Origin of the sequence: Acetivibrio sp. MSJd-27 (assembly GCF_018918095.1) — a bacterium.
GTDB lineage: Bacteria > Bacillota > Clostridia > UMGS1840 > HGM11507 > HGM11507.
The window spans coordinates 1-57,671 of record NZ_JAHLPV010000004.1; the positions used below are offsets into that span (position 1 = coordinate 1).

The 57,671-nt window shown below is 45.4% G+C and carries 49 protein-coding genes and 2 tRNA genes (1 of these 51 running past the window's edge); 27 read left to right on the top strand and 24 right to left on the bottom strand.

Features of this window, described 5'->3' with window-relative positions; translation table 11 throughout:
* Nucleotides 1-375, bottom strand: a 375-nt coding sequence (locus tag KQI32_RS02260) for a transposase (RefSeq protein ID WP_216423768.1), incomplete at its 3' end; no start/stop codon positions are given.
* A gap of 289 nt (nt 376-664) precedes the next feature.
* Here KQI32_RS02260 and KQI32_RS02265 point away from each other — a divergent pair.
* On the top strand, nt 665-1,090 hold the full coding sequence (locus KQI32_RS02265; RefSeq protein WP_177691296.1) for an NAD(P)H-dependent oxidoreductase subunit E: 426 nt from the start codon (nt 665-667) through the stop codon (nt 1,088-1,090).
* Between the two features lie 354 nt (nt 1,091-1,444).
* Here KQI32_RS02265 and KQI32_RS02270 read toward each other — a convergent pair whose 3' ends face one another.
* The gene (locus tag KQI32_RS02270) at nt 1,445-1,687 is read right to left on the bottom strand and encodes a helix-turn-helix transcriptional regulator (protein ID WP_216423885.1); all 243 of its coding nucleotides are present in this window, start codon (nt 1,685-1,687) and stop codon (nt 1,445-1,447) included.
* Nucleotides 1,688-1,806: 119 nt separating this feature from the next.
* On the opposite strand from KQI32_RS02270, the gene KQI32_RS02275 reads away from it, so the two are divergent.
* A complete protein-coding gene (locus tag KQI32_RS02275) occupies nt 1,807-2,058 on the top strand; it encodes a hypothetical protein (RefSeq protein WP_216423769.1) in 252 nt (83 codons plus the stop codon).
* Nucleotides 2,059-2,148: 90 nt separating this feature from the next.
* Here KQI32_RS02275 and KQI32_RS02280 read toward each other — a convergent pair.
* The 10 genes from KQI32_RS02280 to KQI32_RS02325 all read right to left on the bottom strand — a co-directional run bounded on the left by KQI32_RS02280 (nt 2,149) and on the right by KQI32_RS02325 (nt 10,588).
* Nucleotides 2,149-2,224 (bottom strand) — tRNA-Val (locus KQI32_RS02280).
* 3 nt (nt 2,225-2,227) lie between these two features.
* A tRNA-Met gene (locus KQI32_RS02285) sits at nt 2,228-2,304 on the bottom strand.
* Nucleotides 2,305-2,765: 461 nt separating this feature from the next.
* Nucleotides 2,766-3,347 carry a stage II sporulation protein R gene (locus KQI32_RS02290; RefSeq protein ID WP_216423770.1) on the bottom strand — a complete coding sequence of 194 codons (582 nt, stop codon included), beginning with the start codon at nt 3,345-3,347 and terminating at the stop codon, nt 2,766-2,768.
* Nucleotides 3,348-3,457: 110 nt separating this feature from the next.
* Nucleotides 3,458-4,315, bottom strand: coding sequence for a 4-(cytidine 5'-diphospho)-2-C-methyl-D-erythritol kinase (gene ispE / locus KQI32_RS02295; protein ID WP_177690232.1), 858 nt, complete (start codon nt 4,313-4,315; stop codon nt 3,458-3,460).
* 3 nt (nt 4,316-4,318) lie between these two features.
* A complete protein-coding gene (locus tag KQI32_RS02300; protein ID WP_177690234.1) occupies nt 4,319-5,506 on the bottom strand; it encodes an ROK family transcriptional regulator in 1,188 nt (395 codons plus the stop codon).
* Between the two features lie 6 nt (nt 5,507-5,512).
* The gene (locus KQI32_RS02305; RefSeq protein WP_216423771.1) at nt 5,513-6,733 is read right to left on the bottom strand and encodes a S41 family peptidase; all 1,221 of its coding nucleotides are present in this window, start codon (nt 6,731-6,733) and stop codon (nt 5,513-5,515) included.
* 21 nt (nt 6,734-6,754) lie between these two features.
* Nucleotides 6,755-7,912, bottom strand: coding sequence for a murein hydrolase activator EnvC (locus KQI32_RS02310; protein WP_216423772.1), 1,158 nt, complete (start codon nt 7,910-7,912; stop codon nt 6,755-6,757).
* A gap of 13 nt (nt 7,913-7,925) precedes the next feature.
* Entirely contained in the window at nt 7,926-8,810 is an 885-nt protein-coding gene (ftsX, locus tag KQI32_RS02315; protein WP_177690240.1) for a permease-like cell division protein FtsX, read from the bottom strand.
* On the bottom strand, nt 8,788-9,486 hold the full coding sequence (ftsE, locus tag KQI32_RS02320) for a cell division ATP-binding protein FtsE (protein ID WP_177690242.1): 699 nt from the start codon (nt 9,484-9,486) through the stop codon (nt 8,788-8,790). The genes ftsX and ftsE overlap by 23 nt, the downstream gene beginning before the upstream one ends.
* Nucleotides 9,487-9,502: 16 nt before the next feature.
* Entirely contained in the window at nt 9,503-10,588 is a 1,086-nt protein-coding gene (locus tag KQI32_RS02325) for a CdaR family transcriptional regulator (protein ID WP_177690244.1), read from the bottom strand.
* A gap of 361 nt (nt 10,589-10,949) precedes the next feature.
* Between KQI32_RS02325 and KQI32_RS02330 the strand changes: the two genes are divergently transcribed.
* From KQI32_RS02330 to KQI32_RS02345, 4 genes are all read left to right on the top strand, one after another.
* Complete coding sequence (locus KQI32_RS02330; RefSeq protein ID WP_216423773.1) at nt 10,950-11,804, top strand: putative manganese transporter; 855 nt, start codon at nt 10,950-10,952, stop codon at nt 11,802-11,804.
* Between the two features lie 3 nt (nt 11,805-11,807).
* The gene (locus tag KQI32_RS02335) at nt 11,808-12,215 is read left to right on the top strand and encodes a transcriptional repressor (protein ID WP_308167029.1); all 408 of its coding nucleotides are present in this window, start codon (nt 11,808-11,810) and stop codon (nt 12,213-12,215) included.
* Nucleotides 12,208-12,654 carry a C-GCAxxG-C-C family protein gene (locus tag KQI32_RS02340; protein WP_216423774.1) on the top strand — a complete coding sequence of 149 codons (447 nt, stop codon included), beginning with the start codon at nt 12,208-12,210 and terminating at the stop codon, nt 12,652-12,654. The genes KQI32_RS02335 and KQI32_RS02340 overlap by 8 nt, the downstream gene beginning before the upstream one ends.
* A 198-nt stretch (nt 12,655-12,852) precedes the next feature.
* The gene (locus KQI32_RS02345; RefSeq protein ID WP_177690250.1) at nt 12,853-13,155 is read left to right on the top strand and encodes a helix-turn-helix domain-containing protein; all 303 of its coding nucleotides are present in this window, start codon (nt 12,853-12,855) and stop codon (nt 13,153-13,155) included.
* A gap of 182 nt (nt 13,156-13,337) precedes the next feature.
* Here KQI32_RS02345 and KQI32_RS02350 read toward each other — a convergent pair whose 3' ends face one another.
* Nucleotides 13,338-14,279 (bottom strand): TIGR01212 family radical SAM protein, encoded by a 942-nt coding sequence (locus KQI32_RS02350; RefSeq protein WP_216423775.1) that lies wholly within the window; start codon nt 14,277-14,279, stop codon nt 13,338-13,340.
* Between the two features lie 510 nt (nt 14,280-14,789).
* On the opposite strand from KQI32_RS02350, the gene KQI32_RS02355 reads away from it, so the two are divergent.
* From KQI32_RS02355 to KQI32_RS02390, 8 genes are all read left to right on the top strand, one after another.
* A complete protein-coding gene (locus tag KQI32_RS02355; protein ID WP_177689586.1) occupies nt 14,790-15,713 on the top strand; it encodes an AEC family transporter in 924 nt (307 codons plus the stop codon).
* Between the two features lie 10 nt (nt 15,714-15,723).
* Nucleotides 15,724-16,167 (top strand): copper amine oxidase N-terminal domain-containing protein, encoded by a 444-nt coding sequence (locus tag KQI32_RS02360; protein ID WP_216423776.1) that lies wholly within the window; start codon nt 15,724-15,726, stop codon nt 16,165-16,167.
* A gap of 86 nt (nt 16,168-16,253) precedes the next feature.
* Nucleotides 16,254-17,612, top strand: a complete 1,359-nt coding sequence (gene scfB, locus KQI32_RS02365; protein WP_216423777.1) for a thioether cross-link-forming SCIFF peptide maturase — start codon at nt 16,254-16,256, stop codon at nt 17,610-17,612.
* A 21-nt stretch (nt 17,613-17,633) separates the two neighbouring features.
* Nucleotides 17,634-18,293, top strand: a complete 660-nt coding sequence (locus KQI32_RS02370) for an HD domain-containing protein (RefSeq protein WP_216423778.1) — start codon at nt 17,634-17,636, stop codon at nt 18,291-18,293.
* A gap of 21 nt (nt 18,294-18,314) precedes the next feature.
* Nucleotides 18,315-20,297, top strand: a complete 1,983-nt coding sequence (locus KQI32_RS02375) for an aminopeptidase (RefSeq protein ID WP_216423779.1) — start codon at nt 18,315-18,317, stop codon at nt 20,295-20,297.
* A gap of 17 nt (nt 20,298-20,314) precedes the next feature.
* Nucleotides 20,315-21,196, top strand: coding sequence for a GTPase Era (gene era, locus KQI32_RS02380; protein ID WP_216423780.1), 882 nt, complete (start codon nt 20,315-20,317; stop codon nt 21,194-21,196).
* Between the two features lie 43 nt (nt 21,197-21,239).
* Nucleotides 21,240-21,695, top strand: a complete 456-nt coding sequence (locus tag KQI32_RS02385; protein WP_216423781.1) for an NUDIX pyrophosphatase — start codon at nt 21,240-21,242, stop codon at nt 21,693-21,695.
* Nucleotides 21,696-21,995: 300 nt separating this feature from the next.
* The gene (locus KQI32_RS02390) at nt 21,996-22,625 is read left to right on the top strand and encodes a helix-turn-helix domain-containing protein (RefSeq protein ID WP_216423782.1); all 630 of its coding nucleotides are present in this window, start codon (nt 21,996-21,998) and stop codon (nt 22,623-22,625) included.
* A gap of 309 nt (nt 22,626-22,934) precedes the next feature.
* Here KQI32_RS02390 and feoB read toward each other — a convergent pair whose 3' ends face one another.
* Complete coding sequence (gene feoB, locus KQI32_RS02395; protein WP_216423783.1) at nt 22,935-24,905, bottom strand: ferrous iron transport protein B; 1,971 nt, start codon at nt 24,903-24,905, stop codon at nt 22,935-22,937.
* Complete coding sequence (locus KQI32_RS02400) at nt 24,853-25,134, bottom strand: ferrous iron transport protein A (protein WP_177689596.1); 282 nt, start codon at nt 25,132-25,134, stop codon at nt 24,853-24,855. Before KQI32_RS02400 ends, feoB begins: the two co-directional genes overlap by 53 nt.
* Nucleotides 25,135-25,564: 430 nt before the next feature.
* Here KQI32_RS02400 and KQI32_RS02405 point away from each other — a divergent pair, with 430 nt between their 5' ends.
* On the top strand, nt 25,565-28,954 hold the full coding sequence (locus KQI32_RS02405) for a stalk domain-containing protein (RefSeq protein WP_216423784.1): 3,390 nt from the start codon (nt 25,565-25,567) through the stop codon (nt 28,952-28,954).
* A gap of 137 nt (nt 28,955-29,091) precedes the next feature.
* Here the strand turns inward: KQI32_RS02405 and uvrA are convergent, their stop codons facing one another.
* Together uvrA and uvrB are read right to left on the bottom strand one after the other, a co-directional pair.
* Nucleotides 29,092-31,914: an excinuclease ABC subunit UvrA gene (gene uvrA / locus KQI32_RS02410; RefSeq protein ID WP_216423789.1), complete on the bottom strand. Its 2,823-nt coding sequence runs from the start codon at nt 31,912-31,914 to the stop codon at nt 29,092-29,094.
* 13 nt (nt 31,915-31,927) lie between these two features.
* Complete coding sequence (gene uvrB, locus KQI32_RS02415; protein ID WP_177691942.1) at nt 31,928-33,886, bottom strand: excinuclease ABC subunit UvrB; 1,959 nt, start codon at nt 33,884-33,886, stop codon at nt 31,928-31,930.
* 372 nt (nt 33,887-34,258) lie between these two features.
* On the opposite strand from uvrB, the gene KQI32_RS02420 reads away from it, so the two are divergent.
* Complete coding sequence (locus tag KQI32_RS02420; protein WP_177691943.1) at nt 34,259-35,155, top strand: helix-turn-helix domain-containing protein; 897 nt, start codon at nt 34,259-34,261, stop codon at nt 35,153-35,155.
* Between the two features lie 110 nt (nt 35,156-35,265).
* Entirely contained in the window at nt 35,266-35,823 is a 558-nt protein-coding gene (locus KQI32_RS02425; protein WP_177691944.1) for a methylated-DNA--[protein]-cysteine S-methyltransferase, read from the top strand.
* Nucleotides 35,824-35,940: 117 nt separating this feature from the next.
* Here KQI32_RS02425 and KQI32_RS02430 read toward each other — a convergent pair whose 3' ends face one another.
* A complete protein-coding gene (locus tag KQI32_RS02430; RefSeq protein ID WP_177691945.1) occupies nt 35,941-36,699 on the bottom strand; it encodes a response regulator in 759 nt (252 codons plus the stop codon).
* Between the two features lie 508 nt (nt 36,700-37,207).
* On the opposite strand from KQI32_RS02430, the gene KQI32_RS02435 reads away from it, so the two are divergent.
* Nucleotides 37,208-39,985, top strand: a complete 2,778-nt coding sequence (locus KQI32_RS02435) for a chondroitinase-B domain-containing protein (protein ID WP_216423795.1) — start codon at nt 37,208-37,210, stop codon at nt 39,983-39,985.
* 281 nt (nt 39,986-40,266) lie between these two features.
* Here KQI32_RS02435 and KQI32_RS13505 read toward each other — a convergent pair whose 3' ends face one another.
* On the bottom strand, nt 40,267-40,401 hold the full coding sequence (locus tag KQI32_RS13505) for a hypothetical protein (RefSeq protein ID WP_256443625.1): 135 nt from the start codon (nt 40,399-40,401) through the stop codon (nt 40,267-40,269).
* A gap of 370 nt (nt 40,402-40,771) precedes the next feature.
* Here KQI32_RS13505 and KQI32_RS02440 point away from each other — a divergent pair, with 370 nt between their 5' ends.
* On the top strand, nt 40,772-41,431 hold the full coding sequence (locus KQI32_RS02440) for a hypothetical protein (protein WP_216423796.1): 660 nt from the start codon (nt 40,772-40,774) through the stop codon (nt 41,429-41,431).
* A gap of 5 nt (nt 41,432-41,436) precedes the next feature.
* Nucleotides 41,437-43,488, top strand: a complete 2,052-nt coding sequence (gene recG / locus KQI32_RS02445; protein WP_216423797.1) for an ATP-dependent DNA helicase RecG — start codon at nt 41,437-41,439, stop codon at nt 43,486-43,488.
* Nucleotides 43,489-43,683: 195 nt separating this feature from the next.
* Here the strand turns inward: recG and KQI32_RS02450 are convergent, their stop codons facing one another.
* The 3 genes from KQI32_RS02450 to KQI32_RS02460 form a co-directional block, all read right to left on the bottom strand.
* Nucleotides 43,684-44,655 (bottom strand): aldolase catalytic domain-containing protein, encoded by a 972-nt coding sequence (locus KQI32_RS02450; protein ID WP_177691950.1) that lies wholly within the window; start codon nt 44,653-44,655, stop codon nt 43,684-43,686.
* Between the two features lie 232 nt (nt 44,656-44,887).
* Complete coding sequence (locus tag KQI32_RS02455; RefSeq protein WP_177691951.1) at nt 44,888-46,117, bottom strand: cytochrome c biogenesis protein CcdA; 1,230 nt, start codon at nt 46,115-46,117, stop codon at nt 44,888-44,890.
* A gap of 181 nt (nt 46,118-46,298) precedes the next feature.
* The gene (locus KQI32_RS02460) at nt 46,299-47,831 is read right to left on the bottom strand and encodes a YifB family Mg chelatase-like AAA ATPase (protein WP_216423799.1); all 1,533 of its coding nucleotides are present in this window, start codon (nt 47,829-47,831) and stop codon (nt 46,299-46,301) included.
* 224 nt (nt 47,832-48,055) lie between these two features.
* On the opposite strand from KQI32_RS02460, the gene cysE reads away from it, so the two are divergent.
* The 7 genes from cysE (at nt 48,056) to KQI32_RS02495 (ending at nt 54,038) form a co-directional block, all read left to right on the top strand.
* On the top strand, nt 48,056-48,730 hold the full coding sequence (cysE, locus tag KQI32_RS02465) for a serine O-acetyltransferase (protein ID WP_177691953.1): 675 nt from the start codon (nt 48,056-48,058) through the stop codon (nt 48,728-48,730).
* Nucleotides 48,717-50,120, top strand: a complete 1,404-nt coding sequence (gene cysS, locus KQI32_RS02470) for a cysteine--tRNA ligase (RefSeq protein WP_216423887.1) — start codon at nt 48,717-48,719, stop codon at nt 50,118-50,120. Before cysE ends, cysS begins: the two co-directional genes overlap by 14 nt.
* Nucleotides 50,102-50,533 carry a Mini-ribonuclease 3 gene (locus tag KQI32_RS02475; RefSeq protein WP_177691954.1) on the top strand — a complete coding sequence of 144 codons (432 nt, stop codon included), beginning with the start codon at nt 50,102-50,104 and terminating at the stop codon, nt 50,531-50,533. Before cysS ends, KQI32_RS02475 begins: the two co-directional genes overlap by 19 nt.
* Before the next feature lie 71 nt (nt 50,534-50,604).
* A complete protein-coding gene (locus KQI32_RS02480; protein WP_216423800.1) occupies nt 50,605-51,966 on the top strand; it encodes an MATE family efflux transporter in 1,362 nt (453 codons plus the stop codon).
* 11 nt (nt 51,967-51,977) lie between these two features.
* Complete coding sequence (locus KQI32_RS02485; protein ID WP_216423802.1) at nt 51,978-52,472, top strand: substrate-binding domain-containing protein; 495 nt, start codon at nt 51,978-51,980, stop codon at nt 52,470-52,472.
* Nucleotides 52,459-53,109, top strand: coding sequence for a deoxyribose-phosphate aldolase (deoC, locus tag KQI32_RS02490; RefSeq protein WP_177691957.1), 651 nt, complete (start codon nt 52,459-52,461; stop codon nt 53,107-53,109). The genes KQI32_RS02485 and deoC overlap by 14 nt, the downstream gene beginning before the upstream one ends.
* 11 nt (nt 53,110-53,120) lie before the next feature.
* Nucleotides 53,121-54,038: an aminoglycoside 6-adenylyltransferase gene (locus tag KQI32_RS02495; RefSeq protein ID WP_216423804.1), complete on the top strand. Its 918-nt coding sequence runs from the start codon at nt 53,121-53,123 to the stop codon at nt 54,036-54,038.
* Nucleotides 54,039-54,311: 273 nt separating this feature from the next.
* On the opposite strand, the gene KQI32_RS02500 is transcribed toward KQI32_RS02495, so the two are convergent.
* Both KQI32_RS02500 and KQI32_RS02505 read right to left on the bottom strand, forming a co-directional pair.
* Nucleotides 54,312-55,979, bottom strand: a complete 1,668-nt coding sequence (locus KQI32_RS02500) for a ribonuclease J (RefSeq protein ID WP_374197052.1) — start codon at nt 55,977-55,979, stop codon at nt 54,312-54,314.
* Nucleotides 55,980-56,390: 411 nt separating this feature from the next.
* Nucleotides 56,391-57,671, bottom strand: the 3' portion of a protein-coding gene (locus tag KQI32_RS02505) for a sugar phosphate nucleotidyltransferase (RefSeq protein WP_216423807.1). It continues 1,104 nt past the right edge of the window; only the last 1,281 of its 2,385 coding nucleotides appear in the window; the start codon falls outside the window, past its right edge; the stop codon is at nt 56,391-56,393.

The window sequence follows — 57,671 nt, forward strand, 5'->3', positions numbered from 1 at the left end:
GTGGTAAAATGATGGTGGATAGGGCTTGTACTCTACCGTCATCAGATAACGGGCTATCATTTCGCAGTCAATCGCATCTGTTTTGGTTTTTCTAAGAGATTTACTCTTAATGAAGCGATTGATTAATAGCGGATTAAACTCCATGAATGTGGTGCTACACGATTCAAGAAAGAGTTTAAGGTTCGTACCGTAATGACCGGTGGATTCAAGCCCTATTCTTGTTTCTGAGCCAAGAGAGTCTAATAATGCTTTGAACTGCAAAAAGCCCTCGTGGTCATTTGCAAATGACCACGAGGGAGTGACAACATCACCAACGTCATCAATTACAGCACAATCGTGTTTGAATTTAGAAATGTCGATTCCAATGTAATACATGGTTTCCTCCTTTACCTTTCTGCACTGCTGTTTTCCACAGACGGCTTGTCCCTGTATTCACGCAAATAAAAACGTCAAAGCGTTAACGAACTGATTACCATTTCAGACAAACCACTGTGGTTTGAGTCACCTCGAACCAGTCTAAGCTGTAATAATATAGCTACAAATCCACAGTGCTTGTCTTTATTATATCGCAGGTAGCTACTCCTGCAAATATAATCAAAAACTTTAAGAAAGGAGATATAATTAAAACCACCCCTTTCGAGATGGTTTAATTATACGTGATTGTATGCAGGAAATTCAAGCAATATTTGACTATTATAAAGAAAAAAACGGAAATCAGGAGGAACTCATCGCCTGTCTTAGGGAAATTCAAGCGGTTCTCGGATGTATTCCTAAAGAGTTTCAGCAAAAGATAGCTGAGTTGTTTGGAGTAAAGGTAACCGTTGTACAGGCCTATATCAAGCTGTACCCAAGTTTGAAGGAGCAGGCGTCAAAACATATTATCACAGTGTGTAACGGCCCTAGATGCGGAAATAAAGGGGCTCAGAGACTGCTTCGGGAACTGAAACAGCTGCCCGGTGTCCAAAAAGGAGAAATTGAAGTAAAAACGCAAATGTGTATGCATCACTGCGCCACATCTCCGAACATAAAAGTGGATGGAGTCTTGCTGGAGCATGCACGGATGGAAGAAATTCTAAAGCGTCTGCAATAAGAAAGCGGCAGAAATCCAAATCCATATACTTCTGTCAAATAAAAAACATTATATAGATGTTGTTACAATAAGGGTGGTGACTATACATCGCCCTATTTTTATAACTGTGGGCAAGATGTCCGCCGCCTCTTAAGGCGGCGGGGTTCATATCCGCAGTCAGCGGGAGTGCAATCTCCTGCTGACTGCGGCACTGCCAAGCAGTGTTCTTGTCCTCGTTGGATGACGGGACAAGCCCTTATTGAACACAGAAAATTGCGCCGAATCGTATGAATTGCATGTTCCGAAAATAGAACAAAGACGGCTTGTGCTTTTGAAAAGAAGAAATTTTTATATGCGATTCTCCAGCCTCAATCGTCAGCCTTGTAGATCATTAAAAAAATCTTCTGTAGAGCATTTATAGATGTCCTTTAATGCAAGAAGAATACTAACTCTTATGTTATATTTTCCGTTTTCCATTTGAGAGAGCATTTCTCTGCTTACAGAAAGGCCTTTTACCTGTAATTTAGCCACAACTTGTTCCTGTGTATACCCCCATCTTTTTCTCAACCGTTTTAGATTCTTTCCAATGGAAATATCCTGTTTGATTTTCTGAGATATTCTATCACCCTTCTTATTTTTGGAATAAAATCATTACATTATTCTTGATTTTACCTTTTAAAGGCGATATAATGGGAATGTATAAATTCCAAACGAGATATAATAAAGAGGTGTATTTCATGAGTAATAATGTTTCTAAAGAAAAAATGGAAGAATACAGACAATATTTAAAAGAATTGACTGAGCATCAATGGGATACGTTAAATTGGATTGTAATAAACGATGAAAAAATCAAAATTATCTTAGGCGAAAAACCAGCAAATCTAGAAAGATGGGAAGAATTATGGAAAGAATTTAAGAAAAACAACTTGGAAGAGTTTGCGTTATTAGCATTATATAAAATAAGAAGAATAAATAAAATATTAGGATAATCATCCTGTTGTGAAAGTAAAGATTTTCAGGCAAAAAGAAAAACGGTTTTCGAAGCCACTTCTTACGAAAACCGTCAATCTATGGATATGTGGTGGGCACAATAGGGCTCGAACCTATGACCCTCTGCTTGTAAGGCAGATGCTCTCCCAGCTGAGCTATGCGCCCGAATGGTAGCGGTAAATGGATTTGAACCATCGACACTGCGGGTATGAACCGCATGCTCTAGCCAACTGAGCTATACCGCCACATTGTTTGTGAAAACAAGATTCATTATAATAGAAATTGGACAGCTTGTCAACACATTTTTGAATTTTTTTTAAACTTTTTGTTAAATTTCGTTGTTTTAAGCATAGAGCACCGTATACGAACCCGTTTTTTGAACGCTTTTCCGCCATGACATCGTCAAAATGCTCGCGCATACGCCAGTATACCCTGTGCTTTTTCCTCGCCCTGCCAAAAAATCGAATCAAAAAAATTGCAAACCGAAAGCAATCATAAAACGAGAAGTTTTCAAGGCGAAAGGGTGCGGGCATACCGACGTATGCCAAGCCCGACAACACAGAAAAATTCCGTTTTTGGTTGGTTGCTGCGGGTTCGGATACGGCGTTCTATGCTTAAGCATTAGAGAGTCGAAACCACTATGCCCTGCAATTGCTGAATTTTTATCTTTTGAAATTTCTGGTCTTTCAAGGCGCCCGGCATAATTCTATGTGCGGTTCAGCCATTCCAACAGTTTGAATTTGAAAACAGGCTTTGTTTCCGAGATTTCCTCCACCTCATTTTCGGTGAGTACGTCATTTATTTTTATGTCGGTATCCATGCTGGGCGATACGCACAGCGGCGGAAACATCACACAAAAAAAGTTCATTCCCTCCCCCGATCCGATAACAATTTTTAAAGCGTCATAATCTCCTGCCGGAAGAGTGAAATTTTCATAGTTCTTCTGCGGAAACGTTCCGCGGGAGATAGAGGCGGAGGCGCGGTTATTGTATCCATTGGCTGCAAGTGTTCGATTGGCAAGTGATTCGATATCGGAAAGATTCTCCTCCAAGAAATGAAGCGTTTCTCTTTTGGAATGTAGTTTAGAAAAGGACGCCTCATAAGCACGGAATATTTCATCCCTCACGATATACTTCATATGCTGATCGTAAGGGCTATTTGAATGCGCAATAATATGTACCCGCACAAATTTATCGCACAGTGCTTCGTTTTGACTGTATACGCTGATTAAAGAAAAACAGCCGGTAAACAACAAACCAAGTAAGATAGATGCAATGATTCTTTTCATACGAAAAACCTCCTTATTCTTCTGTCATAAGCATTGACCAAAAAAAGGAGGTTTATACATAAAATTTTAAGCGATGAAAAAAGAAGGGCTTTCAAAGAAAAAACAGGATGCTATACATAAAAAACCTGCTTGCTCCATCTTCTCAAAAAGGCGGCTGCTTTGCGTGCCTTATCCAATGTTTCGAAAATTCCGAACACCGCATTGCCGCTGCCGCTCATGATGGAACCCAGCGCACCGTTTTCCAGCATCGCGTTTTTAAAGCTTTCCACGTCCGGCGATTTCTGCAGGGTATATGGTTCCATTACATTATACAGCCTTCTGGCAATTCCTTGTAAGTCACCGTCTTTAAGAGCCTGGATCATCCCTTTGGTATCCGGGTGAAGCTGAATTTTCGATACGTCCACCATAGAAAAAATTTCTTTGGTGGAGACCCCCCGGTTTGCCGGCTTGGCCACAACGAAGTGGCATCGGGGCGGCGATGGAAGCGGACTCAGCTTTTCTCCGATTCCCTCTGCGAGACATGTACCGCCCAAAATGCAGTACGGAACGTCGGCGCCGATGGATTTTCCCACTTGCAGCAGCTGCTCCTCCGAAAAAAACTGCTCATACCGGTTGTTCAGAAATAAAAGAGTACCCGCCGCGTTGGAGCTTCCCCCAGCCAGCCCAGCGGCTACGGGAATCACTTTTTTGATCCGGACATCAAAACCTTCCGGCGAAAGGCCGGAAGCCTCATAAAACGTCTGTATGGATTTTATGACAATATTCCGTCCGTCACAAGGAAGATATTTCAGATTCGACTGAACGGTACAGTTTTTGGTGCCATTGGGCTTTATATAGATTTCGTCGTAGATATTCAGGGAATGCATGATCATGCGCAGTTCATGATAACCGTTTGGCAATTTCCCTACAATATCCAGCGTCAGATTGATTTTTGCGCGTGTTTTGATTCGTACTTCCTGTTTGGACATATGCTACTCCCCGAAGAAATGCCATGGATTTTCAAAAATGCCGGAGAGCACCAAGGAAACGGCACCTTTAAACACTGCGTCTCTTCCCAGGGGAGAGAAAATAATATTGACTTCGCTCTGCATATATTTCAGACTCCGGAGCTGAACCTGTTTTAAAATCTCCGGCATAAGAATTCCGCCGGTTTTGATGATAAAGCCGTTTAGGATAATCATAGAGGGATTGAAGGTATTAATGATATTTGCCAGGCCTACCCCTATGTAATACGCCTGTTTTTTCAAGAGTGCCATCAAATCCTCATTGCCGGCGAGAGCCTTGTCAATGACTTCCTCCACGTCGATTTTTTCACCGTCAAAGTACTTTTTGTCATATCCGTTTTCTTTGATTTGCTGCAGAAGGGCGAATTCGGAGGCGAGCATTTGGAAACAGCCTCTGTTCCCGCAGGAGCACAGAGGACCTTCTGCCTCAATGGTGGTATGCCCAATCTCACAGGCGTAATTCAGCGCGCCCCGGTAGATTTGACCGTTGGTAACCAGCGAGGCACCAATTCCGTAACCGGTGTACAGCATGACAAAGTCATCGGCATCCCGTCCGGCGCCAAACCATTTTTCACCCAGAGTCATGGTTTTCACATCATTGTCCACAAAAACGGGCAGTTTAAACTCGCTTTCCAGCAGATCCTTGATCCGCACATTTTCCCAGCCCAGATTCGGGGCAAGAACGGACACGCCCTCTTTGGAACGCACCAAACCGTGGACGCCTACACCGATGCCGAGAATTTTTTTGTTGGCCTTTTTCATGACCTTTTTGATACCTCCGATGACCTTTGCAATCACTTCCTCCGACGTCATGGAATCATTGATCTCAGAAAAAGTGGTGTCAATAATATTCGCGCCCAGGTCGGAAATGGAGATATCAATATATTTGGAGCCAATAAATACGCCGACGGTGTTAAAACCTTTTGTATTCAGCTCCAGCATTACCGGCTTTCTTCCACCGCTGGATTTTCCCAGAGTGGTTTCCACGATCAGGTGCTTCAAAATCAGTTCACCGGTGATATTGGTCACAGTAGCGGGGGTCAGGCCGGTAATCTTTGCAATCTCGGCGCGTGAAATGCTTTTGTTGTCCCGGATGGTGTTGAGTATCACCGATGTATTCAGTTCTTTAATCAGAGAGAAACTGCCTATCTGCATGGGGCTCTACCTCACTTTTTTTACTTGATTTATCGCTTCCAGCAGCTGCACATCTTCATTGACCGGAAGGGTTGTTATCTTTGCTTTCAGCTCTTTGGACATCTCAACCGGAATATCCGGCTCAATCCCTACACCGTGTATATTTTTTCCAGTGGGAGTAAAATATTCGCCTACTGTCAGCACAACACTTGTTTTGTCCGTCAGTTTGAATTTTTGGTTTACCACACCTTTGCCATAGGTTTTTTCACCTACCAGTACAGCCTTCCCGTTTTCCTGAAGCGCTGCAGACAGAATTTCACTGGCGGATGCGGAGGAACTATTTACCAGGACAACAATCGGGGTCTTTACGTTCAAAACACCTTTTTTTGCATCGTAGGATTTATCCGGCTGGTTTTTGCACTTTAAGGTGACGATGTTGCCCTCCTCCAGGAAGGAGTCGGCGATATCCGCCGCAATGTCCACAACGCCGCCGCCGTTATTCCGCAGATCCATAATCATAGCGTTAGTGCCTGTGATCTCAATTTCATTCAGTGCTTTGAGCATGTCGTCATAGGTGGTCATATCAAACCTGGAAATCCGAACATAGGCGATATTGTCGTCAATGATTTTTGCCTCCACACTGGGGGTTTCAATTTTTGCCTTTTCTACCTCTACGGTGAAATCATCCATGCCCTCCCGGGCAATCTCCAGGGAAACTTTTTCTCCCGCTTTGCCGCGCATCAGCTTTAATGCGTCCTCAATACGCTCATAGGTATAATCCTCGCCGTTGATTTTTACAATTTTATCTCCCGCCTGGATGCCTGCTTTGGCCGCAGGCGAACCATCCATAGGAGAAACGACTTTGATGCTGTAATCCTTCTCGTCGGGAGAGATGGTAACGCCGATGCCGACATAACTGCCGGTGACGCTCTCATCAAAATCCTCCTGCGCAATTTCAGGGAGATAGTAGGAATATGGATCGTTGAGCCCGGCCACCATACCAGCAAGGGTCATATCCTGCACTTTATTAAAGTCATATTCCTTATAATAATTTTGGTCAATCCGGTTTTTCAGCTTATTCAGAAGGGAGATATCCATTCCTTCACCAGGCATAATCTCAATGAAATTCCCAGCCAGAAAGCCGATTGCAAAAATTAGAATAACAGAAGCTATTCGAAACAATAGCTTCTGTCCTTTTCCTCTGTGTGATTGTTCCTGCGAAATTTCGTTATTTTCTTCGTTCAGCAAATGCTGTCATCTCCTAACTTATTACGGGCTTACATAGCCCCTCGGGTTCACCGGATTCCCGTTTATTAGAACTTCAAAATGCATATGGGGGCCGGTGGAATATCCGGTATTTCCGGATCTGGCAATGGTTTGCCCTTGTTTTACTGTCTGCCCTACGCTGACCAACAGGCTGGAATTGTGAGCATACAGGGTGGAAACGCCGTTTCCGTGGCTAATCACCACATGATTTCCATAAGCGGTATTGTAGCTTGCTTTAATCACGGTTCCCGCCTGTGCGGCGACCACTGTAGAACCGGTTCCGCAGCCGATATCCATTCCCGTATGTAATTTATACTGTCCAGTGACCGGATGGACTCGCATCTTATATTCTGACGTGACAATATGACAGGAGGGAACCGGCCATATCATTCCGCTGGCATTATAGACGACAGGCGTATAGACGGTGCCGTTCTTTTTCGCAGCCTCCTCCGCCTTTCTCCGCTCCTCGGCTTCCCGGGCGGCAATCTCTCTGCGGGTCTGCTCCTCCTCGGCTTCAATCTTGGCAAGGCGGGCTTTGGCGGCTTCAATATTTTCATTTTCTTTGTTAATTAAGTCTTTTTTCTCCTGAGACTGCGCATCCAGTTCTTGCTTTTTGGAGGCTACAACCGCTTTCTTTTCCTCCGCGGCGGTTTTATCGGCTTCGATTTGCTGCTGTTTGTCCTCAATTTCCGCACGGGTACTCTTTATTGTATTTAAAAGGTTGTTATCATATTCAGTGATTTCCTTAATAATTTCTATCTTATAGAAAAAATCAAAGATGGATTCGGAAGACATTAGGATATTAAAATAAGAAAGCGAGCCATCCTCATAGATCGCGCGCAGCCTTTTTCGCAGGGATTCCGTTTGCTGCTGTTCCTTCTCCTGAGCTTCCTTTAAAGCCGCTTGGTTTTTTGTGAGCGAATCGTTGACCTTATTCAGCTCATCCTCTGCCGCAGAAAGCTGGTTGGAGGTTGCTGTGATATTTTCTATAATTTTATCCAAGGATTTCTGAATTTGCTCTTTTTTTGTCTGACTGTCCTCTATAATTTGGTTCTGTTCTTTTTTCTGAGAATCGTAATCCGCTGCAAACGCGGAGAAGAAGGACAGGGTGGTCATACTGACAGCCAAGGACAGGCTGACCGCTTTTGCCCAGTATTTCATCGTATCGAACCTCCTAAACTTTCAAGTGCTTCCGGACGGATATCAGGCTGCCGAGAACCCCCAGAAGAATTCCGGCCGCAAAGATTACCAGCACAATGGGCAGTATCATCTGCTGCTTGTCCACCAAACCCAGTGTATTGTTAAAACTGGTAGCGGAGCCGATGATAGCATCATACAGGAAGTAAACGCCCGCAAAGGATATCAAGGCGGCAATCAGTCCGATGACGGCACCCTCGATCACAAAGGGCCAGCGGATATACCAGTCGGTAGCTCCTACATATTTCATGATATTAATTTGTTTTCTGCGGTTAAAAATAGACAGGTTAATGGTATTTGTAATAATCAGAACGGACAGCAGTCCGAGAATCAGACTGACAATAATCGTCCCCATCTGCAATTTTTTCGTAACATCTAAAAAGGTGTTCATGGTATCGTCCATGGTCACTACTTTTACAATGCCGTCAATTTTCTGCAGCTCTGGAACCAGCTGGGGCGCAAGGCTTAAATCAGTCAAGGTCAACTGGTAAGAATCCCTAAGGATACTGCCGTTGTCAATTCCCTCCAGTATATCCGTTTCACCGAACGTTTCCTTGAAGTCCTCAAACGCCTGATCCTTCGGCACAAAAGCAACCTCTGAGACATTGGGAAGCTTTGCGATCTCATCCTTGATCCGGCTGATGTTTTCAGTTGGATACTTTTCATCGATATAGACTGCAATTTTGAAATCATTCTCCAGCTTGTCCGTGATGGAGAATACATTCAGTGTGATGGCGGTAGCAAATCCAAAGAGAAACAGGCCTGCCGCCAGAGTGATAACGGTTGCTAACGTCAAAATTTTGTTGAGCGTGACGTTGCGCAGCGCATCCTTTAGAAAATTATGAAAGGAATGCAGTTTCAATATAACCACTCCTTTCCTCATCGCTGACAATCTGACCTGCGTCCAAGGCAACAACCCTTTTTTGCAAGGTGTTTACAAGTTCCTTGTCATGGGTGACTACGATGACAGTTGTACCATTTTTGTTGATTTCAGCCAGCATTTGCAAAATTTCTTTTGAGATGGTTGGATCCAAATTTCCGGTAGGCTCGTCCGCGATAATCACAGACGGGTTATTCACCAGGGCTCTCGCGACCGCAACCCTCTGCTGTTCCCCGCCGGAGAGCTGACCGGGATAGCTTTTTGCCTTTGCCGCAAGGCCAACACTGGAGAGCACCTCCGGTACCTTCCTGCGAACCTGACGGCTGGTCGCTCCCACGATCTGCATGGCGAAGGCTACATTTTCATACACCGTTTTATTTTCTAACAGGCGGAAATCCTGAAACACCATGCCGATTCCGCGCCGGAAGTAAGGGATTTCCTTCCGTTTCAATTCATGTACTTTATAGCCGTTGATCAAAACCTCGCCGGAGGTTGGCTTTTGTTCCGCGATCATCAGCTTGGTGAGGGTGGACTTCCCCGCACCCGACTGGCCTACAATAAAGACGAACTCACCGTTTCTAATTTTCAGACTGATGTTTTTAATCGCATCTGTCGATGTATTTTCATAATATTTTGAGACATTTCTAAATTCAATCAAGGTAAGATACCCCCGATTACATTTTAATGACGTTTGCAGAAAGGTATTTCTTGACCATCATTGCGATTTTGAAGATGATTGCATCATCGAAGTGCCTCAGATCCAGACCGGTGTTTTTCTGAATCTTATCCAGCCGATACACCAGTGTATTTCTGTGAACATAGAGTTTTCTGGCGGTTTCGGAGATGTTGAGGCTGTTTTCAAAGAATTTTTGGATCGTGAAGATGGTGTCATTGTCCAGATGTTCCAGAGAACCTTTTTTAAATACCTCATCCAAAAACTTTTTGCACAGGGTGGTAGGCAGCTGATAAATCAGGCGGCCAATCCCCAGGTTTTCGTAATTTATGATATCCTTTTCATTTTCAAATACCTTGCCCACTTCAATTGCTATCTTTGCCTCGCGGAAGGAGGTTGCGATTTCCCGGACTGTCTGCACTTCGGAACCAACGCCGATCTTCGCCGGGGCGAATGCATCCGCATTGATTGTGTTTTTAATCAGCTCCGCAATTTTGTTGATGGTTGCATTGTCATCTGTGGATTTCAGTTCTTTTACGAGCACAATAGTCTGCTCGTCCAGACTGACGATAAAGTCCTTGTTCTTCTGAGGGAACAGTGTGACCATAATATCGTAAACCGCCTCGCCATAATCTGCATCAACCTTTATGACATATACAACCCGCTCGATATCGGTCGCGATTTTGAGCTCTTTTGCCTTCACGTATATATCGGAAGGAAGCACGCTGTCCTGCAGCAGAAGTTTGATATAATTGGCCTTGTTGACCTTCTCCTCCTGCAGCTGTTTGATATTCAAAAATGCAATGCTCAGGATATTCAGAAGCTTAACACTGTTTGGCTCCGTATTCTGAATAAATAGGATGAATTCCACTTTGCCCCGCACGAAAACAGGCTTAAAGGCAAAACCCCGGTCATAAATCACATTATCGTTCTCATCGATCATGTCCTCCAAATAGCTGAAATCGTCATTGTTCAGACTGTCATCCGAACAGGTTGCGACATGAAAATCATCGCCGATAATGCCGAAGCAATCGTCAATCAGCCCCTTGTACTGATAAATCAAGTTCTTAAATAAATTCTGTGACATATTTTCACCCATTCCGCCGCTGTACCCCGGCATTTTATTCTTTTTTCCGGTCTGGCTTGTACAGGAAGTCCGTCTATTGCCGGATTGGAAAACCAGACCTTTATCCTATCCTTTTGAAAAAGCAAAGTAAGTCGAAAAATACATAAATCACCATTATGTATTTATACCTTATTATATATCTTTTCTACCTTTTTTTCAAGGTTTTGCACAAAAAAAGACGATGAATATGTGTATTTTGTCATAATATGTACACTGGATTTAGGGAAAATAAGGATATTAGTTGAAAAAATTTACTTGACAGGGAGAAGAAAACCATATATAATTGCAAATGCAAATTATTCGCAACAAAGGAGAAGATACAATGGAACTATTCATAGACGTTTTGAAAGATGCGGTTATTGACTCGCTTAAGATGCTTCCCTTCCTGTTTGCCGCATATCTGCTGATCGAATATTTGGAACACAAATCTTCCAAAAAATTGCAGGCAGTTCTTCGGTCAGGAAAATATGGACCAGTCGGGGGCGCTGTTCTGGGGTGTCTGCCCCAATGCGGTTTTTCCGTTATGGCTTCCAATCTCTATGCCGGAAGACTGATCAGCGCCGGCACTTTAATTGCCATTTTTCTTTCCACCTCGGACGAGGCGATCCCCGTTTTGCTTGCGAATCCGGATCGCGCAGGTGTCATCCTTCAGCTCCTGCTGGTGAAGCTGCTGATTGCAATCCCTGTTGGTTTTCTGATTGATGCTGTGGGGAGACGTTTCATTGATGCAAGGCCGGAGGCTGGCGAAGAAAACCTTCACCATCTTTGCGAACATTGTGGTTGCGATCATGGCATTTTAAAGCCTGCTATAAAACATACGGTGCAGATTTTTCTCTTTATTCTGATGTTTTCTTTTCTGCTCAATTTACTGATCGCTGTGATCGGAGAGGAGAACCTTTCGGTTATTCTGATGTCTAACAGCTTTCTGCAGCCGCTGCTTGCCGGTGTTCTGGGGTTCATCCCCAACTGTGCGGCCTCTGTGGTGCTGACCGAGCTGTATCTGGCGGGCAGCATCAGCTTTGGATCTGCGGTGGCCGGGCTTTGCACGGGGGCCGGTGTGGGACTGGCGGTTTTGTTTAAGGTAAACCGGAATCCGAAAGAGAACTTTAAGATCCTTCTGATATTGTATATTGTCGGCGTTTTGGCCGGAATGCTTCTGCAGATATTGGGGGTGTAAGGTGTGAACAGACCGGAAGAACTTCGCATGACAAAACAGCGCAGGACAGTCATCGAACTGCTGGAAAAGAGCAGTTCCCCGATGACTGCAGAGGATATCTATAAACGGGCGGAAGAAGTGAATCTGTCAACCATCTACCGCACACTGTCCACCCTTTCGGATATGGGAATTGTTCTGAAAAATGCGAGCCAGGATGGTAAGGCTTATTATCAGCTGAACTCTCCTCGCCACGGGCATCATTTGAAATGCAGTATATGCAAACGAGCTGTTTTGATTGATGCCTGTCCCATTGAGCAGATGGCAAAACAATTGGAACAAAAGACCGGATATCAGATCACAGGACACAATCTGGAGTTTATCGGAATTTGTCCGAGCTGTATCAAAAAGAAGGAGGAAGAACAACATGAGTGAAAAAGCACAGCAGGCAGAGAAGCTGTTTCGGGAAGGCTATAATTGCTGTCAGGCAGTGATAGGAGCTTTTGCGGAGGAACTGGGCATGCAAACGGAGGATATTCTCCGCCTGGCCTCCTCCTTCGGCGGGGGAATGGGGCGTTTGCGGGAGGTTTGCGGCGCCGTCAGCGGTATGTTCATGATTGCCGGTTTGGAACGGGGATATGACGATCCCAAAGCGCAGCAGGAAAAAAAGGAGCATTATGCTCTGATTCAGCGGCTGGCGGAAGCATTCCGCGAGGAAAACGGTTCTATCGTTTGCAGGGAGCTTTTGGGTTTGGAACATAAAAAGGACGATCCGACCCCCGCTGTCCGGACGGCAGAGTACTACCGCAAGCGGCCTTGTTCGGAAATGGTGAAATCCGCAGTTAGGATTCTGGAAAAAGAATTATATGAATAAAACCATATAAACGATCACAAAAGCGGCAATGTTGTCTGAAAACAGAAACATTGCCGCTTTTACAAGCCAGTGACTGGTTGTTTATAAGAGTGCTTTTACAGTATATAACATTTCACTGAATGTGTCAAGAAATATGTACATATAATGATAAGTAAATATCGTATTCTGCATATTATAATGAACACAAGAGGTGAAGATATGTTTATATTGGGTGAAAGAATTGGGCAATTAAGAAATCGGAATAATATCAGTCAAAAGAAACTGGCTGAAATTTTGCATGTTTCCAGAACATCAATCTGTTCGTGGGAAGCGGGAACAGCCTATCCGACCGCACAATATCTGGCCGCCTTGGCTCGTTATTTTCATGTTACCACTGATTATTTATTGGGCATCGATACGGAAGAGATCTTGAAAATTGATAAATTGAATGCAACTGAAAAAGAACTGGTTTTAAATCTAATTCACTATTTCGAACAGCAAAAAGAAGAGAACGGGAAATAAAAGCAACAAACGAAAATAGAAGAATTAACAATATAGGTATGTGGCATGGATGAAACCAAAGTGATTTAAAATGTGAAATTTTCTATCTTCCACCTTGTACATTGTATTTCGAAACAGTGTCTAGAGAGCAAATGGACTCTTCTCGGCACTGTTTTTGTTATTTGGATATACACATCAAGGTTTTACAGAAATCTCCGAACTGCTTTTCCGCCGAGATAATCACATAAATCACCCTGCTTTATGTTTTTCTCCGTCATACGGTCCACAATCTCATCATGTATTTTTCGCCAGCTGTTCCCCCAGTTACAAAATACGGTTTCCTCCTCCGGCGCTCGTCCCAACAGCCGCTGTACCGGAATGTCCGGGCTTAAGTACCGTAAAAACAGAATTGCTTCCTCCACAAACTGTTCCTTCGTCTTTAAAGTGAAATTTTTGTTCCGATACCAATCGGCCAGCTGGGTGTTCCTGAGAATATAGAGGGCATGAAGCTTTACGTTGTCCACTTGAAGGGCGGACAAAATTTTTGCGGTTTCCCGCACATCTTCCTCTGTGTCCCAGGGCAGTCCCAGCATTACATGTGCGCCAGCTTGCAGATGGAAGGCTTTGACGCGGAGAACTGCGTCGATGAACTCCGCCAGAGTATGCCCGCGGTTCATCAAGGACAAGGTTTTATAATTGGCGGTCTGCAATCCCATTTCAACAACAAGGTCGATTGGATAGGTCTCTTGTATTTCCCGGGCGATGTTTAAGTAGGCGTCGCTGATACAATCCGGACGGGTAGAGACTGTGATCCCCACGATCCCTCTGTGCTGTGCGGCTTCCTCCAATGCCGACTGGAAATTCTCCGGCGGCAGATAGGTGTTGGAGTAATTCTGAAAATAGGCGATGAATTTCCGCGCCTTATATTTGGGGCCGATGTATGCGATATTTTTCTCCAGCTGTTCTGAGACGGACAGGGACGGGCTGAGCATCTCGAAATCCGCGCCGGATCCGCCGCAGTAGATACAGCCGCCCTGACCGCAGGTCCCATCCCGGTTGGGACAGCTCACCGGCAAATTTACCGGAATCTTATATACCTTTTCATCATATTTTTCTTTTAAATAATCGGAATATTTATAATACATTTTTCTCTTCCTTTTATAACTGCGGGCAAGATGTCCCCCGCCTCTTAAGCATTAGAGAATCGAACCCTATATGCCCTGCACTTGTTAAACTTTCGCCTTTTCGGATTGTCGGTCTTGCAAGGCTGACGGATTGACGAGCATTTTGACGTAGGATTGCGGGAAATTTGCCTGTGGAAACCATATTGTGTTCGATTCTCTAATGCTTAAGGCGGCGGGTTCCATATCCGCGATCAGCGGGAGTACAATCTCCCGCTGATCGCGGCACTGCTATGCAGTGCCCTTGTCCTCGTTGAATGACGGGGCAAGCCCTTATTGAAGTGCAGAGAACAGCGTGCAATGCACAAAGTTCTCTACGCTTTGTTCTTCCTGAAAAAACGTTTCAACTACGTAAAGCGGGGCATACTGGGCTCGACGCTCTATGCTTATTATAACAAATCATCCATATCAATTGCAATTTAATTCTGAAAATGATACAATAAACAATGATACTCAAAAAAGGATGAAGAAGTTTTGACCTACTTAAACAACCTGCAGGTGATATTGGCATTGTTTATTCCACTGTTTCTCGGTATTTTTCTCTACCGGAAGAAACTTGTGGATTCGGACTTTCCAAAAGGACTTTCCAATTACCTGTTTTATATTGCGCTCCCCTGCACTATCATCAGTTCCATGCAGTTTGACATCGGATTTGCCGAGTTTGCATCGTCTCTTCCGCTGATTCTGACTGGAGTTGCAATCACCTTTGCCTGCTGGGGTCTTGCAAAGCTGACTGCCCCATTGGTCGAAAAGGACAGAAAAAAGCGGCGGCTCATCGAATACAGTTTTATGTTCTGCAATTTTGCATACACGGGCTATCCGATTTTGGAGAATCTCTATGGCAAAGAATCTCTGTTCTATGCTTCTATCTTCAATATAGGGCTGTTTGTTCTGACGGTGACTGTGGGAACTTACGTGATAAAGCGGGCAGGAGCCGATGAAGCGGTCTCACACGTCAGCTGGAAGGATGTGCTTTCGCCGCCGTTTCTATCCCTGTTTGTTGGGATAGCGCTGATGTTGCTGCCCATCCGTATGCCGATGTTTTTGGATCAATCCATCCATGTTATTGCGGCGACTACAACACCGATGGCGCTTTTGATGACGGGGATGATTATTGCCCGTGAAAGGGCTTTTGACTGGAAGAACTGGAAGGTGTTTTTCATTTGCCTGTTCCGTCTTCTGCTGATACCAATCGGTCTGCTGCTTTTGCTCAAAGCATTTGGATGTTCCGGGCCTTCCCTGTATGTGCCGGTTATTCTTATGGCGAATCCGGTGGCGGTGAACATTGTGTTGTTTGCGGAGACCTACGGGGCCCCTTCGGATGAGGCGGCGAATATTGTGGTTTGGTCTTCTGTTCTGTCTATCTTTACCATTCCGCTGGTAAATCTGTTGATTTAGAGGTGATTTCATGAAACGAATAAAGAGCATCGGCATTTTGATTCTTATCACGGCGTTTTGCTGCATGTATCCGGTTTATACAGAGGATTCTGTTCCCAAAGTCTATGTGAACGGTGAGCCGATTACATTCTCGGAGAATGAGCCTATGCTGATAAATAACAGAACCATGATCCCCTTGCGGGAAATGTTCTATATTTTTCGCTTTGACGTTTCCTATCACGACGACACCCGGACAATCTATTTGAGAAACGATGAGATGAAAGCCTTTTTCCGAATCGGCGATCTACGCTTTTTTATAGAGCAGGACAACACGATCCGATACCGGGATTTGGATGTGGCTCCGGTCCTGCAGGATTCACGAACCTATATCCCTCTGCGCGCGATTGCGGAGGTGATGGGAGCCGAGGTCAAATGGGACAGCGAAACAGCAAGCGTTTTGATTACCTTAAAATAAATGGATGAGAAAAAACATAATTGCGCACAATTGTGCGCAGCTTCGCGCAATTTCTTATGTTATGAAAGAAAAGAGGAATATTTGACATGATACATAAATATAAACTATTTGATCAGAATATTGTTCTGGATGTAAACAGCGGCAGTGTACATCTTCTGGATGATTTGAGTTACAGCCTCCTGGATTTTGATATCGCTGCCATGGATACGCCTACAGAGGAGATAAAAAAAGCGTTCTCGGAGTATTCCGGGGAAGCGGTGGAGGAGTGTTTTGACGAACTAAAATCGCTTCAGAAAGAGGGGCTTCTGTTCTCGGAGGATTTGATCGATCCGCAGAAGGTGAAAAATTTCCGCCTGGATCCGCCGGTTAAAGCGCTGTGCCTGCATATCTGTCACGACTGCAACTTAAGATGCCGCTATTGTTTTGCGGAGACGGGCACCTTTCACGGGGAGCGGAGCATGATGTCCAGGGAGGTAGGCTTCAAAGCCATCGACTTCGTGCTGGAAAAGTCACGGAACCGGAAGAATATCGAGGTGGATTTCTTTGGCGGCGAGCCGCTGATGAACTTCGATGTGGTGAAGGATATTGTTTCCTATGCCAGAAGCAAGGAGAAGGAGTACGGCAAAACCTTCCGCTTTACCCTGACCACCAATGGGATGCTGCTGGATGACGATATCATGGAATATCTCAATGAGAATATGTCAAACATTGTCCTGTCTCTGGATGGCACAAAAGAGGTCAATGACTATCTGCGTCCCGACACGCAAAAAAGCGGCAGTTATGACAAAATCATTGACAAATATAAAAAACTTGCGAAGTTGCGCAACCAGGATAATTATTATGTCCGGGGGACATTTACCGCCCATAACCTGGATTTCACCAAGGATATTCTTCACATTGCCGACGAGGGTTTTTTCCAGACCTCTATGGAGCCGGTTGTTTTGAAGGAAGGGCATCCTCTCGCCATCCGGGAGGAGCATCTGGAACAGCTGAAACAGGAGTATGAAAAGCTGGCGCTGGAATACGTCAAGCGCAGGAAAGAGGGAAATCCCTTCAACTTTTTCCACTTTATGATTGACTTGGAGCAAGGCCCCTGCGTGATCAAGCGAATCTCCGGATGCGGCGCGGGCAGTGAATATGTGGCTGTCACACCGACAGGGGATATCTATCCATGTCACCGTTTTGCCGGCGAGGAGGGATACAAGATGGGTTCTGTGTTTGATGGCACAATGGATGAGGCCATCAAGCGAACTTTTATCAATTCCAATGTCTATACAAAAAAAGACTGCGGCGAATGTTTCGCCAAATTTTACTGCAGCGGCGGCTGTCATGCGAACTCCTGCCTGATTGCGGGCGGTATGGATCAACCCTATAAAATCGGCTGTGAACTGGAGAAAAAACGTGTGGAATGCGCGATTGCAATTCAGGCGCTGCTTGCAGAATGACAAAACAAAGAGGGTGAAAGAATGCTCACGTTTGATCAGATAGAAAAGGATCCCGAAATCCAGGAATACATCAAAAAGAGCGACGAATTTCTTTCTGAAATCGGATATACCGAACACAGCTTCGCTCATGTGAAGAAAGTAGCTTTGGATGCCGGCAATATCCTGACAACGCTGGGATATGACGAGCATATGGTGGAGCTGGCGAAAATGGCGGGCTATATCCATGATATCGGCAACATGATCAACCGCGTGGATCATGCCCATAACGGCGCAATACTGGCGTTTACCCTGTTGAAGGAACGCGGAATGCCGCCGGCGGATTTGGCGATGATTGCGGGCGCTGTAGGAAATCACGATGAAGCTACTGGACTTCCCATTTCTCCTGTCAGCGCGGCATTGATTCTTGCGGATAAATCGGATGTACGCCGCACACGCATCCGGGATCTCGGAAATATCACCACGGATATTCACGACCGGGTTAATTATGCTGTCACCGATTCCAAACTGATTCTGGATTTGGTTTCCAAGGATGTCAGCCTGAAGCTGAAGGTTGACGTTCACGTATCCTCCGTTATGGAGTACTTTGAGATCTTTCTGGGGCGGATGCTGATGTGCAAAAAGGCGGCGGAGTATTTTGGTTTTAAATTTGGCTTGGTGATTAACCGCCAGCGATTGCTGTGAAAAGATAAAAGGACAGTTTCTATGAAAAAAATAATCGGAATCATCGGGAAAAGCGGCTCGGGAAAAACCACCGTCAGCCGTATACTGGAAGAGTGCGGGGCACATGTTATAAACTGCGATTTGATTGCAAGAGAGATCGTGGAGCCGGGAAGCGCGGCTCTGCGCCAGATTGAAGAAACGTTCGGAACGAAATACCTTCAGCCGGATGGGAGTCTGAACCGAAAGAAATTAGGCAAACTGGTGTTCCAAGAGCCGGAGGCTCTGAAAAAATTAAACGCGGTAACCCATCCGCAGATTGAAAAACAGGTTTTAAAGCGAATAGAATCCATCCGGGATGGAATTATTCTGCTGGACGCGCCGGTTCTTTTGGAAACGGAGCTAAAAAAGCTGGTATCCGATATAATTTTGGTGACAAGTACACATAATAAATTGATAGAACGGCTGAAAAAACGGGACAGTCTAAAAGCCGCAGACGCGGAGAACCGTCTGAATGCGCAGCGGACGGACGCTTATTTCAAAAAATATGCCGGCATGGTGCTCGAAAACAGCGGGTCCCTTGCCGAACTCAGAAAAAAGACGAAATCTATTTATGAAACACTTCTCAAGGAGGATTTACAAATGGCAGTGAAAAAAAATGAAAAATTACTGTTCCAGCGGGAAAAGGGTTACGATAAGCCATCCCCAACTGAAAAGAAAAAAATTTTTGAATTCAGCGACGGATATTTAGGCTTTCTGGATCGCGCGAAAACCGAGCGCACTTTTGTCAAAAAGGCAGTCCACGCGTTGGAGGCGGAGGGCTTTAAAGCGTTCAACCGAAAGGGAGATCTGAAACCGGGGGATAAAGTTTATATTCTCAACCGTGACAGAGCGCTGATTGCCATAAAGGTCGGCAGCGGTTCTCTGAAAAACGGGGTTAATCTGGTGGGCGCCCACGTGGATTCCCCGAAGCTGGACTTCAAGCCCATCCCCCTGTTTGAGCAGGACGGGTTTCTGTTCTTGAAAACGCATTATTACGGCGGCATCAAAAAATATCAATGGCCCGCCATGCCCTTGTGCCTGTATGGTACGGTTGTGCTGAAAAACGGCAAAAAGATTGATATCTGTATCGGAGAGGAGCCGGAGGATCCGATCTTTACCATTACCGATCTGCTGCCCCATCTTGCCAACACGCAGATGGGCAAGAAGCTCTCGGAAGGGATCCATGCGGAACAGCTGAACGCAATCGGCGCTACGATTCCCATGGATGTGGAGGATGTCAAAGAAAAAATCAAATATCACTTTATGTATCTTCTGAATAAGAAATATAAAATTACCGAAGCGGATCTGATCTCCGCGGACATGACCTTAGTTCCCGCTTTCGGATTCCGCAGCGTGGGGCTGGATGAAAGCCTGGTCGGCGGATATGGACAGGATGACAGAGTCTGCGCCTACACCGGGTTAAAGGCCATTTTAGATTCCAAGGACAGCGCTTCCACCCAAGTATTGCTGCTTGCGGATCGGGAAGAAGTCGGCTCCATGGGCAACACTGGGATGGAATCCCGCTTTTTGGAACATAGTCTGGAGGAGATCGCAGACAAGCTCAACTGCAAAATGCGGGATGTCCTCTCGAATTCCCGCTGTGTATCTGCCGATGTATGCGCGGGATACGACCCCAATTTCCCGGAGGTGTTTGAGAAGAATAACAGCGTGTTCTTAAACGGGGGCATTGCCATTATGCGCTATACCGGAGCGCGGGGCAAATCCGGTTCCTCCGAAGCCAACGCGGAATTCACTGCCCAGATCCGGAATATTTTTGAAACAGGCAATGTCATGTGGCAGGTCGGTGAACTGGGCAAAACAGACGAGGGGGGCGGCGGCACCATTGCGCAGTATGTGGCAAATCTGGGGCTGGACGTCATCGACTGCGGTGTTCCGGTTCTGTCCATGCATTCCCCCTTTGAAGTGACCTCGAAATTTGATGTATATATGGCTTACAAAGGCTATAAAGCCTTTCTGGAATCCTGAATAAAGGCGGACGATAAATGAAAAGTGGATTTGTGAGTGTCGTCGGGCGCACCAATGCGGGAAAGTCAACCCTGGTGAACAGCCTGATCGGCGAGAAGATTGCGATTGTCTCCAATAAGCCTCAGACTACCCGTTACCGCATTATGGGTGTGCTGAATGAAAAAGAGTGCCAGATTGTTTTTACGGATACTCCCGGTATTCACAAGGCGAAAACCCGTTTGGGGGATTATATGAACGCTCAGGCAGCCGACGCTATGGCGGACACCGACGTGGTGCTTCTGGTGATCGAGCCGGTGGCAAATGTCGGGCATGCGGAGCAAAAGCTGATTGCATCGCTCAAAACAATGGGAATTCCGGCGATATTGGTTATCAATAAGATCGACACCATTCCAAAGGAAAAAATATTGGAGATTATCCAGATGTACGCCAAGGAATTTGATTTTGATGCAATCATTCCGATCAGCGCTCGGAAACGGGATGGAATTCCGGTTTTGAAAGAAGAAATTCAGAAATATATGCAGGAGGGTCCCATGTTCTTCCCGGAGGATATGGTCACCGATTCTCCAATCCGCCAGAGAATGGCGGAGATTATCCGCGAAAAGCTGCTCTGGTCACTGGAAAAGGAAGTTCCTCACGGGATCGCCATCGAGATTTCCCAGCTGAAGGAAACCTCCAATTTATTGGTGATCCATGCGATCATCTACTGTGAAAAGGCAAGCCATAAGGGAATTGTTATCGGGAAAAACGGTGAACTTTTGAAAAAGATCGGAACCGCTTCCCGGCAGGAAATTGAAAAACTGATGGAGAAAAAAGTGCATTTGGATCTCTGGGTAAAAATCAAAGAAGGATGGCGTGACAACAACACACTTCTGCGGAATTTCGGATTCTCGGAACATTAAAATTGTGGAACGGAATACTAAATAAAAGGAAAGCGGAGGAAATATGAGAGCACCATATCAGATACTCGCCATTCCATACAAAGTGATACAAGGCGATTCGCTATTCTGTGTATTTCGCCGTTCAGACTGCGGACAATGGCAGTTTGTCGCCGGAGGCGGTGAGGATAACGAAATGCCTATTGAAGCCGAAAAACGGGAGATATTTGAGGAAACCGGGATCACGGCAGATGACATTATCCCGCTTCAGTCAATATGCCACATTCCTGTAAACATTTTTCCAAGCCGGTATTTGTATCATTGGGACAAGGACATTTACGTCATACCGGAATATACTTTTGCATTTAAATGTAGTAAAAACATTGTTCTGTCACATGAACATATGGAATATGCCTGGTTACCATATAAAGAAGCAAAAGAAAAGCTTAAATGGGATTCTAATCGAACAGCTTTATATGAACTTAACTGTAAACTGGATGTGATTAGCCTCACTGAACAATAATATCTTTTCGACGCTTCATCTAATGCTTAATAATAAACAAAAAGCAGACTTCGAAAAAGGAAGTTCTGTAACGAAGGTTAAAAATGAGGTTGAGTTCTTTGACTCAGCCTCGTTTTTTGCTATATATTGCTTTCCGAAAGTATATAACCCACTATGACACTTTCAGACGGCGTCCGAAAAGATATCGGGTGGGAGATTATGTGCGTTTTGTGAGGTTGAATTGATTTCAACGAATGCGTCATTGATAATTGATTTATATATAGCTATAATCAAATTAGTTCAATGGAAAGGTGGATTACTATGTTATATTTATCCGAAAATCTAAAAAAATTTCGTTCCAAAAAAAATTTAACGCAAGAAGATATTGCCGAATTTCTCAGCATCACACCACAGAGTGTTTCAAAATGGGAGCGGGGCGAGAGTTATCCGGATATCACCTTTTTGCCTGCCTTGGCGAATATACTCGAAACGAGTATAGATGCGCTTATTGGAATGGATACTATACGCTCAGAACAAACACGGTATAATATTCATAAAACAGCAAATGAATTTCAAAAAAATGGCGATTATGAATCTGCTGAAAAGGTTTATCGTGATGCCTTACTAAGTTACCCAAATAAACCCGGTATGATACTGGGGCTTGGAGGTGTGTTGGCCTTGCAGGGAAAATCCGAGGAGGCAATCGAGCTTATGGAAAAAGGTTTGCCGCTATCTATAAATGAAAAGCAAAAAGCCACTACTCGTGCTACACTCTGCTTCTTATATTTGAAGTGTGGTAAAGCTGAAAAAGCGAGCGCACTTGCAGCTTCGCTGCCACATACAAGAGAAAGTCGTGAAGTAATTTTGCCTTTAATACGAAAGGGAATTCGTGAGAATGAAATAAACAATCATATTAAAACAATTTTACTTGGTGATGCCAATACCCTTTGACAATGGAAGTATCTTCCCTTCCATTTTAATATGATAAACATAAGCGGTGGAAATATTGTCTTTCCACCGCTTAATAAATACTTCGTTATCGCACCTTGGCTAATAAAGTCTGCTTTTTTGTTCTTGCGTCACGGCTATTCACATTTTCCGCATCCCTTACAGCTTTTCCGTTTTCCGAACAGCTGAGAGAGAAGAATATACCCTGAATACAGCACTGCGAGTGCTGCTGAAATATAAATCAACAATTCGCTCATATCCGTGTCACCTCCATTCTTTTGAAAACGATAAGCTTAACAAGATTCTTAATGTTTACCGTATCAGAATTTGGCCCGACTGGTAAATGAGAAATGTCAGACCATAGGCCGCTACCATTTGCAGACAAAAACTAAACAGCACCCATCCCTTTGATTTTAGCTCTCTGACCATAGTGGAAAAAGCTGAGACACACGGTACATATAACAGACAAAACACCATAAAACTGTATGCTCCCATGGGTGTAAAATGATCGGCAATTCCCAGAGAAGGATTGCCTCCATATAAAACGGTCAGCGAGGAGACGACCGATTCTTTTGCAATCAGACCACTCAACAAGGCGATTCCAGCCTCCTGACTGCCAAATCCCAGAGGGGCTAAAACCGGCGCAAGAAGGCTCCCTATTCTGCCCAGAATGCTGTCACTCCCATCCTGAATGAAATGCAGCTGCAGACTCACGTTCTGCATCAGCCAAATCACCACGCTCATGGAAAAAATGATCGTTCCAGCTTTGATCAAAAAGCCTTTCGCCTTGTCCCAAAGCAGATAGAACGTACTCCGCAAGCCAGGCATCCGGTAAGGCGGAAGCTCCATTACAAAAGGAGCCTGACTAGTTTTGAACAGGGTGCTTTTCAAAAATAATCCGCATAACACAGCGGTCAGCATACCCAGGAAATATAGGCTGAACAGAACCATGCCCCGGTGTTCCTGAAAAAAAACTCCCGTAAAGAGGGCATAGATAGGAAGCTTGGCCCCGCAGGACATAAACGGAGTCAGTAAAACCGTCAGCCTCCTGTCTCTCTCATTCTCCATGGTTCTTGCCGCCATCACGGCGGGGGTTGTACAACCAAATCCCATCAGCATCGGAATAAACGCCTTTCCCGACAGGCCGATCTTTTCCAGAAGGCAATCCATCATAAACGCGGCTCTGGCCATATAGCCGCTGTCCTCCAGAAGGGAAAGGCAGAAAAATAAGATCAGGATCTGAGGCAGAAAACATAGCACACTGCTGATGCCTCTGAAAATGCCGCCGATCAGAAGGCCGTGAACCCAATCCGGCACGCCATTGCTTCGGATGATTCCGGAAAGGGGTTGTTCCAACAGGGTTTCCATTAAAAACTCCATTCCATTCTGAAGCCCTGTTCCCAATCCGCTGAAGGTTGTATAAAAAATGAGAAATAGCAATCCTATGAAAATCGGAATGGCGAGAAAACGGTTCAGCACAATTTCATCGGCTTTTTCCGCAAACGTTTTGGAAGGATTGGGATTTCTATGAATAAAACGGTGTGAGATCTGCTCCACAACTTGATAGCGGCTGTCCGCTAGGCTCAACTCCCTGTCGTGCAGACGGCTTTCCTGTTCGTATTTGCTTGAAATTTCTTCAAAGATACGAATTTCCCGGGAAGTATAGTTTTTGAGGCAGTGGGCATCGCTCTCCAGAAGCTTGGGTGCAAAAAAGTTTTCAAAGCCATCCTCTTTGATTTTGTTCTTAATCAGATTGATATATTTCTGCGTAACCGGCGGATAGCAAATGGAAGGGCGCTTGAAATGCTTCCTCTGATACAGCATTTTTTCCATGAGAAGATCTGAGTTTATTCCTTTTTTCGCTGAGATAGGGACAACTGGAATTCCGAGAAAGGCTTCCATTCCGTCATAGTCGATATGGTCTCCGCGCAGCTTTAGCGTATCGGACATATTCACCGCTGTAACAACCGGAATTCCAAGCTCCAGAATCTGCAAAGTCAGATACAGATTCCGTTCCAGATTGGTTCCATCTAGGATATTGATGATGCCCTGCGGTTTTTCCTTCAAAATATAATCTCTCGCGATCACTTCCTCCATGCTGTAAGGAGAGAGCGAATAAATGCCCGGCAAATCTATGAGAGACACCCCATATTTTTTGACCTGTCCCACTTTCTTTTCCACGGTGACTCCAGGCCAGTTTCCAACATATTGATTGCTTCCGGTCAGGCTGTTAAAAAGCGTTGTTTTCCCGCAGTTTGGATTTCCAATTAAGGCGATATTCATTCTTCTGTACCTCTTCTATCTGAATCTGTTTCATATCCTTTTTCCGCAGGGACAATTCATATCCCCTTACGCATATCAAACAGGGGTCTCCAAAAGGAGCTGTCTTTCTAACCGAAATTTTCACGCCCGGCGTGATCCCCATATCAATCAGCCTGCGGCGCGCCGGAGAAATTCCGACGATATCTTTTACGGTTCCTGTCCATCCTGGTTTTAATTCTTTCAGCGTCATGCTATCATCTCCTGTACTTCTTTTATTCATGATTATGCTTGTCTGTGGACAAATATACCTCTGCCGTTTTATTGCACTGAATTTTTGATAGCCTTGTTCTTAGAGCCTGTAAGCACGAGAGCCTAAAATTGGATTATTTTCTTCAAATTTTTTTCTCTTTTTTATGAATGCTTCACAAATTTGAATTGTAATTTTTATCTATGTTTTTATAAAAATTGTTTTTTGTATTTGTTGAACTTGAACAATAAAAATGATATACTAATCATATCATAGCATTGTAACTTCGTCTCTACGGAAAGCGTTGAGGATGCGTTATGAGCAGCGGGCGGATATTCATCTCCTGCATCGGCAGCATTTACTTTGCGAAAGTGTTTTTCGGAACGAAATTTTTTTATCTTATATAAAATACAAAATACGGGAGGAATGACAAATGAATAAAAAGTTTTTAGCGGTTACTTTATCTTTACTGATGCTTTTATCCGGTCTAAGCGGGATGGCCGCTTTCGCCGAAGATGGGGAAATTGTCTTTGCCGATTCGTTTGAAACGCCGTTTACCGATTTGCCCAAGGAGTGGACTTATTTTGGTGCGAACAGCGAAGGCAACGTCAAGGCGGATACAACCACTGCTTCCGACGGGAAATACAGCGTAAGGATTACCGAGGAATCCAACCAGGCCAGCAGCGGTCTTCAGTCAAAGCAGTTCAAGGTGGAGGCCGGAAAGACTTACACCGCTTCGGTGGACAGCTATATTTTCAGCGGACAATGCCATATGTTTTTAAAATATTTTGACGCTGCCGGTAAGCAGCTGTTCAGCAAATCTGTCTCCAATGCACTTGCCGGAAAATGGACCACGATTTCCATCTCTGAGCCGGCTCCTGCGAACAGTGCAGCCGGCAGTATCGTTCTGTGTATCAACAAGGCGTTAATCGGTGATGGATGTTATGATAATGTCAGGGTGCAAAGCGGCAAAGCATCGGTTTCTCAGCCTGCTGATTCCGGCGAGATTACCAATCCCCCGGTGCAGTCTGCGCCTGTAGATGCAAAATTGGTCGCTCCAGATGGAAACGGATTGAAATACATGGCGTATAACGAGAAGGGGGACACCCTCTCCGATTTCTCTTATGCTGGTTTCTATGCAGGTGAAGTTGACCTGCCTGACACTTCCAAGCTTCCGGTTATGGAGACAATTACACCTTCCGCTGATGCCGGCGCCGATGACACAGCTCGTCTGCAGGAAATCATTAACAGGGCATCTGCGAGCATTCCGGATGGAGAAATGGGAGTCGTCAAAGTGGAAGCCGGGCGATATAACATCAACAAAAAAGGACTGGAGATCAAAAATGGTGTCGTACTCTCCGGTTCCGGCCAGGGACCAAACGGCACTGTGTTTTTCGGAACGGACAAATCTCAGTACACCGTGTTGAAAGCCAGCGGCAATCAGCCTGCTGTCATAAGCGAAAAGGCGGATATTACCGATGACTACGTGAAATCTGGAAGTGCGGAAATTAACATTGCTGCTGACAAAATCGGCGAGTTTGCAGTCGGGGACACCATTGTGATTTACCATCCATCCTCCAGTGAATGGGTAAAAGGGATGGAGATGTCCTCAACGAAAACATCCGCCGGAGCGGATAACTCTTGGAAAGAGGGCTCGGTCGACATGACGACCGAGCGCACCATAAAAGCCATCAACGGAACAACCATCACACTGGACTTCCCGATGTTTGTGCCGCTTGACAAGAAATATACCACTTCCTATATTTACAAGATTGATGAGAGCACCAAGATTACCAATTTTGGGGTTGAAAATCTGCGAGTGGAATCTTATTATAATGGCAATGCGGACGATGAGGAACACGCCAATGTGGCCATCGGATTGTCCAATGCAAAAAATGGGTTTATCCGTAATGTAAGCGCAAAACATTTTATATTGAGCGCAGTGCGATGCGGTGCAAACACAAAGCAAATCACGGTGCAGAATTGCTCCTCTCTGGAACCGGTTTCCAAGGTAGCCGGTTCTAGACGTTACTCCTTTTCCTGCACCACATCAGCCCAGCAGATTTTATTCACAGGTTGTTATTCGTTTGCCGGCCGGCATGATTACATGTCCAGTTATAGCTCGACCGGTCCGCTGGCGTTCGTTGACAATATTGCTGAGGATTCTACAAACGCTTCTGAAACCCACGGAACCTGGACGACTGGCTTGTTATACGATAACGTTTACTGTATTAACGCAGGAAACTATGGGTTCATCGCACTGTCCAACCGCGGGATCTACGGGACATCTCTCAGCCAGGGATGGACCGGAGCCGGATGCGTTGCATGGAACAGCCTGGCTCCAACGATTATTGCCCACAAGCCTTCCCTTACCTACCAGAATTTTATGGTAGGGACGTGGGGCCGGTATCTCGACGACGCGTCGTTGGCTCAGAAAGCGAAGGCTGTATCCACTTGGACGAACCTATATCACACCGACAACGTTCCTGCAGGCAGTGCGTCGGACTCTTTCTTTCAGACGACAGGGGAGACGCCTTTTGTCGGGGATGCATACCAGGAAGCGCCGACTGCGCCAGTAGAACCCCGAAGCCTGTTCAAAGCGCAGCTTGCGCTCCGTCTTACAGGCGATATGAAAAACGCAAAACCCAATGCGCCGATCCTTGTTTCTCCGAAAGCGGAGGCGGAACTGACAGACAAGACAGTGTCGGTTTCCGGTATCTATCAGATGGGGGCGGAAAAAGTTACGGTATATGTGGACGATAAAGCGACTGATGCAGTGTTGGATAGTGCGGCCAACACATTTGCACTGAGCGTTCCGATGACCGACGGCTGGCATAAAATCTATGCCACCCAGACGATCAATGGCGTGGAAGGAACAAAGGGAGCAGATCGTTTTATTCTGGTGGGTCAGGACGACAAAGCCAATCCTGACACCCTGCTGAGCGTTTATCCCCGGGAGAAGACTGCCTTAATCACCGCTGACAGCCGGAAAACCTTTGATGAAGTCATGGGTACAAGTCAAGGCGGTGAGGCTGACCAGTCAATCAAAATCCTCGTCAACGGCAAAAAGCTGACCACAGATGTGGAGCCGTTTGAAACCAACGACAGGGTTCTGGTGCCCATGCGCGCAATCTTTGAGGCACTGGGTGCCACGGTGGATTGGGATGAAGCTTCCGCCACAGCGACGGCAGTTAAGGATGGCACTGAGATTAAAATCACCGAGAATTCCGACATTGCATTCAAAAACGGCACGGAAGTCAAGCTGGATGTTACCGCAATGATTGTCCAGGATCGCTTTATGGTTCCGGTTCGCTTTATCTCTGAAAGTTTCGGAGCCGAGGTAGACTGGATTGACCGAAGCAAAACGGTTACGGTAAACCTCTCTCTGACGGTCTATCCTCCCGCTCATAATATTCCCAATGCTCTTACTGTCAAGAGTATTAAGGGCAGCGGAGATGACGGGGCAGGCAACGTGATTGAGAATATATTTGATGGAAATTTCACCAGCAGATGGGCCTTCCAGGGAGAGGGAGAAACTGCTTGGGGGATCTTTGACCTTGGGGGCGCCTATTCATTGGACAAAATCATGATCGCATTCTATTCCGGCAACAAAAGAGCATACAGTTTCTCTATAGACGTGTCTGAGGATGGTGTGAATTATACAAGAGTTCTGGAAAATGCATCTTCATCGGGTGCTTCCACCGAGCTGGAGAGTTTTGATTTGAAAGGTGTAAAAGCCAGATATGTAAAATATATTGGTGCTGGGAACAGCGTCAATGCTTGGAATAACATCACAGAACTGACTATCATAGAAAAGAAATAGTTTTCAATTGAGAAATACAAGGATAAGCGAGACGTAGGGAAACAGGGAACCGCTGCGCATTGCGCAGCGGTTCTTTCAGAAAGAAAAGAGGGTATCGGTGAAGAAAACTTCACCGATACCCCCTTTCGATGAAAGCTTTATTTCAGATATTTTTTTAAATACTGGCCTGTATAAGATTTTTCACATTTGGCAACCTGTTCCGGCGTTCCGGCGGCAACCAATTCACCGCCCTTGTCTCCGCCTTCCGGGCCTAAATCAATGATATAGTCCGCTGTTTTAATGACGTCCAGATTGTGTTCAATCACAATCACGGTGTTTCCCGAGTCAACCAACTGCTGTATCACGTCAATCAGCTTGTGCACATCCGCAATATGCAGTCCGGTGGTGGGTTCATCCAGAATATAAACCGTTTTTCCTGTCGGCTTCTTCGACAGCTCAGTGGCAAGTTTTACCCTTTGCGCCTCGCCGCCGGATAAGGTTGTGGATGGTTGTCCCAATTTAATATAGGACAATCCAACCTCTTTTAAGATCTCCAGTTTCCGCTTGATTTTGGGGACATTCTCAAAAAAGTTGATTCCCTCTTCTACCGTCAATTCCAGCACTTCATAAATATTTTTCCCTTTGTATTGAATATCCAGTGTCTCGCGATTATACCGTTTTCCTTTACAGACTTCACAGGGCACATATACATCGGGCAGAAAATGCATTTCAATTTTGATAATCCCGTCCCCGTCACAGGCCTCACATCGACCGCCCTTCACGTTGAAACTGAAACGGCCGGCTTTGTAGCCCCGCAGCTTGGCGTCCAGCGTGGCGGCAAACAGTTCTCGAATATCTCCAAACACGCCGGTATAGGTTGCCGGATTCGAGCGTGGCGTTCGTCCGATAGGGGACTGATCAATATTGATGACCTTGTCCAGATGTTCCAGCCCCAGCATTTTTTCGAATTTTCCGGGAACCGCTTTGGAATGATTCAGCTTTTTGGACAAGTGTTTGTTAATGATCTGGTTGACAAGAGAGCTTTTTCCCGATCCGGAGACACCTGTCACACAGGTCAGCGTGCCCAGAGGAACAGAAACTTCAATATTTTTCAGATTGTTCTCCGCCGCACCTTTTACCACCAGCTTTTTGCCGTTCCCTTTGCGCCTCTTCTTCGGCACCTCAATTTTACATTCTCCGCTTAAATATTTTCCGGTGACAGAACGGGGAACAGCGATAATTTCATCCACAGTACCCTGGGCCACAACCTCCCCGCCGTGAATACCGGCCCCCGGGCCAATATCTATTACATAGTCGGCAGACCGGATGGTATCCTCGTCATGCTCCACCACGATCAGAGTGTTGCCCAAATCCCGCAGGCGTTTCAGCGTGGCAAGAAGCCGATCGTTATCCCGCTGGTGCAGGCCGATGCTGGGCTCGTCAAGGATATATAAAACACCCATCAGGGAGGAGCCAATCTGGGTTGCCAAACGGATCCGCTGTGCTTCCCCGCCCGAGAGTGTCCCGGAATTTCTGGACAGGGTGAGATAATCCAAACCTACATCTTTCAGAAAGTGAAGCCGCTCTAAGATTTCTTTCAAAAGCCGCTGGGCTATCATCTTTTCTTTTTCCGTCAGGGTTAGTCCTTTCAGAAAAGAGATGATCCAATCCACTGGATGGGTTGTGATTTCAAAAATATTTTTATCGTTTACAGTGACACCAAGGCTTTCCTTTTTCAGGCGCGCACCCCCGCAGTCAAAACAGGGCTTCTGGGACATCAAGGATTCGATTTCTCCTCGCATCCAGCTGGAGCTTGTCTCACGGTACCGCCGTTCCAGATTGGTTACAATTCCCTCGAAATCAGACTGAAAGGTTCCGCCACCATACTTCTTCTTATATTGCATCGTAATCTTTTTACCGCCGGTTCCATGCAGAATTATATCCATAATCTCCTCAGGAAGTTCCTCCAAAGGAGTGTCCAGAGAAAAACCATAGCTGGCTGCAAGGCCGTCAAAATACATGGTTGCAATGCTGTCTTCCCCGTCATAATACCATCCGCTGGCTGTGATGCCGCCTTCCCGGATGGATTTTTCTTTGTCCATGATGAGAGCCGGATCGATTTTCATAAGATGGCCAATTCCGCCGCAGGTGGGACAAGCACCCATCGGATTATTGAAGGAAAACATCTGAGGGGAGAGCTCGTCAATACTGATGTTGCAATCCGCACAAGCATAGTTCAGAGAAAAATTGTGATCTGCTCCGTTCAACTCATTGATGATTACCAGACCCTCTGACAGTTCGGTTGCCGTTTCGATCGAATCAGCCAGCCGCTTGCGGATTTCCTCCTTGACCACCAAACGGTCGATGACGATCTCGATATGGTGTTTTTTGTTTTTGTCCAGTTTGATCTCCTCGGAGAGATCATAAATGTTGCCGTCTGCCCGGACACGGACATAGCCGCTTTTCTTTGCATTCTCAAAGACCTTGAGGTGCTCTCCTTTGCGGGCGCGTACCACTGGTGCCAGCACCATGATTTTGGTGCCTTGGGGCATATTCAGAACCGCATCCGTTATCTGATCGGTCGTCTGCTGTTTGATCTCCCTGCCGCAGACCGGACAATGAGGGATGCCAATGCGGGCATACAGCACCCGCAAATAATCATAAATTTCGGTCACTGTCCCTACGGTAGAACGGGGGTTTTTGGCGGTTGTCTTCTGATCAATGGAAATGGCCGGTGACAATCCCTCGATCAGCTCCACCTCGGGCTTTTCCATCTGGCCCAGAAACTGTCTGGCGTAAGAGGATAGGGATTCTACATAACGCCGCTGCCCCTCTGCATATATGGTATCAAAGGCAAGGGAGCTTTTCCCGGAGCCTGACAGACCGGTAAATACCACCAGTTTGTCACGGGGGATTTCCAGGTCTATGTTCTTCAGATTGTGCTCCTTTGCGCCCTTGATGTAAATGGTATCCTTCTGCATGTTTCTTCTCTCCTCACTCGGTCAACTCGCGGATTTTATCCCGCAGTACGGCGGCCATCTCGAAATCCAGATTCTTTGCCGCCTGCTGCATCTGGCGCGTCAGCTTCTTCACCAAATCTTCGGTGTTTTCGGCTTTGCCTTTTCCTCTCTTCGTTATCTTGTCCAAATCCTTTGTAGTGGTGATTTCCAGCAGTTCCCGCACCGCCTTGTGAATCGTCCTTGGAACAATGCCGTGGGCTTTGTTGTAATCCTCCTGAATGTTTCTGCGGCGGGCGGTTTCCCGGATTGCATTGTCCATTGCTTCTGTGATGGAATCGGCATACATGATAACCTTTCCCTCCGCGTTTCTTGCAGTACGGCCAATGGTCTGTACCAAAGAGGTCTCGCTGCGCAGAAAGCCCTGTTTATCTGCATCCAAAATTGCTACCAGGGATACCTCGGGAATGTCCAAGCCCTCCCGAAGCAGATTGATTCCAATCAGCACGTCAAACTCGCCCAAACGCAGATCACGGATGATTTCCATCCGCTCCATGGTATCAATGTCGGAATGGAGATAGCGCACCCGAATACCGGATTTGGTGAAAAATTCCGTCAGGTCCTCCGCCATCCGTTTGGTCAGCGTAGTGACCAAAACCCGTTCCTTCTTCTCAGCCCTGCTTTTGATCTCAAAAGTCAGATCATCAATTTGACTTTTCGTTGGCCGCACCTCAATCAACGGGTCCAGCAAGCCGGTGGGACGGATCACCTGTTCCACAATCTGTGTTGATAGATCACGTTCCAAGTCGCCGGGTGTGGCACTGACAAAGATCGCCTGATTGATCCGCTCCATAAACTCGTCAAAATTCAGCGGCCGGTTGTCAAAGGCGGACGGAAGCCGGAAGCCATACTCCACGAGAGCTTCCTTTCTTGCCCGGTCCCCTGCGTACATGCCCCGTACCTGCGGCAATGTAACATGGGATTCATCAACGATCAGCAGAAAGTCATCCGGAAAATAGTCCATCAAGGTGTAAGGCGCGCTGCCCGGTTCCCTGCCGCTGATATGACGGGAATAATTCTCGATTCCCTGACAGAAGCCCACCTCCTGCAGCATTTCCAGATCATAGTTGGTTCGCTGGGCGATCCGCTGGGCTTCCAGCAATTTTCCTTCCTGCTCAAAATATTGAATGCGGTCAATCAGTTCATCCTCGATGGTGTGAATGGCACGTTTCATTTTTTGAGAGGTGGTGACATAATGGGAGGCGGGAAAGATTGCGGCGTGGTTTAGCTGTCCTACAATATTACCCGTAATAGGATCTACGGTAGCGATACGCTCCACCTCATCGCCGAAGAACTCTACCCGGACAATATTTTCATTGCTGTTGGCGGGAAAAATCTCCAGCACGTCCCCTTTTACCCGAAATCTTCCACGGGTAAAATCAATATCGTTGCGCTCGTATTGGATTTCCACCAGCTTTTTCAGCACCTCGTCCCGCGGCTTTATCATGCCCGGACGCAAGGAAACAACCAGATCACTGTAGTCCTCCGGATCTCCCAGACCATAAATACAGGAAACAGAGGATACAATGATCACATCCCGCCGTTCAAACAGAGCGATGGTAGCCGAGTGACGGAGTTTATCAATCTCGTCATTGATGGAGGAATCCTTCTCAATATAAGTATCCGTCTGCGCGAGGTACGCTTCCGGTTGGTAATAATCATAGTAACTAACAAAAAATTCTACCGCGTTGTTGGGGAAAAACTCTTTAAATTCACTGCACAGCTGTGCAGCCAGTGTTTTATTGTGAGCGAGAATCAAAGTCGGTTTCTGTACCTTCTCAATCACTTTTGCCATTGTGAAGGTTTTCCCGGAACCGGTCACACCCAACAAGGTTTGAAATCGATCGTTCCGCTTTACGCCCTCCGCCAGTTTTTCAATCGCCTGGGGCTGATCTCCGGTGGGCTGAAATTCGGAAACCACTTCAAAATGATTCATAAAATTCCTTCCTTCCAAGTCGGTTTCTATAAGCAGTTCAAAATACAAGGGTTCCTATGATACAGTGACAGAGGCTATAGCAGGCTGTATTTGAGAGCCTTCGCTTTGATCGGAATGACAGTCTGTCGAGGGAGAAGGTGGAAATTGTTGTTTCCCTGCCATTTCAAGGAACGAGAAATCTCTAACGAAGGGAAGAGGGCAAAGAAAATGCGCTCTGCACGCTGTTCTATGCACCAATTATACCATACAAATATTCGCTTTGCAATAAATTTCACAATGTTAATTCATGGTTTGACCGAAATTAAGATTGCTTTTTCTCCCCTCTGTTGCTATAATAAAACTATGGATTGAGAACGCAACGGAGGTAGAAAAATGAGCTATATCATGGAAGATAAAATGTTCTTCTATAAAGCAAAAGAGGTGTTCACGCCGGAGATCCCCTTTAAGATTTACCGTATCACCCGTAACATTGAACAGCCTCAGCATTATCATGATTATATCCAGATGTGGTATGTGAAACACGGGGAATGTATCCACTATTTCAACGACGTGCCTCACAGACTTACAAAAGGAAACATCTTTATACTGCCTCCCAACGTGTCCCACAGCATGATTACCTCTGATATGAATAATACCGAACTGATCGGGCTGGAATTTATGGAAAGCTTTATCAATGAAGATATCTATAATAAGAGTGATAACCATCTGTTTGACTTTGCATATATCGAGCCCTTTATCGTCTCTCTGGATAAAATCAAACCGACTTTCCATCTGGACGGCACCATCGCCAAGACCATTGAGGGGTTGCTGGAAGAAACCTTGATGGAGTATGAGGCGCGCGAAAAATATTATGAGCTTTTCATCAAAGCGAATCTTTTAAAAATCCTCGCGATTGTCACCCGGGAATACGACAAGGGAATCAACAAGGAAAAGCAGAATATTATCGATAAATACAAGCAGGCTATGACCGACGCACTCAACTATATGCGCGCCAATTACCAAAATAAAATTTATCTGGAAGAGGTCTGCCGTATTGCTATGATGTCCCCTACTTACTTTTCTTATGTATTCAAGCAGATCACCGGTCGGACATTTACGGAATATCTGAACTACCTGCGAATTATGAAAGCAAAGGAACTGCTGACCAACTCCAATAAGACAGTCAGCGGGATTTCCTATGAGGTTGGCTTTAACGATCCCGCATACTTTGATCGAGTATTTAAAAAAGAGGTTGGAATGTCTCCGGGAAAATACCGGAAGTTTTTATAACAAGATAAAAATGCTTTTGCGAAGTGGAAGCCACGATAAAAGCGTTTTGCTATAACGGGAAGCAAAAGATTCCCACCCCTGAAATATTGCACAAAAAGGAGAGGTTTGTTTTGTATTACACAACAACCTGCCCATCCCCTATTGGCACCGTAACGCTGGCTTCCGACGGTCACAATCTCGTTGGGTTATGGCTTGAGGGACAAAAGTATTATGGCGGCACAATAGCGGACAAAATGACAAGGCAAGACGATATCCCTGTGTTCGATAGTGTGAAAAAATGGATGGATCGATATTTTGCCGGAGAGAAGCCGCTTATTTCCGAATTGCCCTTAGCGCCTATAGGCAGTGAATTTCGCCAGGACGTGTGGGATATTCTCTGTCAGATTCCGTACGGTGAAGTGATTACTTACGGCGATATTGCCAAAAAGATAGCCGAAAAAAGGAACAGGCTGAGGATGTCCAGCCAAGCGGTAGGCGGAGCGGTTGGGCACAACCCTATTTCCGTTATTATTCCGTGCCACCGGGTCGTAGGCTCAAATGGCAGTTTGACTGGATATGCGGGCGGAATCAGCATAAAAATAAAACTGCTTGAATTAGAAGGGGTAGATATGAAGTCGTTATTTGTACCCAAAAAGGGAGCGGATGTATTTAGGGAAAAACGGAGATAAAAATCTCTTTTGAGACAATAAGAGGACGGAAGCAATTTATGCTTTCGTCCTCTATTTGTTGTTATTCGGGAAGCAATGAACACAATTTATATCTCAATAAAAAACGTTTCCTGCGACTTAAGCATAAATATTTAAAGAGATGTGATTGCTTGCAGCTGACAGGAATTGACCGTTTGACGGAGGCTTTTCCGTATAGACTTCAAACAGCTTGCTGTTGTTGAAACGGCTGTCTTTCCATGCTCTTTTGATAGCGGTTCGAAGAGCCCGTTCAATACTTGGGGGCGTGTCACCATATTTTTCAGACACAAGCACATAAAGTTCTTTGGAAAGTGCACACATATGATTCGGAGCTTTTACCATTTCGGTCAGGATGAGCTGAATATATTTATAGCCTTTTACATTGGAAGGAATGCGAAGCTCGTCCAGCATCTCCGCGACATATTTTTCGACGCTGACTGGCTTGGAGAATATGGACGGATCCGCCAGAGGTGCCTCTTTATAATAATAGATATCCTTTATATTTTCCATCAAAGATCCAAGTTCAAATGGTTTTGCCACATAATGAAAGGCTCCCATACTCTTGGATTTCTGAACTTCATAGGTATCGGCCAAAGAGGAAATGATAACAATTTTTGTAATATGTCCACCCATATTCAGCTTCTGAAAATCTTTCAGCACGGTAAAACCGTCTTTTTCCGGCATTACCATGTCCAGAAGGATAATGTCCGGCTTCTTCTCTTGTGCTATACGCAATCCATCGATACCGTTGCTGGCCGATCCTGCCAGCGTCAATTCGGGATCTATCTGCACAGCACGCTCAATAGAGATACGGATATGTGCATCGTCATCTATAATTAAAACGGATATTTTATCCATCAAATTCCTCCCTTTATCATATCACCACTGCGATGGCAATGTGATTCAATATTCTTCAATTTGTTTCATGTAAGCAAATCCGGCGGCTGCCGATTTTTGTGAAGCGAACCAAATGGATGATTCAATAGGCTTGCTTCCACTCATGCTCAATAAGAGGCTTTGTCCTGCCATGCAACGGTTCAGCGGGGACATCTTACTTTTTATTCTATTTTTATTATATAACAAAAAGTAAAATTTTTCAACTCTCTAATTCGCTAAATATTCGACATAAAATTCTGAGAATTTTGGAATCTATTTCAAAACGCAGAAAAGACACTTCCCGTTCCCCAAGAGGAGAGTTTCCGTCAAAAATGTGCAAAAAAGATGAAAACTTTGTGTAACGACAAAAAAAGAGGAATGTGATAAAATAATTTTGCAGATGAATCATAAAAATGGTTTTGCCGTTGCCTGTTATCCTTTTAAAAATTGTTTTTGGCGGATGGCAGAAAAACAAAAAGGAGGTTCTTGCATGAAGAAGAAACTTATCTGTTGTGGTTTAATGTTATGCATTTTAACGGGACTTCTGGCCTTTCCCAGTGTTGCCGCAGAAAAAGTCTTAATCCGGATGGATTCGACCACGCAAAAGTCTTATGAAATTATTGAAAAAGACGGATCGGCAACAATGACGGACGAGGGGCTGATGTGTAACTCCAGCACGAACGTAGCCGTTTATTATCGGCCAGCTGAGCCTGTAAAGATTTCCCGAATGGATACCTTGATAAGATACCGCTTTAAAGTGGATATGGAGGAGCCGGTGGATTACATAGCTGTGCGTCTTTATGATGCTTCCGGGGACGCTGCTACCGCGCAAACAGCAGTTAGAAAGCCAGCGTCCGGCGAGTGGTACGAGGGCTCTTTTCCCCTGCATAAAGCAAAGGTGTCTACCGGGAAACGGCAGTTTAAAGCAGGTGATGAACTGAAACAGATTCAGCTGAATGTTAAAAATACGGCTGGGATAGAGGTGAATCTCACTTGCGACTATTTGGAGATTGTTGAGCCCGACGGACCCGACAGCTCTCCGGCAATCTTTGAATCCGAAGATATCGGCATCGACTATATTCAGAAGCTCAACAGTAAGATTGCTTCTGCCAAAGCCGGCGATGTGATCGAAATTGACGACGGTATTTATTCTAACTGTACTTTGGAGATCAACGCATATGGCTCAAAGGATAAGCCGGTTACGATAAAGGCCAAAAATCCTGGAAAGGCAATTTTCACAGGAACCTCCTCCGCCGTGATAAACGGCTCTTATATTACGGTGGACGGGCTGTATTTTAAGGATGGCATGCATTCCAATGTGATTCAGTTTGCCGCCGGCTCGGATCATTGCAGGCTTACCAATACGGCAGTTGTCAATTACAACGCGCCGGATATTGAATTCCAGAGCAAATGGGTGTTTATCCAGGGGACTTACCATACGGTGGATCACTGCTATTTCAGGAACAAAAACACAATGGGGCAGATGCTTGAGGTAATTCGGAAAAGCGATGAGCCGGATTATCATGTGATTGAAAACAACTATTTCGGTTATTTTGAGCCCGGTCCGGGCAATGGTTATGAGACGGTTCGCGTAGGGACATCTACTTATTCCCTGTCAGCTTCCAATACTCTTTTCAAAGGCAATTTTTTTGAGCGGTGTGACGGAGAAGCGGAGATTATCTCCAACAAGAGCTGCGGCAATACCTTCACCAACAATACTTTTTATGACAGTAAGGGTGCTTTGACTTTGCGGCATGGCAACGACAGCGTGGTGAATGGGAACTTGTTTATCGGCGGGGCTTCTACCGTTCGAACCACAGGAGTGCGTGTTATCGGAGAGCGAAATAAGGTTTATGACAACTATTTCTTCAATATGTCTTCCGGCTCGAACTCCGTTACCATTGAAAACGGTGTGCCGGACGCTGAATTAGCTTCCTATGCACCGGTTACAGATCTGGATTTTCACAACAATACCTTTATCGGCGGTGACAGAGAGCTTTGGGTTGGGGCTTATAATTCTCCCAGCGCTACCCCGAATGTAAACAGAATTATTCCCCCGCAAGGAAAGATATATGACAATGCGTTTTTGACCTTTAAGGGAAAACAGCCAATCATTGAAAACGGTGATGTCACAAATAAGGTGGTATTTGAAAATAACAGTGTATACGGAAAAGAACTGGGATATGAAGGCGGAGTACCTTCCGGTATCAGCCTGAAAGATCCCAATTTTGAAAAAACGGACAGTGGATTTTACAAAACATCTGACGGTATCGGCGCAGATATCGAAAATTTAAAGGCTGCTCCGAAAAATCCTTTTGATGTGATCTGCGGCTGGGTAAAGAAGGATCTCTATGACAGCGGCTTGTACACCTTCCAAAAAGCTGAGATCGATCCCATTAACGATGCTGCTGCGGATGTGAGTAAGCTGTTCCCCTCCAAGGATAAAATTAATATCCGCATCAACGATTACTTTATCTCTTTCGATGTTGCACCACAGCTGATCAATGACCGCACCATGGTTCCCATGCGTGCCATATTTGAGAATCTGAACGCAAAGGTAGAATGGGATGAAGCAACAGCCAGCGCAACAGCGGTGCGGAATGATACCACCATCAAGATAACGGAAAATTCATCGGCAGCCTTCGTGAACGACAAGGAGGTCACACTGGATTCACCGGCTGTGATCATCGATGACAGGTTTTTGGTTCCCATCCGGTTTATTTCGGAAAGTTTCGGGGCGGAGGTAGGCTGGGACGACGCTTCGCAGACTGTATTTATCTATATGGATGAAGAAAAAAAGGAAGAGATCAAAAAGGATATCTACGAACCCCAGAATAACATCCCGAACGCCTTGACGGTTTACGGTATTCTGCAGAGCGGAGATGACGGAGACGGTAATTCCATTCAAAACACACTGGATGGAAAGATGGGAACAAGATGGGCTGTGCAGGAAACGGACGGTGCCGCACCGTATGGCATATTCGACTTGGGAGAAACACATAAACTGGACAAAATTGTATTGGCTTTTTATAAAGGTGATTCCAGAACTTATTATTTTTCAGTCGAAGTATCTGAGGATGGGCAGAATTATACCCGCGTTCTTGACAATGTAAAGTCGAGCGGTTCGAGCAACGAACTTGAATATTTCAATCTGAAAGGTGTCTCCGCCCGGTATGTAAAATACGTCGGCGGCGGAAACGATTCAAATAAGTGGAACAATATCACGGAGATTGTCTTTGTTGAGATGAAGGAAAGCCTTTCAGCGTAATAGAAAAGGATAGATGTACAAAATAGGGTGGCAAAGGGGTTTTCTCTTTTGGAGGAAACCCCTTGCTATTATCTGTAATTTATAACTGCGGGCAAAATGTCTCCCGCTTCGTGCGGCACTGCTGTGCCATGCCCTTGTCCTCATTAAATGGCGGGACAAGCCTTTATCGAAAAAAGTTTTTTATTCTGAAAAACGCCGCTGCGCTCCGCACACTGTTTTTTGAGACGTAAAATTGCGTACAATTTCCGCGCAATTTACTATGTTATAAAAAAATATTTTTATCACCGCAATGCCAATAAATGTTTTTCTTCTTGCTTTTTTCCCTCTTCTTCCTCCTTTAAGTGGACATAATCGACATATGCATCCAGCCTGCCGGTGTTACGGAATAATTCCCAGTAAAAGTCTTTGTCAAACATTATCGTCTGCCCCTTTTCCTATTTTATTTTTCAATAATAGCATTGACAACTTGAAAAATGTTATACTGGAAAAACGACCAAAAAAAGATTGGAAATTTGGATAGTTTATGGATTGATTTTTTCATATTTTTTATTAGGAAGAATTGTCCTGCCATACAACCTTGCTAAAATATTCCATCACTTTCGTAAGTGGTCCGCAACATGAAACGCTTTTATGGGGGCTTTTGCCTTGCAAAAGCGTTTTTATCTTGTTATAATAAAGACACATCATAAGCGGAAAACTGGCTTCCGCGGATTGAAGCGTAGCACGCCGCCGCAATGCGGCTTGTGACTATGGTATCAGAAAAAAGCAGGAAGTGAGGCGAATGGAATGCAGCAGGTTTTTGCCAATAATTTTGTACCGAAGGGGCGGTATATCTGTCTGAACTGCTCCAAGGAATTTATCCTGGAGAAAAGGGAGTATCTTCGTCCCTGCGATGAGTGCGGATACAATCAGTTCAAAGCAAACATCATTCTTCAGATGAGCGGCGACGAGCTCAAAGAGAAGTGCCGTGATGTGATTCGTGTTCTGGAGGTATCCACCTTTCTCTTTGAAGAAAAAGGCCAGAAAGAATTTTTGAACGTTATGGCGATCAACCTGCGCTTACTGCTCTGCGACGGTGAAAATTCCCTTCTTCCGAAGGTGTATAAAAACCCACAGTTTAACAAGGCAAATGCAAAATACAAAGACAATGTTCTGCTTCCGAAGGATTTGTTTTTCAACGAGCTGGAGCAGGTGGACCTGAACACCTTTTTGGGCACGGTACTCGCCTATCCGCGCAATGCAAGACCTATCACGGTAAAGAAATGTATTCGTTCGGTTGCAAACAAGCTTGGCGGCGCTCATGTGGACAGTGAAATGGAAAGCGACGCTTTCCTTTCCGGTACGCTCGCCAAATATTATATCACCGAAGTCGCGAAATATATTATTGATATGTGTGAATTTGACTATAAAAAAGATATTGGAGAATTTCTGAACTTAATGAGGTGAGCCATATGCTGGAGCTTCCGATTGAGAAGGCACTGGGCGTCAGTCAAAGCAGGCTGGCGCTTTTAAAAAAATTAAAAATAGAAACCATAGAAGATTTGATATGCTATTATCCCAGAGGATATGAGGATCGGTCTCAGCTTCGGGAAATCGCATCGCTGAAAAATGGGGAGACTGCGCTGATCAAGGGGACAGTGGCGGAGGAGCCCGCTTTATCCCGCATTCGGAAAAATCTTTGTATGATCAAAGTGAAGGTTTTTGATGATTCCGGTATGATGCAGATTACTTTTTTTAATCAGAAATTTGTGGTAAGTAGCCTAAAGAAAGGAGAAACCTATCTATTTTATGGCAAAGCAAAGGTGGATTATCGCAGCATTTCGATGTCCAGTCCTGTCTTTGAACCGGAAAACAGCAATCGGCATATGGGGCATATCATTCCTCTGTACTCTCTGACAAAAGGCCTGTCGCAGAAGGTGTTCACCAATATCATGGCAGGGGTTGTAGGCACCGTGGATGAAGACTTGGAGGAGACACTGCCGACCTACTTAAAGGAGCGGCTGCACTTATGCGATCGGGTGTTTGCCTTTCACAACATTCATTTCCCTCGCAGCTTTGAAGCACTGGAAGCGGCGAAGCAAAGGCTTGTGTTTGAGGAACTGCTTTTCCTGCAGCTGGGACAGCTTTCCATGAATCGGCTCAGTCAGGCGAGCCATGGAATTCGATTAACCAATTTTAAGATCGTAGAAAGACTGAATGAGATGCTTCCCTTTGAACTGACCAATGCTCAAAAAAGGGTGATACGGGAAATCTGCGCGGATTTCCGGGACGGCAAACAGCTTAACCGCCTGATTCAGGGGGATGTGGGATCTGGGAAAACCATTGTAGCCTGTGCCATCATGCTGGTTGCAGCGAATAACGGCTATCAGTCCGCTTTGATGGCACCAACGGAAATTCTTGCGGTTCAGCACTATGATGGACTGAAAGGGTATTTCGAAGCCTTTGGATTTGTCAGTGATATTCTGACAGGCAGTACCCCGAAGAAAAGGAAAAAAGAAATTTTAGAGAGGTTGAAAAACAACGAAATACAGATTCTGTTCGGAACGCATGCCATTTTGGAGGATGATGTGGAGTTTGCGAAGTTCGCCCTTTGTATCACGGATGAACAGCACCGTTTCGGGGTAAAACAGCGAAATTCTCTTTACAGCAAGGGAGAAAATCCTCACACCCTGGTGATGACAGCCACTCCTATTCCCAGAACACTGGCTCTGATCATGTACAGTGATTTGGATGTATCGGTTATCGATGAGCTCCCCCCCAACCGGCAGAAGGTGGAAACGTATTGTGTCAGTGAGGGGAGCAGAACAAGAATTGACGCTTTTCTATCCCGGGAATTGAAAGACGGCAGTCAGGCTTACATTGTGTGCCCTCTGGTGGAAGAATCGGAGACTATGACAGAGCAGCTTAAAAATGTGACGGATTATACCCGGCAGCTAAAGGAAAAATTTCCGGATTTCCGAATGGAACTGCTTCACGGAAAAATGAAATCCAAAGACAAGGACGAAATTATGATGCGGTTCAAAAATCATGAGGTTGATGTTTTGGTATCCACAACTGTAATTGAGGTTGGGGTAAATGTACCAAATGCCACTCTGATGATTGTGGAAAATGCAGAGAGGTTCGGCTTGGCACAGCTTCACCAGCTGCGGGGCAGAGTCGGAAGGGGAAAGAAGAAATCCTATTGCATTCTTGTTTCTTCCGCAACGGCGAGGAACACGCGGGAACGCCTGAAAGTCCTGTGCCAGACCAATGATGGCTTTCAAATCAGCGAGCAGGACTTAAGGCAGCGCGGTCCGGGTGATTTTTTCGGAACCGATCAGTCCGGTTTTGTGGATTTAAAAATTGCCAATTTGATTGGCGACGTAAAGGTTCTGGAACTGGCTTCCCGGACGGCAAAAAAAATTCTTGCCGAGGATCCGGAGCTTTCGGATCGCAAAAATTATCTTTTAAAAAAGAACGTGAAAAAGCTGTTTTTGAAAAATGGAGTGAAGGTGTTTAATTAAAGATTTGGCAAAGTGATATAGGTTAGAAACATATGCGAAATAAAATGCCTCATAGCTGTCGGATGCTGTATTCGATGTGTTTTGCCACATGGTTTCGCAATTTTTGATATGGTACAGAGTACGATAAAAAGGGTGTTGAAATTTGATTTTCAACACCCAAAATATTTGACCGAAAATATAGAATCATTTTTTTGTCTAGAAATTATCAAGCAGAGCTTTATAGAACTCGCAGTAGTCTTTGCGCTTCTCTGCGGTGAAATCCATTGCTTCACGGGGATGGCGGTTTAATTGGCCGGTAAGCATATATTGCAGGTCATAGCCCCAGACAACTCCCTGTTCTTTTAAGGGAAGCATATATTTTTCAATAAAGGTAAGAACACTATAGAGATTATACTTCGGGTTTCTCAGGAAACCAAGCAGAAGCTCTGTTGCACAGTTCCCGGCGCCGCGCCCCATTCCCTGTATAGTGGTATCCAGATAAGAAACGCCATAGGACAAGGTTTCAATCGTGTTGGCAAATGCCAGATTCTGATTGTTGTGTGCGTGGAAACCGACCTTTTTGCCCGCCTTTTCTGCAGCCTCGATATATATCTTTGTAAGTTCACAGGCATTCTCGGGATAAAGGGATCCATAGCTGTCCACCAGATAGATAACATCCACGCAAGAATCACAAAGCATCTCCAATGCCTGCTGTATTTGGTCGGATCCTGCCTGCGAAATTGCCATAATATTGCAGGTTGTTTCATATCCGAGATGATGGAAATATTCTATCATTTCAATCGCTGCGGGAATCTGATGAATGTAGCAGGCAACCCGCACCATATCAATCACGCTTTCCTTTTTGGGAAGGAAATCCGTTTTAAAATCGCATCTTCCCACATCCGCCATCACGGCGATTTTCATGTCGGAAATGTTGTCTCCCACAATGGTGCGGAGATCCTCCTCATTGCAGAATTTCCATTTGCCGAAGTCACTTTCGCGAAATAGGTTTTTGCTGGCTTTGTAGCCAAATTCCATATAGTCTACGCCGCTTTTGATATTTGCTTTGTAAAGCTCTGTAACAAATTCGTCGGTAAATTCAAAATTGTTGCAAAGTCCGCCGTCTCTTATTGTTGCGTCAAGAACTTTAATGTCGTCTCTGACTTCCATCAAATTGCCTTTTCTCATTTTACTATCTCCTGGCTAAGTTTTTAATGATTTAAACTGCTTTCTTTTATTCAACGAGGTTTTGTACCATTATTCAACATTCCTCCATTCCGCGGGAGATTACACTTTTTCCGAAAAAGGAATGTTTTGTTTTATTATAGCATCACGAAAATAATTTGTCAAAACAGCGACGGTTTACAAAGAACCATTCTGATACAAAGCAAGCTTGTTGTTTTCGGAATGAAAAGCTTTTTTATTTCTGTTCCAGCGTCTGCTGTATGATATTCTGCATCATTTCCTTTGTCATCATGCCGGGCACGTAACCCATCACATTGCCTTGACGGTCTATCATAAAGGTGGTAGGGAAAGAGTTAATGTAATAATCTGCAAAGACTTCTCCATTCTCATCGAATACGGTGGGAAAGGTGTAGCTGTTTTCTGCCAGAAATGCTGTGATTCCTAAAATGTCCGTTTCCCTGCCGATATTTGGCTGGGCGACTCCCAGAAATATCACCTCTCCGCTATTGCTGCCATATTCCTGATAAAGCTCTTCAATATGAGGCATTTCCATTTGACAGGGACCGCACCAGGTTGCCCAAAAGTTCAGAAAAACGACCTTGCCTTTGTAGTCTGAAAGGGTATGGCTTTGCCCTTTTTGATCGGTCAATGTAAAATCGAAAGCGGGCAGTTCGGGTTTCTCGGTTTGCTTTGGCGGCTCTGTCTGCTGTGCGGTGGGAGCCGGAGTGGGAGATGCAGTGCTAAAGTAACCGGATAAACCTTCCATCCATCCGCTTATCATCATAATGCCGATGAAGAGCAAAAGGATGCCTCCGGCTTTGATCGTATATTTCATTATTTTCTGATTCTTTTTGACAAAGTTAAGCGCCTTGGAGGTGAAAAGACCCAATAAAAGAAAAGGGATGATGAAACCCGCTGTATATACCAGAACCAGCAGATTGCCAATCAGGGCGTTCTCAGCGCTGGACGCCAGAATCAGAACAGATGAAAGCGCTGGACCCACGCAGGGTGTCCAAGCAAAACTGAAGGTGAATCCCATGATCAGTGCAACAAAGGGATTCATCCGTTCCAAATTCCAGCGAAAGGGCAATTTCTTCTCTCTGCTTAGAAAAGAAAAGCGCACAAAACCCAATTGTATCAAGGCCAAAAAGATAATCAGGACGCCGCCGACGCGGCTAAACCATAGCTTATATTCCTGAAAGAAGGAACCAAGGGCGGAGAATGCCATACCCAGAATAAAAAACGCAAAGGAGATACCGAGGACAAAGCAGAGAGTATGCAGGAACACAGTGGATTGTTTATAGCGATACGTTCCATCCTCCAGCTTTTCTTTGGTATTCCCTGCAAGATACCCTAAATAGACAGGGAGAAGCGGCAGTATGCAGGGAGAGAAAAAAGATAAAAGTCCTTCCAGAAAAACCAGAAAATAATTGATGTTTTCTGCGGAAACAATATTGTCAAACATTGTGGGAAACTCCTTTTTCCAAATAGAATTGCGGGCAAGATGTCCCCTGCCTCTTTCTGCAGCGGATTCCATATCCACACGAAGCAGGAGAGTCATCTCCCGCTTCGTGCGGCACTGCCGTATCGTGCCATTGTCCTCGTTGCATGACAGGACAAGCTCTTATTAAATCCATCCACGAAGCTTAATTCCAATATTTTTTATCCAGTGAGCGGTAACCGATGGCCTCTGCCAAATGAGCGGCAGTAATCCGTTCGCTGTTGTCCAAATCAGCAATGGTCCTTGCCACTTTTAAAATTCGGTTGTGTGCTCTCGCTGAGAGACCAAGGGATTCATAAGCATTTTTCATCAAAGTGTTCTCCTCTTGTCCTAACACACAGAAGGTATCAATCATAGAGGACGGAATTTCGGAATTGGTGTAAAAGCCCAAGCCCTGATACCGTTTCAACTGAATATCCCGCGCTTTCTGCACTCTTTCCCGCATCACACTGCTGTTGTAATCGGATTTTTTGTCCGCTAGATCCTCATATTCCACACTGGGAACTTCAATGTGCAAATCAATCCGATCCAGAAGGGGACCGCTGATCTTTTTCAGATAATTTTTGATCTGAGTTGCCGTACAACTGCAGCGGTGTGTACCGGAGGAATAAAAACCACAGGGACAGGGATTCATGGAGGCGACCACCATCATGCTGCAGGGATAGGTGGCGGAACCAGTCACCCGGGTTACAGTGATTTTTCCATCCTCCAAAGGCTGCCGCAAGGTTTCCAAAGAGTCCCTTCTAAATTCCGGAAGCTCGTCCAGAAACATAACGCCGCGGTGGGACAAGGAAATCTCTCCCGGTTTAGGTGTTTTTCCTCCGCCTGTGATGCCAATGGTAGACGCCGTGTGGTGTACCTGTCGGAAAGGACGAACCCGTATTAACGGATCCTCCCGGCTCAGAAGGCCTGCAACCGAATAGATTTTGGTAACCTCAAGGGACTCCTGCAGAGACAGAGGAGGCAAAATGGAGGGAAGCCGCTTTGCAATCATCGTTTTACCGGACCCCGGCGCGCCCACCATCACACAGTTATGCGCGCCTGCCGCCGCTACTTCCAGCGCCCGTTTGACCGATTCCTGCCCTTTGACGTCAGCGAAATCCTCAGCGAAAGGCAGTATGCTGTTGCCTTTCTGCTCTTGTTCCCGTCTGTACACTTCCAGGCCCTTTTCATTTTTCATGAAAAGGAAACAATCCAGCAGATTCTTAACCGGATATACATTGATGTCCTCAATAATTGCCGCTTCCTTTGCGTTCTTTTCCGGCAAAAATACATTTTTGATGCCTTTTTCATAAGCGGATATCACAATGGGCAGCACACCGTCCACCTCCCGCAATGTCCCGTCCAGAGAAAGCTCTCCCAGAAAGATCGCATTCTCAATGAAATAGGTATTTAAACCGTTGTCATGACATAAAATAGACATAGCGATCGGGAAATCGAAATGGGAGCCTTCCTTGCGTACTGCGGCAGGAGCCAAATTCACAACGATTTTCCGGTGTGGGATCATCAGGCCCGAGTTCTTGATAGCGGCTCGGATCCGCTCCCTGGATTCCTTTACAGCTGCGTCGGGCAGCCCTACGATATCGAATGACGGCAAAGCGGGAGTAAAATCGGATTCCACCTCGATAAGATATCCCTCGATCCCGCTGATACCGGCCGTATAAATCACATTTGACATAACGATCCTTGCCTTTCCAGTTTCTTTTCTCTGTTTTCTTTTTCCATTTTATCAAATGAATACAGATTATGCAACAAAAAAGTATTTTCCCTCTATGCAAAATAGGGATTTTAGTGTATAATAATTTAATTAAGATGGTCTCTGTCTTTTTTAGAAGGCGGCAGAGGTCTTCTTTTGGGTTAAAAAAACAGGGGAAATCCCCTTACTGAATGAGGTGGCCTGCTATGTTTCGAGCATTACGGGCGGATATCCGGGCCGTGCTTGACCGCGACCCTGCAGCCAGAAACGGATTTGAGGTATTTTTCCTCTACTCCGGCGTACACGCGTTATTCTGGCACCGCGCCGCACAGTTTTTCTATATACATAAAATGAAATTTCTTGCAAGAATGATCTCTCAGATGACAAAATTCTTTACAGGGATTGAAATTCACCCTGCCGCGAAAATCGGCCGGGGAGTAATGATTGATCACGGTATGGGGGTTGTCATCGGCGAGACAGCCGAAGTGGGAGACAATTGCACCATCTATCAGGGCGTCACCCTTGGCGGTACTGGAAAAGAAGTCGGCAAACGGCACCCCACCATCGGAAACAATGTGATGATCGGCGCGGGGGCGAAGGTTCTTGGACCTTTTAAGGTTGGGGATAATTCCAAAATCGCCGCAAATGCTGTGGTGCTTAACGAGGTTGCGGATGGTTGTACCTGTGTTGGCGTTCCCGCTAGAACCGTACGCAGGCATAACAAAAAAATCCGGCCCTGTGACGATTTGGATCAGACACATATTCCCGATCCGACAGCGCAGGAAATCTGCAAGCTAATGTCCCGGCTCAACCATCTGGAAAAAAAATTAGAAACCATGCAAAAAGAACTGGAGGATTCAAAGCATGATAAAGATATATAACTCACTGAGCAATCAGAAGGAAGAATTTAAACCAATTATTGAAAATGAAGTAAAAATGTATGCCTGCGGGCCGACGGTCTATAACTATTTTCATATTGGAAACGCACGTCCCATCATTGTGTTTGATGTGCTGCGGCGTTATTTTGAGTACAGAGGCTATAAGGTAACCTTTGTTCAGAACTTCACCGATATTGATGACAAGATGATAAACCGCGCAAACGAGGAAGGCATAACGGTGAAAGAACTGGCCGACAAATTTATCGCCGAATATTTTAAGGATGCTCAGGGACTCGGCGTCCGTGGTGCGACAATCCATCCCAAAGCAACGGAAAACATTGACGTGATCATTGATACCGTCGACAAGCTGATTGAAAACGGACATGCATATGCTGTCGGCGGAAATGTCTACTTCCGCACAAAAAGTTTTCCGGAATACGGGAAGCTTTCCCATCAGCCCTTGGAAGATTTGGAGGCGGGTGCACGTATCGATGTCAATGAGGACAAGGAAGACGCCATGGACTTCGTTCTCTGGAAGGCAAAAAAACCGGGTGAACCGTCCTGGCCCAGTCCTTGGGGAGAAGGTCGTCCCGGGTGGCACATTGAGTGCTCGGCGATGGTAAACAAGTTTTTGGGAGAAACCATCGATATTCATTGCGGAGGAAAGGATCTGATTTTCCCGCATCACGAAAACGAGATCGCCCAGAGTGAATGCGCTAACTGCAAGCCTTTTGCCCATTACTGGATGCATAACGGTTATATCAACGTGGACAACCGCAAAATGTCAAAATCCCTGAACAATTTCTTCACTGTGCGTGATGTCGTAAAAGATTTCAGTTATGAGGTTATCCGATTCTTTATGCTGTCCGCCCACTACAGAAGCCCTATCAATTTCTCAAGGGATCTGCTGGAACAGGCGGAGACGGGCTTGAAACGTATTAAAACCTGTCTGGAGAATCTGGAATTCCTGATGAACAGCTATACCGACGGCGAAATAACCGCGGAAGAAAGCACGCTTCTGGAAAATCTGAAAACGCATCGAAGCCGTTTCATCGAAGCCATGGACGATGATTTGAACACAGCAGACGGCATCTCTGCGGTCTTTGAACTGGTTCGGGAAATGAATTCCGTCTTTGTCAACGGGAAACAGTACAGCAAAGCCTTTGCTTCAAAGGCTCTCGAACTGGCAAAGGAACTGCTGGATGTTCTCGGATTCTCTGTAGCAAAAGAAGAGCTCTTGGATGAAGAGATTGAAAAAATGATCGCAGAACGGAATGATGCCCGAAAAGCAAAGGACTTCAAAAGGGCGGATGAAATTCGTGACACTCTGAAGGCCAAAGGAATTGTTTTGGAGGATACTCCGCAGGGTGTCAAATGGAGAAAAGCAGATTAAAAGGTCGTGAAATTTTGAAAGATTATTGTTTTGAACCGGCGAATATGTATTCCCCGCTGGTTCTTGCCTATATCGGCGATGCTGTCTATGAAGCTTATGTGCGCTGCAGCATCGTCAGCACCGGCAATATGCCGGTACATAAGCTGCATAAAGCAGCCACCGGTTTTGTAAAAGCCAAAGCGCAAAGTGACTTGATGGAGAAAATTTTGCCTCTTCTTACGGAGAAGGAGACAGCTGTATTCAAACGGGGACGGAACGCAAAATCCGCAACTTCCCCGAAAAATGCAGATATCGTGGACTATCGGCGGGCTACCGGATTTGAAGCGCTTGTTGGATATCTGTATATTGCCGGAAAAAAGGACAGGCTGATCGAGCTTCTCGATTCCTGCATTGATTTTAACAAGCATGAGTGAGTTGAATTAGCTGCTGCAAAAGAATTTTGCAGCAGTCTTCCTTTTATGATATATGCTGCTGGAGGTTAAGATTGTTAAAACAACTTGGATTAAAGGATAAATCATTTTATAAAACCTTTCTTTTTCTGACGTTTCCCATGGCTCTGCAGAATCTGCTTACTACGGCTGTCAACATGCTGGATAATATTATGATTGGGCAGCTGGGGGCAGTACCCATCGCCGCCGTAGGGCTGGCAAACAAGGTTTTCTTTCTTTACAGCATTGTCACCTTTGGGTTGTGCGGCGGCGGGGCCGTCTTTATCAATCAATTTTGGGGGAAAAAGGACACTGCCGGGATTAAGAAGGTATTATTTCTGAACTTGGTGCTGTCCATCTTATTTGCCTTTTTCTTTTTTGTGATGGCATTCTTTGCACCGTACCAAGTGATGCGGATGCTGACAAACGATCCCGCGGCTGTGGATATCGGTGCGGTTTACTTGAAGATCATTTCCGTAAGCTATCTGATGTCAGCGGTTATTTTTGCTTTTTCCTTTTTTTTAAAAAGTATGGAAAAACCAAAATATCCGCTCATTACCTCTCTGGTATCGATCGCAGTGAATTTTTGCATCAATTACACTCTGATCTTCGGGAAATTTGGTTTTCCCGCACTTGGCGTGAAGGGTGCCGCTATCGGAACGGTCTGTGCGCGTATGGTAGAAATGCTTCTCATCGTATTTCTTTCTTTCCACAGTATTTCTTTTCTGCGCCATAAAATAGGAGAATATCTTTCTATCAACCGTGAATTTATTGGGAGATATCTGAAAACCTCCGTTCCCGTGATAGGAAACGAAGGCTTTTGGGCGCTGGGGGTAACTGTGATGTCTGCTATTTACGCGAGGGTTTCCACCGACGCCATTGCGGCGATCAACATCGTCAACCTGATAAGCGATGCAGCCTCGGTCTTTATCTTTGGCGCCAGTAATGCCGCGGCGATCATTGTGGGAAAACAGATTGGCCTTAAGCGGGTCAAGAGAGCTTATTTATATGCCTCGCGTTTTTCCCGTTTGGCTCCGCTCTTAGGAGTCCTGTTCGGACTCTTTGCGGTCGGGACGGCACCATGGTTCATCCATTGTTTTGCAATCACGGATGAGCTGAGTGCGACGGCATTCCGTTTAACGGTCATTATGGCCTGTTTTATGCCTTTTAAGACGTTTACCTTGGTCAACATTGTCGGCGTACTGCGAAGCGGAGGAGATACCGTCTTTTGTTTTTGGACAGACTTCGCCGGGATCTGGCTGATCGGGGTACCTTTTACGGCGATCAGCGGTCTGCTTTTGGGATGCCCCATTGAGATTGTCTATCCTCTCTCCCTGTGTGAGGAATTTGTCAAATCATTCATTATCATTCGGCGTTTGAAAAAAGGCGGCTGGATCACAGATCTGGTCAATGAATAGGAGGCTTATCTATGAAACAACTCATTCGTATCGGCATTCTTTTGCTGTGTGCAGTACTGCTCTTTTCTTCCTGCGGGAAAAAGGAAGATATCACTGAGCGGCCCAAGGTTGCAATATCCTTCGGAAATCTGAAAGAGCCCTTTTTCACCGATGTAAAAAGCGGAATTGAGCGGAGAGCTGCTGACAGCAATCTGACACTCCTGTCAGTGGATGCACAGAAAGATTCGTCAAAGCAGCTGACCGACATCACCAACATGCTGGCTGGAGAGCCGGATTTGCTTATTGTTCATCCCCTGGAAAAAGAGAAGGTCCAATCCATTCTGGAGGCGTGCAGAGCAGCAAATATAAAGATATTGATTTTGGATGTGGAGCCGGAGGGAGAATATGCGGCGGACGGCTATATGAAGCTTGATCCGTCGGCGGATGGAAAAGAAACCGGCGTATCGGTTGCACAGAAGGCGGAATATATGCTGGGAATCGGGAGAGAAAAGAATGGAGATAAATAAGATAATCGATCATACGATTTTAAAGCCGGATGCTACAAAAGAGGAAGTACAAAGGGTATGCGCCGAGGCAAAGCAGTACCGTTTCGCATCCGTTTGTGTGAACTCCTGCTATACTCGCTTGGTGCATGAAGCTTTGACGGGGACAGAGGTAAAAACCTGTACGGTGGTGGGATTTCCTCTGGGAGCGACCTCCGTTAAGCCGTTGGAGGCCAGCCGTGCTGTGTGGGACGGTGCGGACGAAATTGATATGGTGATAAATCTTGGTGCTCTGAAGCAAAAAGAATACCAGGCAGTTCGTCTGGACATCGAATCGGTGGTAGAAGCCTCAGAGCATGCGCTGGTGAAAGTGATCATTGAAACCTGCCTGCTCACCGACGATGAAAAGAAACGTGCCTGTGAGCTTGCTGTATTGGCTGGCGCAGACTTTGTGAAAACTTCCACCGGATTCAGTACAGGAGGCGCTGCCACCGCAGACGTTGCTCTCATGCGCAAAACCGTTGGGGCTGATATCGGGGTGAAAGCTTCCGGGGGAATCCGCACACTGGAGGATGTCCTTAAGATGACAGGGGCTGGAGCAAACCGCATCGGCACCAGTTCAGGAGTTCAAATTATCGCTCAAACCCAGAAAACAGAGTGAGGATTATTTTTATGCGAAGTGAAAAGGAAATGCTCGATCTTATTTTGGAGGTGGCCAGGCGGGACAAGCGGATCCGTGCTGTTTATATGAACGGTTCCCGCACCAACCCCAATGTGGAAAAAGATATCTTTCAGGATTATGACATTGTGTATGCTGTCACGGAAACCGCCGGTTTTATTGCAGATGAAAATTGGATCTCTGTATTCGGGGATCCTTTGATCGTACAGCAGCCGGAAAAACTGGATTCCCTGCAGGGCAAACCTTGTCACCCTGAAGAAAGCTATGGATATTTGATGCTGTTTTCGGATGGGAATCGCATTGACTTGCATATTGATTCCATAGCCTTTACAAAGGAAATCTACGGAACCGATAGCTTGACCGTTCCCCTGCTGGATAAAGACGGCTTGCTCCCGCCGATTGAACCGGCCTCCGATGTTTCCTACCATGTCAAAAAGCCGTCAGCCGGACAATATCTGAGCGCTTGCAACGATTTCTGGTGGTGTATGCAGAACGTGGCAAAAGGGTTGCGGCGCGGGCAGCTTCCTTATGCGAAGAATATGCTGGAGCAGGTTATCCGTCCGCATCTGGATGACATGGTTTCTTGGTGGATTGGCTGTCATTATAATTTCAGGGTTTCAGTGGGGGCTTTTGGCAAGTATTTTGAAAAATATTTGCCGGAGGATTATTGGGAATTGTATAAGAATACTCATTGCAGTGCGGAGTGTCAAAGTGTTTGGAATACTGTTTTTCATTTTTGTGATTTATTCCAAGCTCTTTCCCGTACAGTGGCCGAATGCCTTGATTTCGCATATAAAACGGAAGAGGCGGAGAATATGACTGCATATTTAAAGATGGTATACCGAATGCCGCTGGATGTGGGGGATTTTCAGCAAAAAGATAAACTTGATAGGATTTATAAGGAACAGTGAGATGCTCGATGCCTCATAAGGGCCTGTCAAGAGACGGGGAGTATTTTCTCACAAAAATCTTTGATTGCGCTCCTTGAAACAATGTCAATTTTGAATTGTTATATGACGGTGGAAACCACTTCCTTTTTTATCAAGAGTGCAATCTCAGGCTTAATCGTTCATAGGGGGGATATTTCCCTTATGGTATAAGATGAAATGCTCTTTCAAAGCAAAGGAAGCCATTCAAAAAATGCCAAAGGATTTTTACCCTTTGGCATTTTTTATGCAATATATTTATACTTCCATGATTACCGGCAAAATCATTGGATGCCGTTTGGTCGCATGTGATAGATAAGAGAACACATTGGACCGAACCTCATTTTTCAGGCTTGACCAGTCCTTGATTCCTTCCGCAATGCATTTTTCCATCGTTTCTTTGGCAATGTTTTTCACATTATCCATCAAATCTTCACTTTCCCGTACATACACAAAACCTCTGGAAATGACATCAGGGCCTGCGACAACTTCAGTGATATTGTGGGAGACCGTCACCACGATAACAATCAGACCGTCCTGTGAGAGATGCTTTCGGTCTCTTAAAACGATATTTCCGACATCTCCGACCCCCAGGCCGTCCACAAAGATCCGTCCGGAGGAAACGCTTCCGTTAAATTTGACTTTCTCTTTCGTGACTTCCAATATTTTTCCGATCTGAGAGATGAATACATTGCTTTTGGGAATACCAATCTTCTGCGCTAGCTGTGCATGGCACATTAAATGGCGGTATTCACCGTGAACCGGCATGAAATATTTGGGCTTCACAATCCCCAGAATCAGCTTCAGCTCCTCCTGGCAAGCATGTCCTGAGACATGCACATCCATCAGTGCTTCATAGATGACATCCGCACCCTTGCGGAACAGTTCATTGATTACCTTGGAGATGGACTTTTCATTGCCGGGAATAGGGTTTGCGCTGACGACAACCACATCGCCCGCTTTGATCTCAACCTTCCGGTGATCCGAATAAGCCATCCGGTAAAGTGCGCTCATCGGCTCCCCTTGACTTCCTGTTGTGATGATGACAACATGTTCCTTATTGTACTTTTTGATGTCATCTATCTCAATCATGACGTTTTTATTGGCTTTGATATAGCCAAGCTCCATAGCCACTCGGACAACATTCTCCATACTTCTGCCGGACACAGCGACTTTTCTTCCATACTTTGCGGCAGCATCAATAATTTGCTGCACCCTATGTATGTTTGATGCGAATGTCGCTATAATAAGGCGGCTTTTGGTATGATCTTTGAAAATATTATCGAAGGCTTCGCCAACCGTTTTCTCCGACATGGTATAACCGGGACGCTCTGCGTTGGTACTGTCGGACATCAGCAGGGTAACCCCCTGCTTGCCCAGCTCGCCGAAACGCGCCAGATCGATCATATCTCCCGTGACAGGGGTGGAATCAATTTTAAAATCCCCTGTGTGCAGGATGATACCTGCCGGCGTGTGGAATGCGATTGCTACTGCATCTGCGATACTGTGATTTGTTCGGATAAATTCTGCTGTGATTTCTCCCAGCTTGACTCTGTCTCCCGGGACGACTTTGTTCAGTTTTACTTTTGATAATAGGTTGTGTTCTTTTAATTTACATTCTACTAACCCCAGAGTCAGTTTGGTGCCGAATACCGGCACATTGATGTCCTTTAAGACATAGGGCAGAGCACCGATATGATCCTCATGACCATGTGTCAGCACGATTCCCCTCACTTTTTTCTTATTTTTTACAAGATAAGAGATGTCGGGGATAACCAAATCGACCCCCAACATTTCCTCATCAGGAAACGCAATACCACAGTCCAAGACAACGATATCCTTACTACTTTCAATCACAGTAAGGTTTTTTCCGATCTCGTTGAGTCCGCCCAGTGGTATCACTTTTATTTTTGGATTTTTTACCACGTTTTTACCTCCGTATTCATTTTTAAGCATCAGGAAGATTAGATTATCTCATTGGATTGCTCCCTGAATCCGTTCATTACCGAATCATCATATTTGAAAGGCAGGCCCTGGGAAAAGGATTCCGAACTGTCCCCGTTTACCGGCCTGTCAACGCAGAATTATCCGAACATAAAATCACTCATTTAATAGTATAGCACAAATCGCGGCAGAAAGAAACACTTTTTTCTAATATTTCTCAATTGGATTCCCCAATACATTTTTTGACAAGAAAACGGCTGCATGACACAGCAGTGTATATCATCCCTTTGCGCTCGTCCGCATTCTTGCCGGAGATACGGTTTAAAGTATATTTAACTATGTGGCAGAATACGGGAATTCATCCCTAAAATAAAGCGAAAGATCCTGCTTTTATTACGATTGCTTTTTCAATTCCAATTCATAAAAATCGCATAGCTCATTGGCGTACTCTTCATTGATCCCTTCGGTGATGATGGTAAAGGATGCCTTGTTATTATCCGGCACAATGAAAACCCAGCCGTCCTTTTTGTTGATTTTAATGCCGTCCAGAAGCTGAAGGTTTTCCTTTTCATACTGGTTTAAGATTTTTCGCATAACCAAGGCCCTGTCATCGTGTTCGAGGCGCACCTTTCGGTGTGTCTTGAAAATTTCCGGCAGATTGCGCGTGATGTCAGAAAGCTGAAGATTTTTCACTGCCAAGTACTCCATGATTTTTGAGAGGGCATATACTGCGTCATAACACATCCGGAATTCTTCCTGTGCATTCTGGCGCAGCATTTCCTTCATGAAAGCGGCGTCAGAGTTTTTGCTGACAATCACCTCGGCGCCGTTGTTTTCCGCAAGAGTGACCGCCTTTTGACTCAGATAAGGGGGAACCACAATTTTTCCGCTGTTGCGGTCGCCCATCAATATCAGGATTATGAGCATAAACATTTTATCATCCTTGATTTCACTGCCGTCTTCGGCATACAGTGTGAGGCGTTCACCGTCTCCCGATATGCGAGCGGTGATTTCCCCGTTTTTCATAATTTTATCCTTTAACCGGATGGGTTTGATCAGCACTTCTTCAAACAACTGATCACAGTATTGATCAACCAGAGGAGACTCCGCTTTTAGATAGACAAAACGGTCAATTTTATTCAGATAGAAACGGGTTGACATGGTTTTAAAATAATAGTTTTTATAGTTTTCAAGATTCAGAGGCGTTTCAATCAGATGACTGCCCACCCGTGCGAAATCTTCCCGTCCCATCAAGCCCTCTATTGCCTTTTCTGTCTTTCGGTCAATATTGGCTCCGTCCGCATCAATAAACTCAATCTGCAGCTTTTTAGAGCGAAAAGAGACATACATTGCTCCTTTCAACCCATAAAAGCTGACAGCGGACCGGACGACTGACAGCAGATTCTGTCCGAAATCATAAACCTTCACACCGGAGGACATCGCTCCAGCGGTGAGCGCTGCCTTTGCCATATAGGAAACCGCGTGTCCGTCGTAGGCCACAGCAAGCTTTCCCATCTTATTCATGGCACCGAAGCAGGCGCTGAGCTTTGCAATATTCTCCGGTGTAAAATCTACGCCTGGTGTGCCTGTAATCCCTCGATAACCAAACAGGTTCCGGTTGAGGCGCTCGCTGTTTATAATACTTAGGCTGACAATGCTCTCATCTTCAATTTG

Bases quoted from the DNA above. Each gene is read 5' to 3' on its own strand.
- KQI32_RS02300 (WP_177690234.1), bottom strand. From the start codon at position 5,506: ATGCAGATAGGCAGTTTCTCTCTGATTAAAGAACTGAATACATCGGTG.
- KQI32_RS02400 (WP_177689596.1), bottom strand. From the start codon at position 25,134: ATGACGCTGAAAGAATTAAAACCAGGATGGACAGGAACCGTAAAAGAT.
- KQI32_RS02325 (WP_177690244.1), bottom strand. From the start codon at position 10,588: ATGTCACAGAATTTATTTAAGAACTTGATTTATCAGTACAAGGGGCTG.
- KQI32_RS02430 (WP_177691945.1), bottom strand. From the start codon at position 36,699: ATGGATAAAATATCCGTTTTAATTATAGATGACGATGCACATATCCGT.
- KQI32_RS02485 (WP_216423802.1), top strand. From the start codon at position 51,978: ATGAAACAACTCATTCGTATCGGCATTCTTTTGCTGTGTGCAGTACTG.
- KQI32_RS02310 (WP_216423772.1), bottom strand. From the start codon at position 7,912: ATGAAATACTGGGCAAAAGCGGTCAGCCTGTCCTTGGCTGTCAGTATG.
- KQI32_RS02455 (WP_177691951.1), bottom strand. From the start codon at position 46,117: ATGTTTGACAATATTGTTTCCGCAGAAAACATCAATTATTTTCTGGTT.
- ispE (WP_177690232.1), bottom strand. From the start codon at position 4,315: ATGTCCAAACAGGAAGTACGAATCAAAACACGCGCAAAAATCAATCTG.
- KQI32_RS02275 (WP_216423769.1), top strand. From the start codon at position 1,807: ATGAGTAATAATGTTTCTAAAGAAAAAATGGAAGAATACAGACAATAT.
- KQI32_RS02340 (WP_216423774.1), top strand. From the start codon at position 12,208: ATGAGTGAAAAAGCACAGCAGGCAGAGAAGCTGTTTCGGGAAGGCTAT.
- KQI32_RS02495 (WP_216423804.1), top strand. From the start codon at position 53,121: ATGCGAAGTGAAAAGGAAATGCTCGATCTTATTTTGGAGGTGGCCAGG.
- cysE (WP_177691953.1), top strand. From the start codon at position 48,056: ATGTTTCGAGCATTACGGGCGGATATCCGGGCCGTGCTTGACCGCGAC.
- uvrB (WP_177691942.1), bottom strand. From the start codon at position 33,886: ATGAATCATTTTGAAGTGGTTTCCGAATTTCAGCCCACCGGAGATCAG.
- KQI32_RS02460 (WP_216423799.1), bottom strand. From the start codon at position 47,831: ATGTCAAATGTGATTTATACGGCCGGTATCAGCGGGATCGAGGGATAT.
- KQI32_RS02375 (WP_216423779.1), top strand. From the start codon at position 18,315: ATGAAAAAAATAATCGGAATCATCGGGAAAAGCGGCTCGGGAAAAACC.
- KQI32_RS02390 (WP_216423782.1), top strand. From the start codon at position 21,996: ATGTTATATTTATCCGAAAATCTAAAAAAATTTCGTTCCAAAAAAAAT.
- KQI32_RS02290 (WP_216423770.1), bottom strand. From the start codon at position 3,347: ATGAAAAGAATCATTGCATCTATCTTACTTGGTTTGTTGTTTACCGGC.
- KQI32_RS02370 (WP_216423778.1), top strand. From the start codon at position 17,634: ATGCTCACGTTTGATCAGATAGAAAAGGATCCCGAAATCCAGGAATAC.
- scfB (WP_216423777.1), top strand. From the start codon at position 16,254: ATGATACATAAATATAAACTATTTGATCAGAATATTGTTCTGGATGTA.
- KQI32_RS02420 (WP_177691943.1), top strand. From the start codon at position 34,259: ATGAGCTATATCATGGAAGATAAAATGTTCTTCTATAAAGCAAAAGAG.
- KQI32_RS02405 (WP_216423784.1), top strand. From the start codon at position 25,565: ATGAATAAAAAGTTTTTAGCGGTTACTTTATCTTTACTGATGCTTTTA.
- KQI32_RS02330 (WP_216423773.1), top strand. From the start codon at position 10,950: ATGGAACTATTCATAGACGTTTTGAAAGATGCGGTTATTGACTCGCTT.
- deoC (WP_177691957.1), top strand. From the start codon at position 52,459: ATGGAGATAAATAAGATAATCGATCATACGATTTTAAAGCCGGATGCT.
- feoB (WP_216423783.1), bottom strand. From the start codon at position 24,905: ATGAATATCGCCTTAATTGGAAATCCAAACTGCGGGAAAACAACGCTT.
- KQI32_RS02435 (WP_216423795.1), top strand. From the start codon at position 37,208: ATGAAGAAGAAACTTATCTGTTGTGGTTTAATGTTATGCATTTTAACG.
- recG (WP_216423797.1), top strand. From the start codon at position 41,437: ATGCTGGAGCTTCCGATTGAGAAGGCACTGGGCGTCAGTCAAAGCAGG.
- KQI32_RS13505 (WP_256443625.1), bottom strand. From the start codon at position 40,401: ATGTTTGACAAAGACTTTTACTGGGAATTATTCCGTAACACCGGCAGG.
- KQI32_RS02475 (WP_177691954.1), top strand. From the start codon at position 50,102: ATGGAGAAAAGCAGATTAAAAGGTCGTGAAATTTTGAAAGATTATTGT.
- uvrA (WP_216423789.1), bottom strand. From the start codon at position 31,914: ATGCAGAAGGATACCATTTACATCAAGGGCGCAAAGGAGCACAATCTG.
- KQI32_RS02450 (WP_177691950.1), bottom strand. From the start codon at position 44,655: ATGAGAAAAGGCAATTTGATGGAAGTCAGAGACGACATTAAAGTTCTT.
- KQI32_RS02350 (WP_216423775.1), bottom strand. From the start codon at position 14,279: ATGTATTATAAATATTCCGATTATTTAAAAGAAAAATATGATGAAAAG.
- KQI32_RS02265 (WP_177691296.1), top strand. From the start codon at position 665: ATGCAGGAAATTCAAGCAATATTTGACTATTATAAAGAAAAAAACGGA.
- era (WP_216423780.1), top strand. From the start codon at position 20,315: ATGAAAAGTGGATTTGTGAGTGTCGTCGGGCGCACCAATGCGGGAAAG.
- KQI32_RS02345 (WP_177690250.1), top strand. From the start codon at position 12,853: ATGTTTATATTGGGTGAAAGAATTGGGCAATTAAGAAATCGGAATAAT.
- KQI32_RS02360 (WP_216423776.1), top strand. From the start codon at position 15,724: ATGAAACGAATAAAGAGCATCGGCATTTTGATTCTTATCACGGCGTTT.
- KQI32_RS02440 (WP_216423796.1), top strand. From the start codon at position 40,772: ATGCAGCAGGTTTTTGCCAATAATTTTGTACCGAAGGGGCGGTATATC.
- KQI32_RS02385 (WP_216423781.1), top strand. From the start codon at position 21,240: ATGAGAGCACCATATCAGATACTCGCCATTCCATACAAAGTGATACAA.